The 57033-nt window shown below is 50.9% G+C and carries 57 protein-coding genes and 8 pseudogenes (2 of these 65 running past the window's edge); 26 read left to right on the forward strand and 39 right to left on the reverse strand.

The genetic code is table 11. The features are described 5' to 3' along the window. Positions 1 to 457: the 5' portion of a permease gene (locus EQM14_RS09065; protein ID WP_128742635.1), read on the reverse strand. 26 nt of this gene lie to the left of the window's left edge; 457 of the gene's 483 nt are visible here — the first part of the coding sequence; it begins with the start codon at positions 455 to 457; the stop codon falls past the left edge of the window. Positions 458 to 563: 106 nt separating this feature from the next. Here EQM14_RS09065 and EQM14_RS09070 point away from each other — a divergent pair, with 106 nt between their 5' ends. Continuing rightward, positions 564 to 1199, forward strand: a complete 636-nt coding sequence (locus EQM14_RS09070) for a Crp/Fnr family transcriptional regulator (RefSeq protein ID WP_128742636.1) — start codon at positions 564 to 566, stop codon at positions 1197 to 1199. Here the strand turns inward: EQM14_RS09070 and EQM14_RS09075 are convergent. Further along, positions 1194 to 1853 (reverse strand): Crp/Fnr family transcriptional regulator, encoded by a 660-nt coding sequence (locus tag EQM14_RS09075; protein WP_128742637.1) that lies wholly within the window; start codon positions 1851 to 1853, stop codon positions 1194 to 1196. The genes EQM14_RS09070 and EQM14_RS09075 overlap by 6 nt on opposite strands. A gap of 115 nt (positions 1854 to 1968) precedes the next feature. On the opposite strand from EQM14_RS09075, the gene EQM14_RS09080 reads away from it, so the two are divergent. From EQM14_RS09080 to EQM14_RS09120, 9 genes and pseudogenes are all read left to right on the forward strand, one after another. Beyond that, entirely contained in the window at positions 1969 to 2673 is a 705-nt protein-coding gene (locus EQM14_RS09080) for a 4Fe-4S binding protein (RefSeq protein ID WP_040660378.1), read from the forward strand. A 15-nt stretch (positions 2674 to 2688) separates the two neighbouring features. Then, positions 2689 to 3003, forward strand: coding sequence for a cupin domain-containing protein (locus tag EQM14_RS09085; protein ID WP_128742638.1), 315 nt, complete (start codon positions 2689 to 2691; stop codon positions 3001 to 3003). Between the two features lie 21 nt (positions 3004 to 3024). Continuing rightward, the gene (rd, locus tag EQM14_RS09090) at positions 3025 to 3189 is read left to right on the forward strand and encodes a rubredoxin (RefSeq protein WP_040660375.1); all 165 of its coding nucleotides are present in this window, start codon (positions 3025 to 3027) and stop codon (positions 3187 to 3189) included. A gap of 21 nt (positions 3190 to 3210) precedes the next feature. Next, positions 3211 to 4842: a hydroxylamine reductase gene (hcp, locus tag EQM14_RS09095; RefSeq protein ID WP_128742639.1), complete on the forward strand. Its 1632-nt coding sequence runs from the start codon at positions 3211 to 3213 to the stop codon at positions 4840 to 4842. Positions 4843 to 4863: 21 nt separating this feature from the next. Beyond that, positions 4864 to 5052 (forward strand): ferredoxin, encoded by a 189-nt coding sequence (locus EQM14_RS09100; RefSeq protein ID WP_128742640.1) that lies wholly within the window; start codon positions 4864 to 4866, stop codon positions 5050 to 5052. Positions 5053 to 5134: 82 nt separating this feature from the next. After that, on the forward strand, positions 5135 to 5623 hold the full coding sequence (locus tag EQM14_RS09105) for an HD domain-containing protein (protein WP_128742641.1): 489 nt from the start codon (positions 5135 to 5137) through the stop codon (positions 5621 to 5623). A 186-nt stretch (positions 5624 to 5809) separates the two neighbouring features. After that, positions 5810 to 6187, forward strand: a pseudogene (locus EQM14_RS09110) (DNA cytosine methyltransferase); the annotation flags it as partial. Beyond that, positions 6163 to 6432, forward strand: a complete 270-nt coding sequence (locus EQM14_RS09115; protein WP_128742643.1) for a hypothetical protein — start codon at positions 6163 to 6165, stop codon at positions 6430 to 6432. The pseudogene EQM14_RS09110 and the gene EQM14_RS09115, both read left to right, overlap by 25 nt. Next, entirely contained in the window at positions 6425 to 7015 is a 591-nt protein-coding gene (locus EQM14_RS09120) for a hypothetical protein (protein ID WP_128742644.1), read from the forward strand. The genes EQM14_RS09115 and EQM14_RS09120 overlap by 8 nt, the downstream gene beginning before the upstream one ends. A 4-nt stretch (positions 7016 to 7019) precedes the next feature. Here the strand turns inward: EQM14_RS09120 and EQM14_RS09125 are convergent, their stop codons facing one another. The 5 genes from EQM14_RS09125 to EQM14_RS09145 form a co-directional block, all read right to left on the reverse strand. After that, on the reverse strand, positions 7020 to 7742 hold the full coding sequence (locus EQM14_RS09125) for a hypothetical protein (RefSeq protein ID WP_128742645.1): 723 nt from the start codon (positions 7740 to 7742) through the stop codon (positions 7020 to 7022). 405 nt (positions 7743 to 8147) lie between these two features. Then, positions 8148 to 9215: a hypothetical protein gene (locus EQM14_RS09130; protein ID WP_128742646.1), complete on the reverse strand. Its 1068-nt coding sequence runs from the start codon at positions 9213 to 9215 to the stop codon at positions 8148 to 8150. Then, the gene (locus tag EQM14_RS09135) at positions 9208 to 9627 is read right to left on the reverse strand and encodes a DUF2703 domain-containing protein (protein ID WP_243112482.1); all 420 of its coding nucleotides are present in this window, start codon (positions 9625 to 9627) and stop codon (positions 9208 to 9210) included. The genes EQM14_RS09130 and EQM14_RS09135 overlap by 8 nt, the downstream gene beginning before the upstream one ends. A gap of 13 nt (positions 9628 to 9640) precedes the next feature. Further along, entirely contained in the window at positions 9641 to 10654 is a 1014-nt protein-coding gene (locus tag EQM14_RS09140) for a permease (RefSeq protein ID WP_128742647.1), read from the reverse strand. A gap of 78 nt (positions 10655 to 10732) precedes the next feature. Then, positions 10733 to 11059, reverse strand: coding sequence for an ArsR/SmtB family transcription factor (locus tag EQM14_RS09145; RefSeq protein WP_128742648.1), 327 nt, complete (start codon positions 11057 to 11059; stop codon positions 10733 to 10735). A gap of 1018 nt (positions 11060 to 12077) precedes the next feature. On the opposite strand from EQM14_RS09145, the gene EQM14_RS09150 reads away from it, so the two are divergent. The 3 genes and pseudogenes from EQM14_RS09150 to EQM14_RS09155 all read left to right on the forward strand — a co-directional run. Next, a complete protein-coding gene (locus EQM14_RS09150; protein WP_128742649.1) occupies positions 12078 to 12464 on the forward strand; it encodes a recombinase family protein in 387 nt (128 codons plus the stop codon). A gap of 11 nt (positions 12465 to 12475) precedes the next feature. Then, positions 12476 to 12631, forward strand: coding sequence for a hypothetical protein (locus EQM14_RS16350; protein ID WP_164919020.1), 156 nt, complete (start codon positions 12476 to 12478; stop codon positions 12629 to 12631). Between the two features lie 188 nt (positions 12632 to 12819). Next, a pseudogene (locus EQM14_RS09155) lies at positions 12820 to 13383 on the forward strand (recombinase family protein); the annotation flags it as partial. On the opposite strand, the gene EQM14_RS09160 reads toward EQM14_RS09155, so the two are convergent. The 4 genes from EQM14_RS09160 to EQM14_RS09170 are packed head-to-tail and all read right to left on the reverse strand — an operon-like array spanning position 13381 to position 14976. Next, positions 13381 to 13713, reverse strand: coding sequence for a YxeA family protein (locus EQM14_RS09160; RefSeq protein WP_243112483.1), 333 nt, complete (start codon positions 13711 to 13713; stop codon positions 13381 to 13383). The pseudogene EQM14_RS09155 and the gene EQM14_RS09160 overlap by 3 nt on opposite strands. Further along, positions 13664 to 13783, reverse strand: coding sequence for an iron-sulfur cluster-binding protein (locus tag EQM14_RS16980; RefSeq protein ID WP_442861457.1), 120 nt, complete (start codon positions 13781 to 13783; stop codon positions 13664 to 13666). The genes EQM14_RS09160 and EQM14_RS16980 overlap by 50 nt, the downstream gene beginning before the upstream one ends. After that, positions 13773 to 14294: a hypothetical protein gene (locus EQM14_RS09165; RefSeq protein WP_128742652.1), complete on the reverse strand. Its 522-nt coding sequence runs from the start codon at positions 14292 to 14294 to the stop codon at positions 13773 to 13775. The genes EQM14_RS16980 and EQM14_RS09165 overlap by 11 nt, the downstream gene beginning before the upstream one ends. A 22-nt stretch (positions 14295 to 14316) precedes the next feature. Next, entirely contained in the window at positions 14317 to 14976 is a 660-nt protein-coding gene (locus EQM14_RS09170; RefSeq protein WP_128742653.1) for an ABC transporter permease, read from the reverse strand. Between the two features lie 17 nt (positions 14977 to 14993). Between EQM14_RS09170 and EQM14_RS09175 the strand changes: the two genes are divergently transcribed. Continuing rightward, on the forward strand, positions 14994 to 15323 hold the full coding sequence (locus tag EQM14_RS09175; protein ID WP_442861491.1) for a GyrI-like domain-containing protein: 330 nt from the start codon (positions 14994 to 14996) through the stop codon (positions 15321 to 15323). A gap of 160 nt (positions 15324 to 15483) precedes the next feature. Here the strand turns inward: EQM14_RS09175 and EQM14_RS09180 are convergent, their stop codons facing one another. From EQM14_RS09180 to EQM14_RS09250, 13 genes and pseudogenes are all read right to left on the reverse strand, one after another. Beyond that, entirely contained in the window at positions 15484 to 15921 is a 438-nt protein-coding gene (locus tag EQM14_RS09180; RefSeq protein WP_326974525.1) for an antirestriction protein ArdA, read from the reverse strand. A 230-nt stretch (positions 15922 to 16151) separates the two neighbouring features. After that, positions 16152 to 17525, reverse strand: a complete 1374-nt coding sequence (locus EQM14_RS09185; RefSeq protein ID WP_128742655.1) for an IS1182 family transposase — start codon at positions 17523 to 17525, stop codon at positions 16152 to 16154. Between the two features lie 344 nt (positions 17526 to 17869). Further along, on the reverse strand, positions 17870 to 18208 hold the full coding sequence (locus EQM14_RS09190) for a hypothetical protein (protein WP_128742656.1): 339 nt from the start codon (positions 18206 to 18208) through the stop codon (positions 17870 to 17872). Positions 18209 to 18504: 296 nt separating this feature from the next. Continuing rightward, positions 18505 to 18792 (reverse strand): DUF4491 family protein, encoded by a 288-nt coding sequence (locus tag EQM14_RS09200; RefSeq protein ID WP_128742657.1) that lies wholly within the window; start codon positions 18790 to 18792, stop codon positions 18505 to 18507. Between the two features lie 136 nt (positions 18793 to 18928). After that, complete coding sequence (locus EQM14_RS16985) at positions 18929 to 19165, reverse strand: FAD:protein FMN transferase (RefSeq protein WP_128744291.1); 237 nt, start codon at positions 19163 to 19165, stop codon at positions 18929 to 18931. 79 nt (positions 19166 to 19244) lie between these two features. Continuing rightward, positions 19245 to 19569 (reverse strand): annotated as a pseudogene (locus EQM14_RS16990) (FAD:protein FMN transferase); the annotation flags it as partial. A gap of 242 nt (positions 19570 to 19811) precedes the next feature. Further along, on the reverse strand, positions 19812 to 20519 hold the full coding sequence (locus tag EQM14_RS09220) for a 2Fe-2S iron-sulfur cluster-binding protein (protein ID WP_128742658.1): 708 nt from the start codon (positions 20517 to 20519) through the stop codon (positions 19812 to 19814). A 5-nt stretch (positions 20520 to 20524) separates the two neighbouring features. Further along, on the reverse strand, positions 20525 to 22192 hold the full coding sequence (locus tag EQM14_RS09225) for an FAD-binding protein (RefSeq protein ID WP_128742659.1): 1668 nt from the start codon (positions 22190 to 22192) through the stop codon (positions 20525 to 20527). Then, the gene (locus EQM14_RS09230) at positions 22189 to 22728 is read right to left on the reverse strand and encodes a pilus assembly protein PilX (RefSeq protein WP_128742660.1); all 540 of its coding nucleotides are present in this window, start codon (positions 22726 to 22728) and stop codon (positions 22189 to 22191) included. Before EQM14_RS09230 ends, EQM14_RS09225 begins: the two co-directional genes overlap by 4 nt. A gap of 13 nt (positions 22729 to 22741) precedes the next feature. Continuing rightward, complete coding sequence (locus EQM14_RS09235; protein WP_164919023.1) at positions 22742 to 24283, reverse strand: ABC transporter substrate-binding protein; 1542 nt, start codon at positions 24281 to 24283, stop codon at positions 22742 to 22744. A 26-nt stretch (positions 24284 to 24309) separates the two neighbouring features. Next, a pseudogene (locus EQM14_RS09240) lies at positions 24310 to 25052 on the reverse strand (HAD-IC family P-type ATPase); the annotation flags it as partial. Between the two features lie 39 nt (positions 25053 to 25091). After that, the gene (locus EQM14_RS09245; protein WP_128742662.1) at positions 25092 to 25460 is read right to left on the reverse strand and encodes an ArsR/SmtB family transcription factor; all 369 of its coding nucleotides are present in this window, start codon (positions 25458 to 25460) and stop codon (positions 25092 to 25094) included. A gap of 202 nt (positions 25461 to 25662) precedes the next feature. Beyond that, positions 25663 to 26226 carry a hypothetical protein gene (locus EQM14_RS09250; RefSeq protein WP_128742663.1) on the reverse strand — a complete coding sequence of 188 codons (564 nt, stop codon included), beginning with the start codon at positions 26224 to 26226 and terminating at the stop codon, positions 25663 to 25665. 130 nt (positions 26227 to 26356) lie between these two features. Between EQM14_RS09250 and EQM14_RS16360 the strand changes: the two genes are divergently transcribed. Next, positions 26357 to 26524 carry a hypothetical protein gene (locus EQM14_RS16360; protein ID WP_164919024.1) on the forward strand — a complete coding sequence of 56 codons (168 nt, stop codon included), beginning with the start codon at positions 26357 to 26359 and terminating at the stop codon, positions 26522 to 26524. 14 nt (positions 26525 to 26538) lie between these two features. Here the strand turns inward: EQM14_RS16360 and EQM14_RS09255 are convergent, their stop codons facing one another. Continuing rightward, the gene (locus EQM14_RS09255) at positions 26539 to 26934 is read right to left on the reverse strand and encodes a hypothetical protein (protein ID WP_128742664.1); all 396 of its coding nucleotides are present in this window, start codon (positions 26932 to 26934) and stop codon (positions 26539 to 26541) included. Positions 26935 to 27422: 488 nt separating this feature from the next. Between EQM14_RS09255 and EQM14_RS09260 the strand changes: the two are divergent. The 7 genes and pseudogenes from EQM14_RS09260 to EQM14_RS09290 form a co-directional block, all read left to right on the forward strand. Beyond that, a pseudogene (locus EQM14_RS09260) lies at positions 27423 to 28298 on the forward strand (helicase HerA domain-containing protein); the annotation flags it as partial. Between the two features lie 104 nt (positions 28299 to 28402). Continuing rightward, positions 28403 to 28917 (forward strand): annotated as a pseudogene (locus EQM14_RS16685) (amidoligase family protein); the annotation flags it as partial. Between the two features lie 138 nt (positions 28918 to 29055). Beyond that, the gene (locus EQM14_RS16690) at positions 29056 to 29613 is read left to right on the forward strand and encodes a DUF6329 domain-containing protein (protein WP_243112798.1); all 558 of its coding nucleotides are present in this window, start codon (positions 29056 to 29058) and stop codon (positions 29611 to 29613) included. Further along, on the forward strand, positions 29597 to 30394 hold the full coding sequence (locus tag EQM14_RS09270) for a Fic family protein (protein ID WP_128742665.1): 798 nt from the start codon (positions 29597 to 29599) through the stop codon (positions 30392 to 30394). The genes EQM14_RS16690 and EQM14_RS09270 overlap by 17 nt, the downstream gene beginning before the upstream one ends. 24 nt (positions 30395 to 30418) lie before the next feature. Then, the gene (locus EQM14_RS09275; protein WP_128742666.1) at positions 30419 to 30727 is read left to right on the forward strand and encodes a flavodoxin family protein; all 309 of its coding nucleotides are present in this window, start codon (positions 30419 to 30421) and stop codon (positions 30725 to 30727) included. 589 nt (positions 30728 to 31316) lie between these two features. Next, positions 31317 to 31457 (forward strand): annotated as a pseudogene (locus EQM14_RS09285) (CRISPR-associated endonuclease Cas1); the annotation flags it as partial. 364 nt (positions 31458 to 31821) lie between these two features. Then, positions 31822 to 32700: an NAD-dependent epimerase/dehydratase family protein gene (locus EQM14_RS09290; protein ID WP_128742668.1), complete on the forward strand. Its 879-nt coding sequence runs from the start codon at positions 31822 to 31824 to the stop codon at positions 32698 to 32700. A gap of 111 nt (positions 32701 to 32811) precedes the next feature. Here EQM14_RS09290 and EQM14_RS09295 read toward each other — a convergent pair whose 3' ends face one another. The 5 genes and pseudogenes from EQM14_RS09295 to EQM14_RS09310 all read right to left on the reverse strand — a co-directional run bounded on the left by EQM14_RS09295 (position 32812) and on the right by EQM14_RS09310 (position 36720). Then, complete coding sequence (locus EQM14_RS09295) at positions 32812 to 33048, reverse strand: hypothetical protein (protein ID WP_128742669.1); 237 nt, start codon at positions 33046 to 33048, stop codon at positions 32812 to 32814. 589 nt (positions 33049 to 33637) lie between these two features. Beyond that, on the reverse strand, positions 33638 to 34807 hold the full coding sequence (locus tag EQM14_RS09300; RefSeq protein WP_128742670.1) for an iron-containing alcohol dehydrogenase: 1170 nt from the start codon (positions 34805 to 34807) through the stop codon (positions 33638 to 33640). Between the two features lie 104 nt (positions 34808 to 34911). Further along, positions 34912 to 35706, reverse strand: a pseudogene (locus tag EQM14_RS09305) (FAD-dependent oxidoreductase); the annotation flags it as partial. Beyond that, positions 35682 to 35876: a hypothetical protein gene (locus EQM14_RS16995; RefSeq protein WP_442861458.1), complete on the reverse strand. Its 195-nt coding sequence runs from the start codon at positions 35874 to 35876 to the stop codon at positions 35682 to 35684. The pseudogene EQM14_RS09305 and the gene EQM14_RS16995, both read right to left, overlap by 25 nt. Beyond that, positions 35854 to 36720, reverse strand: coding sequence for a sulfide/dihydroorotate dehydrogenase-like FAD/NAD-binding protein (locus EQM14_RS09310; protein ID WP_243112485.1), 867 nt, complete (start codon positions 36718 to 36720; stop codon positions 35854 to 35856). The genes EQM14_RS16995 and EQM14_RS09310 overlap by 23 nt, the downstream gene beginning before the upstream one ends. Before the next feature lie 490 nt (positions 36721 to 37210). Between EQM14_RS09310 and EQM14_RS09315 the strand changes: the two genes are divergently transcribed. Both EQM14_RS09315 and EQM14_RS09320 read left to right on the forward strand, forming a co-directional pair. Continuing rightward, positions 37211 to 37723, forward strand: a complete 513-nt coding sequence (locus tag EQM14_RS09315) for a hypothetical protein (protein ID WP_128742672.1) — start codon at positions 37211 to 37213, stop codon at positions 37721 to 37723. 175 nt (positions 37724 to 37898) lie between these two features. Further along, positions 37899 to 39266 carry an APC family permease gene (locus tag EQM14_RS09320; RefSeq protein ID WP_243112486.1) on the forward strand — a complete coding sequence of 456 codons (1368 nt, stop codon included), beginning with the start codon at positions 37899 to 37901 and terminating at the stop codon, positions 39264 to 39266. Between the two features lie 55 nt (positions 39267 to 39321). Here the strand turns inward: EQM14_RS09320 and EQM14_RS09325 are convergent, their stop codons facing one another. The 9 genes from EQM14_RS09325 to EQM14_RS09365 form a co-directional block, all read right to left on the reverse strand. Beyond that, on the reverse strand, positions 39322 to 41040 hold the full coding sequence (locus EQM14_RS09325) for a sigma-54 interaction domain-containing protein (protein ID WP_128742673.1): 1719 nt from the start codon (positions 41038 to 41040) through the stop codon (positions 39322 to 39324). Between the two features lie 637 nt (positions 41041 to 41677). After that, positions 41678 to 43237: an alanine/glycine:cation symporter family protein gene (locus EQM14_RS09330; protein WP_128742674.1), complete on the reverse strand. Its 1560-nt coding sequence runs from the start codon at positions 43235 to 43237 to the stop codon at positions 41678 to 41680. Between the two features lie 37 nt (positions 43238 to 43274). Next, positions 43275 to 44207 (reverse strand): sugar phosphate isomerase/epimerase family protein, encoded by a 933-nt coding sequence (locus EQM14_RS09335; protein ID WP_128742675.1) that lies wholly within the window; start codon positions 44205 to 44207, stop codon positions 43275 to 43277. Positions 44208 to 44299: 92 nt separating this feature from the next. Continuing rightward, positions 44300 to 44920, reverse strand: a complete 621-nt coding sequence (locus EQM14_RS09340; RefSeq protein ID WP_205703158.1) for an AraC family transcriptional regulator — start codon at positions 44918 to 44920, stop codon at positions 44300 to 44302. 192 nt (positions 44921 to 45112) lie between these two features. Beyond that, a complete protein-coding gene (locus EQM14_RS09345; protein ID WP_243112800.1) occupies positions 45113 to 45892 on the reverse strand; it encodes a glycyl-radical enzyme activating protein in 780 nt (259 codons plus the stop codon). A 66-nt stretch (positions 45893 to 45958) separates the two neighbouring features. After that, positions 45959 to 48355: a glycyl radical protein gene (locus EQM14_RS09350; RefSeq protein WP_128742677.1), complete on the reverse strand. Its 2397-nt coding sequence runs from the start codon at positions 48353 to 48355 to the stop codon at positions 45959 to 45961. A gap of 653 nt (positions 48356 to 49008) precedes the next feature. After that, complete coding sequence (locus EQM14_RS09355) at positions 49009 to 50232, reverse strand: NAD/NADP octopine/nopaline dehydrogenase family protein (RefSeq protein ID WP_128742678.1); 1224 nt, start codon at positions 50230 to 50232, stop codon at positions 49009 to 49011. Positions 50233 to 50910: 678 nt separating this feature from the next. Beyond that, the gene (locus EQM14_RS09360; RefSeq protein WP_128742679.1) at positions 50911 to 51552 is read right to left on the reverse strand and encodes a TetR/AcrR family transcriptional regulator; all 642 of its coding nucleotides are present in this window, start codon (positions 51550 to 51552) and stop codon (positions 50911 to 50913) included. 70 nt (positions 51553 to 51622) lie between these two features. Next, positions 51623 to 52342 (reverse strand): GntR family transcriptional regulator, encoded by a 720-nt coding sequence (locus tag EQM14_RS09365; protein WP_326974534.1) that lies wholly within the window; start codon positions 52340 to 52342, stop codon positions 51623 to 51625. A 274-nt stretch (positions 52343 to 52616) separates the two neighbouring features. On the opposite strand from EQM14_RS09365, the gene nifJ reads away from it, so the two are divergent. Together nifJ and EQM14_RS09375 are read left to right on the forward strand one after the other, a co-directional pair. Continuing rightward, positions 52617 to 56123 (forward strand): pyruvate:ferredoxin (flavodoxin) oxidoreductase, encoded by a 3507-nt coding sequence (gene nifJ, locus EQM14_RS09370; protein ID WP_128742680.1) that lies wholly within the window; start codon positions 52617 to 52619, stop codon positions 56121 to 56123. Between the two features lie 15 nt (positions 56124 to 56138). Continuing rightward, positions 56139 to 57033 carry the 5' portion of a 4-hydroxyphenylacetate 3-hydroxylase family protein gene (locus EQM14_RS09375; RefSeq protein ID WP_128742681.1) on the forward strand. It continues 596 nt past the right edge of the window, so the window shows 895 of its 1491 coding nt (coding positions 1-895); it begins with the start codon at positions 56139 to 56141; its stop codon lies beyond the right edge, outside the window.

Genomic DNA, 57033 nt, shown 5'->3' on the forward strand with positions numbered 1-57033 from the left:
CAATAATAATCGCAAATAGAAAACTCAGCCCGTTTCGCACGGCGGTAAATTTTAAGCCAAACTCACGCTTTTCAAGCGGAAATGTGACGATACCAACCATCGTAAGCGTTGTCAGAAAAGCGACGGATGGAACTATCCCCACGCCCGCGTGCACAAGCGTACCGACAAGCGGAAAAGCAATAAATGCCGGAATCAGGGTAATTGCTCCGAACGCGGCAGCAATAACAGTGGCCAAAAGTACCGACTGCTTGCCGACAAATTCGGCAATGTTCTCAGGCGGGAATACAGTCAGGATTAAACCAATCAAAAAAATAATGGACAAAATACTGCCCAGCATTCCTTTGCCCATGCCAAACGCCATTTTGAGGGCCTGCTTTGTTTTTCCCTTATCCTTGGCAAAAGAAAATATTAGGAATATGGCGGTTCCGATCCACATTGCCAAAGTCAATACATCCATGTGATACCTCCTATAATCTGTTTGATCAGATTATAAAGGGTATTATTCAATTGAAATAGACACCCATGTTTCTTTTTGTTATAATATTCAAAAAGGAGCGGTCTATATGATAATTGAGAAAATACGGCGCATACCCTTGCTTTCGGAAATGGATACCGCCGTTTTGGATAGATGTATTGCGAAAAACCAAATTTTTGTCAGGCATTACTCAAAGGGCGCGACGGTACACCATCAGCATGAAGCCTGTTCTGTGCTCGACGTTGTTTTATCGGGAAAGCTGGTTGCGTATTCCTTATCAGAAAATGGTTCCGCGATTACAATGTTCGAATTTCAAAAAAACAGTATTATCGGAGCTAATTTGCTGTTTGGAGAAAATACCAACTATCCGTTAAATATTTATGGCGTAACAGATGGGGACGTGCTTCATATAACGAGAGAAGCGGTTATGGAATTCCTGCATGACTATCACTTTGTCATGCGGTTTATAAAATCCTTGTCTCTGAATTCCCAAGGTATGAATCGGAAGATTAAAATGCTGACCCAAAAAACGCTGCGTGAGAACTTAATGGACTATCTCAAGCAACAATCTATTATTCAAGGCTCTTCGAAAATCGTCCTTCCGTTCAGCAAAAAAGAACTGGCAGACTACTTGGGCGTTCAACGACCGTCGCTGTTCAGGGAACTGAAAAAAATGAAGGACGAGGGAATCATTGAAATTGATAACCGCACGATTCAGCTATAACAGCTCAAACTGATTTTTGTAAAACCTTAGAACGCCATCGTCCCTGAGCTTGGAAAGCTCAGCCGACATGGCGCTACGCTCGACGGAAAGGTAGTCCGCGAGTTCCTGTCGGTTGAATGGAATGCAAAAGTGACTGCTTCCCGATTTCTTGGCCTCAGCCGAAAGGTAGGCCAGGAGTTTTTCACGGGTGGTTCGTTTCGAGGTGAATTCAATTTTCTGCGTCAGTGATATATTTTTCATGGATACGATGTTTAACATGTTCTGAATAAGCTTGCTGTGAAAACCGCACGCCTTCGCGCACGGGACTGCAAGCCTGTGACAGTCGATAAAGAGAAGCTCACTTTCGCTCATCGTAATCACACTGACCGGAAGCGTTTTTATTTCCGCGCAGGCAAAGGATTCCCCGAACAGATTCCCAATGTCAATTTTTCCAAGGATGCTTCTATTTCCGTAATAGTCATCCTGCACAACCTGAACCTGTCCCGATAGAACGATGCCGAATTTTTCGATGCTTTCGCCGCTGAAAAACACGGTTTGCCCTTTTTCAAAACGAACCGATTTTGCGGTCAGGCATGACAAAAGTGGCAGTAAATCTGATTCTTCAATGCCCTTGAATAATCGTACTGTTTTCAGCACATCCAAATAATTTTTCATAATATCCTCTTTCGTTGGAAATCCAACGGACTTATTGACTTAAGAATAGTAAACTTAAGGCAGAAAGTCAATAATAACCTGAAATAACGCACTCGGAAAAAGAGGTGAACGGAACATGATTCGAAAGATTATTAGAATTGATGAAGAAAAATGTAATGGCTGCGGTCTGTGCGCAAAAGCCTGCCACGAAGGGGCAATCGGCATGGTAAACGGAAAGGCCAAGCTCCTCCGCGACGATTATTGCGACGGTCTCGGCGACTGCCTGCCGGCCTGCCCGACGGACGCGATCAGCTTTGAGGAACGCGAAGCGAAGGAATACGACGAAGCCGCCGTGAAGAAAAGCAAGCTGAGCAAACAGGGAGAAACGCTGGCTTGCGGCTGCCCGGGGACGCAGTCTAAAGCAATCCATCGGGAAAATGAGTGTGAGGCCGTCCAGCCCAATATCAGCGAAAATAAAAGCCAGTTGTCACAGTGGCCAGTCCAAATCAAACTTGCGCCGGTCAACGCTCCGTATTTCGCGGACGCCAATCTGCTGGTGGCCGCCGACTGTACGGCCTATGCTTACGGCGATTTTCACAACAGGTTTGTCAGGAACAAAGTGACCCTGATCGGCTGTCCCAAGCTTGACGAAGGGGATTACAGCGACAAACTCACGGAGATCATTAGGAGTAACAACATTAAAAGCGTCACGGTAGTCAGAATGGAAGTTCCCTGCTGCGGCGGGATCGAAAACGCGGTAAAACGGGCGCTTCAAAACAGCGGCAAAATGATTCCCTGGCAGGTAGTGACGATTTCAACCGACGGAAAAATTCTTGATTGACAGGAGGGTATCATAATGATAGAAAAAGAGTATAAGCTGTCCAAAACCAATAAAAAAGCGATAGAAAAAGTCATATTTGACGAAAACCTGCATTACCTCCACATGGTGTTCAACCAGGGCGAGGGACTGCCGGAGCACTTATCCAATTCAAACGTGTATATGACCGTCATTCGCGGAAGGCTCTCCATCGGACTTGATGATCAGGAAATCCATGAGTATGAGGCCGGAACTCTGCTGAAAATCCCGTTTCAAACTAAAATGAATGTCAAAAATGTGCATGACGAAACGCTGGAGCTGATTGTCGTAAAGGCGCCCGCTCCGAAAAGCTGAGAAAGCGAAGGAGGAAACCGGATGAAAAAGTACAGGTGTATTCCCTGCGGGTATATCTATGATCCAGCGCTTGGCGATCCCGACAGCGGCATCGGGCCCGGCACGGTATTTGAAGATTTGCCCGATGATTGGCAGTGCCCGATCTGTTTTGTCGGCAAGGACGAATTTGAACCTGTTGAAGACTAAATTTTAAAGGAGGAAACAAAAATGAGTATGTTTTGTTATCAATGTCAGGAAACCGCCGGAGGAAAGGGCTGCGCGGTGCGCGGCGTCTGCGGAAAAACCGAAGAAGTAGCAAAGCTTCAGGATCTTCTGATTTACACCCTCAAGGGCATTTCAGAAATTGTAGTCAAAAGAAAGCTGGACGTCAAAACCCTTGGCGAAACAAATTATGAGGTGCTCAGCAGCCTGTTTATGACCATCACCAACGCGAATTTTGACGACGGCTCTATTGAAAAGCAGATCATGAAAATGATCGCCGTAAGAGACGAACTCAGAAATTCTAATGCTTCTGCGGGTTTACACGATGCGGCGACCTTCATGGTGAGCTCCAGAGCGTCTATGCTGGAAAAAGCCACTACCGTCGGTGTGCTGTCAACCGCAAACGAGGACGTGCGGTCTCTCCGCGAGATGATCACATACGGTCTTAAGGGCATGGCGGCCTACGCCGAGCACGCGAAAAACATCGGAAAAGAAGATTCGGCAATCAACGCCTTCATCTATGAGGCGCTGGCGGCAACGCTGGACGATTCCCTCTCCGCCGATGATCTGGTGGCACTGACGCTGAAGACCGGAGAATACGGCGTCAAAGTTATGGCGCTACTGGATGAGGCCAACACATCACGGTTCGGCAATCCTGAAATCACCGAGGTCAATATCGGCGTCAGAAAACATCCCGCGATCCTGATTTCCGGCCACGACCTGACCGATCTGGAACAGCTTTTGGAGCAAACCAAAGGCACCGGCGTGGATGTATATACCCACAGCGAGATGCTGCCCGCCCATTATTACCCGGCTTTCAAAAAATACGATAATTTCGCGGGCAACTACGGCAACGCCTGGTGGAAGCAGCTCGATGAATTTGTATCCTTCCGTGGCCCCATTCTCTTTACCACTAACTGCATCGTCCCGCCAAGAAGCGAAGAGGTCCGGGGCAGAATCTATACCACGGGTTCCACGGGCTATCCCGGCTGCAAGCACATCGAAGCCGACGAGAACGGGAAAAAGGATTTTTCAGAAATCATCGCGCTTGCCAAGACCCTTCCCGCGCCAGATGAGATCGAAACTGGAAGCATCGTCGGCGGCTTTGCACACAATCAAGTAATGGCTCTGGCCGACAAGGTCGTCGATGCCGTCAAATCCGGCGCGATCAAAAAGTTCTTTGTCATGGCAGGTTGTGACGGACGCATGAAGTCCAGAGAATACTACACCGAGTTTGCCGAGAAGCTCCCGAAGGACACGGTGATTCTTACGGCGGGCTGCGCGAAATACCGTTATAATAAGCTGAAGCTGGGCGATATCGGCGGTATTCCGAGAGTTCTCGACGCCGGACAGTGCAACGATTCTTATTCTCTGGCGGTGATTGCGCTGAAGTTAAAAGAGGTGTTTGGACTCGATGACATCAATAAACTGCCGATTGCCTTCAATATCGCCTGGTACGAACAAAAGGCCGTTATCGTTCTCTTGGCTCTGCTGTACCTGGGCGTGAAGAACATCCACCTCGGCCCCACGCTGCCGGGTTTCCTGTCTCCCAATGTGGCCAAGGTATTGGTTGAAAAATTTGGTATCGCGGGTGTCGGAACAGTTGATGATGACATCAAACTGTTCATGAACGCCTGATAGAGAAAGGAATATCAGCATATGAAAGCGACGATCGACAGAGAAGGCTGTATTTCCTGCGGGCTATGTGCATCAACCTGTCCGGAGGTATTTCGGATGGCTGATGACGGGCACGCGGAGGTTTGCGCGGACCCTATTCCTGAATCTGCGGAAGACTCGGCAGCAGAAGCGCGTGATAACTGTCCCGTCTCTGTTATCATGGTAGAATAGCCAGAATCAGCGCCCTTCTGAAAGGTTTTGGCCGTTCAGAAGGGCACTTTAACTGGAACTCTCAGAGGGCAAGGGGTGTAAAATGAACCATATTGGGCAAGTAATAAATGCTATGATCGCGTATTACGCCGGGGATGTTCGGCGAATCAACCATTTTCTGAAGGTATTCGGTTTTGCCAAGGCAATCGGAGAGATGGAAGGATTAGACGAAAGCACGCAGGAGATTATTGAAATCGCGGCGCTTACTCATGACATTGGGATTAAAAACAGTGAGAAAAAGTACAACAGCTCCGCTGGGAACTATCAGCAGATTGAAGGTCCGCCTGAAGCAAAAAAGCTTCTGGAGGGGGTAGGCATCGAATCAGGTGTTATTGACCGCGTATACTGGCTTATCGCGCATCATCATACCTATACCGACATTCAGGGAATCGATTATCAAATACTGGTTGAGGCGGACTTTCTTGTTAATGCTTATGAAGATAATATGTCGAATGACTCCGTTCACAGTATCGGGAGTAAAATGTTTAAAACATTGAGTGGGAAAGCCATTCTAAACGCAATATATGCCTAAAGGAAAATTAAATCAACAATTAGTATGAATACGAAAAAAGCGGTCCTGGCAGAATTGAACTGTCAGTCCGCTTTTAATCTATTATCTGGAGGTTTTATGATGACAACGGAAGAGAAAATACTTGATTCTCAACAAATAGCCCTACCCTTACCTGACAGCATCGGGATAACTCAATCTTCGGGATTAGACCGGCACTGCGTGTTTTCCCAGCAGCGCAGCGACGAATATGCGCCGAACGAGGTGGTAAGCACAGAGAGCGCCCGGCAGTACAAGGACGCCACCGACCTTGTGTGTGAAAGAAGCGAAGCCGACGTGTCGGAAACCCATGCGCATCCCCATTGCGTCCGCAAGCTGATCCGGAGGCTGACTCCGCTGGAATGCGAACGGCTTCAGGGCTTTCCGGATCACTGGACAGACATTCCCGGCGCTTCGGACAGCGCCAGATACAAGGCGCTGGGCAACAGCGTGGCGATTCCCTGCGTGGAGCATGTGCTCCGGGGAGTCGCTTATTTTTTACGCAAATTCAAGGAGGAACCATCATGTACATCTATCCGGACAACCTGAAATCCAAGGCGACGCTGTGGCTGTGGCAGCTCCGGGACATCGGGATCATCGGTGTCGGCCTGCTGATCTCCGTGTTCGCGCTGGCGCAGCTCCGGTTTCTGCCTCCCATCGTCATCACGACCCTTTACGCGTTTCTGACCATCCGTTTCGACGATACCAGCATCCTCGACTTCATTAAAAACGCCTGCGCCTTCTTTTTCACAAGGCAGCAGGTCTACGAATGGGGGTATGGAAAACATGAATAAGGCAGAGAAGAAAAACGCAAGGCAAAAACAGGTTACCCGCCAGCTCATCAACACGAAGGCCGTCACCGATTACAGCCTTGCGACCAACCGTGGCGACGAACTGGTGTATTTTATCATCAAGCCCACCAACATCTCAGTGCTTTCCGAGAAAAGCGTCTCGGCCCGGATCTACGCCTTGATGACCGTTCTCAAGGGCATCGCGGAGCTGGAATTTCTGTGCCTCAACAGCCGGGAGAATTTTGAGGATAACAAGCAGTTTCTCCGGGCACGGTTGGAGCAGGAAAACCTCCCGGCTGTGCGGCGGCTTCTTGAGCAGGATCTCTCCCAGCTCGACCGGATGCAGGTGCAGATGGCGACGTCCAGAGAGTTTCTGGTGGTGATCCGGCTCCGGAACGAAAAGCAGAGCGAGGTGTTCTCTTACCTGAACCGTATAGAAAAAACCCTGCGTGAGCAGGGCTTTTCCACAAAACGCGCCGGCAAGGAGGACATCAAGCGCATTCTTGCCATTTATTTCGAGCAGAATGTGACAACGGAAAAATTTGAGGACTACGACGGGGAGCGCTGGATCGTGCCAGAGGACTGACGGTTTATTTCAGCGTTTCGGAGCAGTCGTCCATCAGAAGCTGAAACATCTGTTTTCCCGTTTCGCTGTCCTCATAAACCAGGCTGTCCAGCAAGGCGCAGGAGAGCCCGTAGGAAAATCCCATGGAAGCGGGAACGGCAAGGAACTGCTCCTTCAGCATCCGGTTTAACCGCTCCATCAGGGGTTCCCTGACGACAGCGGAAATTCCGTCATACAGCATGTTCAGATCGGCATTCTGGAGAACTTCGGTGATGTTTTCCTTTTTATCCGACAGGAACCGGGACATGGCGTATTGGAGGAACTCCTCCGACAGCAGCGCGTAATGCCAGTTCACAACCGTAAACCGCTGCGCGGACTGATCCGGGCTCTCCTCGAAATGCTGCTTGACCTCCGGGTAAAAGGGATGCGTCTCCGCCTCCGCGTCGGTATCGGTCAGTTGGAACGAACGGTGCTTGTGTGGGGACGAATCTCCGGAGGCAGCATCCAGAGCGTAGAAGCACAGGTCTCTCAGTTCCGATGACGCCTCATAACCGTCAGACACGGCCTCCTGACTGCAGGAAGCAATGACCGCCTGAAAGAAGCGGGACAGGTAGCTCTCGATCAGATATCCCTCCCCGCCGAGCTTCGTCCGGATCTCCGCGGCAAGCCGCAGGAGATCCGTGACGGAACCGGGCTGTTCCGCTTCCTTGGAGCCCAGCAGATCCTCCGAATTCTGAAAAAAGTTCATTTGTACCCCGACCTTTCTTTGAAGTCGGGAATCTCCGGCGCGTAAAAGCGCGTGCAAAGGTGGGGTTCCTCTGTCCACTCCCTTGCACGCGCGAAAGATTCTTCTTGTGCCGCCACAAAAAACAAGGTACAATAACCTTGTCGTGGCGCCGTTTACGGTTGTGCAGGGTGGCCTATTCACCTTTGCGCAGGGCTGATATGCTCGAATCATATCAGCCTGCCATGACGCTTTTATTTTTCCGGGCAACTCCCGTTGATGTCTATATCAACTCTGATCAAAAGAAAAGTCAAGTTGAATCAAGGGAAAAGATAGAAAATTGAAAACTATACTTTCAGTTTCCCAGTATGCTCATAAGTTGAGCGTTAAGGAGTGCTCCTGAAACATAGCGAAATATTGCGAAACTCCTTAGGTAGTTTCTTCCTCGGTATAGCCACCGCCGATTGTCTCAAGGAAAATATTACGGAATGGCTCATCGAGCGTGGCGCAAACGAGTTGAGCCCAAACCTCGGTGCTGAGGTTGCCGCCTTTTACGCACCAGACTTTATAGTGCTCGTCGGCGTACTCTCCGATGGAGATTCCGGTCTGCTGTTCGGCATCACGGTATTTTAATTCAAAGACGTCCCTGGTGTACTGATTAACAGAGAAGTCGATATGCTCGAATTTTTCAAGCGACGGATAGTACGTCCCGTGTAGGTAATTTGTCATTATAACCGGTTCAGTACCGACGAAAATATCAGGGTTCCATATTTGCTCGACATTCAGATGATACAGCTCTGTACCGTTTTCAATAGCTTTCTTTATATATAAAAGTATTCGATGATTCGTCTTAGGATCGTAGTGGATAATCGTTTCTTTTCCGCGTCGGAGCTGCTCGGAAATATTCTCGAAGTTCAAGGTGATCCCACGATATTTCTGAGCGTCCCAAGTTGCGGTCCCGACCATTTGTGAATATGGGACGGCGAGATTATTGTCACATCGCGTGAGTATTCTTGCTGGCGGTTTTATGTGCTGCATTATCTCTATTGTGTTCGGCGCTTCGGGGTTAATACTTCCGATAGACGTATCAAGGAAGATATTGTAGAGATAGTACTTATCGTTCAACCTGAAGCCCTGCCTTAAAAATTCCGTATCCGTCACATCAGTCAGTCCATATTTGTCATGCGGCAGTTCGATACGCTCATGGCTGAGTATTTCGTCAACATCGTAAATCCGATAAACACATTCTTCAACAAGCCGGCAGATAAAAGCGCATATGAGGCGATCTATATCAACATCGAAATTATCAGCATAGGTTATCTTTCCGTCAGCGGCTTCCATGACGGCAGTTTCATGAGCAAACTGTCCGGTCCCACGGTATTTTATGATCTTTCCGGCTGTTGCAAGGTATATAAGGTCACCACCGCCGTTCTTGGTTTCGGGCCGGAAGCAAAAGCAGAGCAACTCTTCGATATTAAGATCGGCGGCTTCAAACATACTCGATATCAAAACCGGCAAGCCGCAGCGCGGGGGTAATCGTCTCCATTACTTCATCAAGCACAGTGTCCGTTCCGATGCAGCGGTTACAGGTATGCAAATCAAGATAGAGATACTCAACGACAATCTTCTTTTCAGAAGATGTGTCGCATCCGCAGGAACAGCCGTCTCCCTCAGATTCCTGTGCGCCGTTCGGCGGTGTCCAGCCGGTATCGTCGCCAACATAGGTAATCGCACCAACCGGACAGCTGTTCCCGCAGCCGTGACAATGGTCAATGCAGGCCTCCGGATTTTTTATGACGGGTGACGGAGCCTTTGAGGGATCATAGACACCGTGAGGACACGTTGCACTACAGGTGCCGCACTCCGCGCAGGTGAGATAATCAATAACTGGATACCATGTCTTTGCCATAATACTTTCCTCCCTATATGATAAATGCCTGAATCGTGTTAAAGAAGTAGCCTACAAGAATAATGCCTATGGTACAGATACCGATGAACAGTGCCAGCAGCTTCGGCTTGACTGCTTTGCGGAGCATGATCATGGACGGCAGTGACAGCGTGGTAACGGCCATCATAAATGAAAGTATCGTGCCAAGTTGCGCCCCTTTGTATAACAGTGCCTCCGCAATCGGAATGGTGCCAAAGATGTCGGCGTACATTGGAACACCGATCAGGGTTGCCAGAACAACGCCAAAGGGATTTTTGCTTCCCAGAACAAGTGAAACCCATTCTTCAGGAATCCAGTTGTGGATAATTGCACCGATGCCCACGCCTATTAAAATATAGGGAAACACCTTTTTGAAGGTGGACAACATCTGCTCCTTAGCATAAACCAACCGGTCTTTTTTGGTCAGGTCCGGCGATTCAATGTCCACGCTGCCCGCTGACAGGATAAAGCTCTCAACATACCGCTCCATATGCAGCTTCTCAATAATCGTGCCTCCGACGACTGCGACGATTAGACCAACAATTACATAAATAATTGCTACCTTTGCGCCGAAAATGCTCATCAGCAGAAGCAGCGATCCGAGATCCACCATTGGGGAAGATATCAGGAACGAAAACGTTACCCCAACCGGAAGCCCTGCGGATGTAAACCCAATGAACAGCGGTATAGAGGAACAAGAGCAGAATGGTGTTACCGTACCAAGAAGCGCCGAAATGCAGTTTGCCCAAACACCATGGAAACGACCGAGAATCCGTTTACTGCGCTCCGGTGGGAAGTAACTTTGGATATAACTGATGAGAAAAATCAGAGAACACAGAAGTATCGTAATCTTGATTACATCGTACAGGAAAAATTCAATGCTTCCACCCAGCCGTGCCGACGTATCAAGTCCAATAGCGGATAGGCCTCTTCCAATCATCCCATCCAGCCATTTCATGGCAAGAACTTGATACTGGAAGAAATCCCAAATTGTTTTTAGTATTTGCATTGGATAAAAACCTCACTTTCGATAAAAGGACAATTATATCAAATAATTTTGATGTATCCTGCTCTTAAAAAGCCATCATCAGGATGGCTTTTTCGATGCACAACAGATTTTTTCTTCTGTAGCCGCATTCGGCGTTGTCAGTTCTTTCAGTAGAGTACCAGCATAAGCGCTGCCCTTTTCGCTGATTTTGTAATGCGTCCATTTGCCTTCCTGCCGACTCTCCACAATACCCGATTCAATCAGAATCTTCATGTGGTAAGAAAGTCCCGACTGCCCCAAGTCCAGCTGCTCCAGCAAAACGCAGGCACATTTCTCCCCGCCGCGCAGAAGTTTGAGTATTCTTAAACGTTTTTCGTCGCAAAATGCCTTGAACACTTTTGCCTGTTCTTCATAAATGGTTGCCAAATTATCACCTCATATCAAAATTATTTGATATGCCACTAGTATATGCGTCAAATCAAGTTTTGTCAATATGAAAATGTTCCTTTTTGATGGATACCGCCTTTTTACAAGTTTATAAGCAATTATGCACAAGGTATTCTCTACTGTAGCTCGTCGAAAAGGCTTATGCTACTTATATGCAACGACGCCAACCACAGGTAAAATAATTTACAGGAGTATATCCATGGGTATCATATGCCCACTGGTATGCTCTTTTTTCTGCACATAATCATGTTGCGTTGCCGAGTTCCCCCCCAATCGTTCTTAATTTCTAAATTTCTGCAATCACAAAATGGAGAACAAGCCTATGGTGCAATATATCTGTTTTTTAATAGTAAAAGTGAGCGTCAGTTGTCCAGAGACACCAGCATGCCACAGCGGACGATTCACGACAGAAAGGTAAAAAGCCCTGACAAAATTAAAAAAATTTATGGAAAAGTAAAAATTTTTCCGCTCAATCCCCTCACTCAACGGGTAAGTAAGTGAGGGGGTTTTTGTATTCCCTCATTGTTCCTTGAAAATTTCATATCCGGCAGTATAAATACATGATCTGTCCGGCCGTGATGAGCGGCAGCGACAATGACGGGCGCGCCAAGACTACCTGCGGATGGGTGACAGACATCCGTCGAACCGATGGCATCGAAGGCGACGAGCGGCAAAGCCCGGTCATAAAGCAGCCCGTAGTGGGTTGTTTCGCAATGAAACGGACAGTGCCAACGCTACTTCCGTCCAGCCACAGACTCAAGCAATGGGGGCGGCTCGCAGAGATCCTGGGAGAGGTGAAATTCCTATGGCGTTTGCTTAACCGGCAAACCGTTTATGCTGCCGCCCACGCTTCGGGAAGCAGTGCCGAATAGAAGCATTGAAATGAAGAACAAGCAGATTGTTTGATCTTAGAAACTACGCGGCAGGGAAAGTACGCCCTGCCGCGCCCTTGTAAGATCAAACCGCATTCACAAAGGACGGAGGTAAAATATTATATATGGAACAGAAAAAAAGAGCATGGCTGTACTGCCGCATCGACGCTCCGGAGGATGCTCATGGTGCCTTGAAGGGACAGCGAAGGGAGCTTTTGGATTATGCGGAACAGATGGACCTTGAAATCGCGGGGGTGTCTGAAGATCTCGGCAGCGGGCTGAATTTTGATCGTGCCGGCCTTATGGAAGTCATGAAGGCGGCCGGAGATGGAAAAATGGATGTGCTGCTGGTAAGAAGGCTGGACTGTCTTGGGCGAGACACCGTAAAAATGCTTGAATTTCTCCAGGGCTTGGATCAGTTGGGCATCAAGCTTTATTCGCCATTGGAAGGCGAAATCAGGTTGCTCAAAGATATAGAAGCGATCCATGGGCTTACCATGGGCACGGAATAGGAGGCCTCGCTATGAATACAACTCAACAGGATAAGAAGGTAGAAACCATAAAAATCCAGATAAATGGAATACCTGTTACCTTGTTTTTTGCTCCGGAACCGAACAAAGAAGCGGCTGATTTCATAAAAAAGGCATTGATAAATGCTTATGTAATTAGGACTGCGTAATTTCAAAACATAACTTAAAGGCGGTTTTTTCTAATGCCAATATGCGAAAAACACAGCTATTTATATAGCTTTCTCCTGCTTTGTGTGAGATAATGTCGTTGGCGAAAAAGCCATCGGTACCTTGACAATTTCATATATCAAGTGTCCGGTCTCTCACACAATATTTTATATGAGAGGACGGATACAAAATGGCTGAAAGAGTTTATTGTTTATACAGAGTTTCTACTGCCAAACAGGTAGACCACGATGAGCAGAATCAGGCTGATATCCCTATGCAGAGGAAAGCATGCCGTGAATTCGCGGAGCGTATGGGTTGGACCATCGTTCGTGAGGAACAGGAAACCGGCGTTTCCGGATATAAGGTCAGCGCAGCAGACCGCGATAAACTTCAACTTATTAAAGAACATGCCGAAAAAGGAAAATTCGATATTTTATTAGTATTTATGTTTGACCGACTCGGCAGAAAATCTGACGAAACGCCATTTGTAGTTGAATGGTTTGCAAAAAAAGGAATCAAGGTATGGAGCGTCAACGAGGGAGAACAGCGGTTTGAATCACATACGGATCGCCTGACAAACTACATCCGCTTCTGGCAGGCCGACGGAGAAAGCCAGAAAACCTCCATAAGAACCAAAACAGCTCTCGGGCAGATGGTTCAGGAGGGACGCTTCCGCGGTGGCACGCCTCCGTATGGCTACCACCTTGAAAAAAGCGGCATCATCAACAAGCGCAAGCACGAAGTGAACAAATTAACATAATATTGTTAGATTATAAAAAATATCTATAACTAAATTGGACAGTTCAGATAAACGCTTTTTACTGTTTCGGGTAAATCCTTCATATTCTTCCCAACTGATGACGCCGCGTACAGGCATAACTTCCAATTTTAGATAAGCACCTTCCCGCAGCTCACGGCTTGTTTTGAAGGAAAGGCTTTTCATATTCCCATCTGCATCGTAAGTATCGAGATGATATTCATAACTGCCCGCGCCGCTCGAAGCTGCTGTTGTCTGTTCTTTAACACGGTTGTTATCAACCATCGTATAATAAACGGTGCTGTGATCGTCGTTGCACAGGTACAAGAACGACGCACCCGCCGCAAGCACCAATACCACAGCCGGTATGATCAGTATTTTCTTTTTTATGATTCATTTGCTTCTATTTTCGCATCCGTTATCGTAAGCTCCACGGAACCTTTTAGCCCGTCGCCGGTGATTCCAAAATAGTTTCCGCCCTCCGGCAGTTCAACAGTATCCGAATATTCGCCGGAACCCTCAAGAAGAACCACAGGGTCATCGTCACCACTGAGCCAGAATAACTGAGCGGTTCCATTTTTAACATCAAATGCACAGGTAATGACCACAGAATTACCGCTTTCCCGCTCGATAGAAGTGTTTCCAAATAAATACTCCGCTCCGGTGAAACTTTTATAATCAGCCTTGTAGGTTCCTACATAGTTGTCAGCACCGAATTCGCGGTCGCCTTTCAGAAAAATTCTTTTTGTGAGTGTGGCTTTCCCGGCAGACTGGATCACGTCATTATAAGTATCCAGCACCTTGTCCTTATCAATGTTATTCAATAAAGAACAGCCCGCCGCGCCAAGTATCAGACAGGAAGCAACTGCTATCAGCCCGAATTTGATAACCGATTTTGCTATTTTCATCAGCATAACCTCCTGTTTTGAACTACCATCCCTTTTTCAGGGGGGCTTTGTGTTTTGCCTTATTTTTCACAGGTTTCTTTGACTCGACATTGCCAGACATCGACAAGATCAGAACTGTGGAAATTGCCAGCATGACCGCAATACTCAAGCAGCAAAGTGGAATGTTCCAATGCACTTCATAGCTCCGGTAATGGATCATTCCCAGACTTGCCGTGATGGGATAAAGGTTTGCCAGCTTCATACTGCCTGCGGCAAACATGCCACCGTAACCATAGACAAGGGAAATCACGACACCGGCCAGGAAACCATTCGCGGAACGGCTGGTCAAAATGATAATAAGCATGACAGAAATATACAGAAAAAGGTTCAGAAACGTGATCTGCATCAGGCCTTGTACTGCGGCCCCCGTCGAGAACCCCGGAAATCCCGTAAGCAATCCTGCAAGGATCGTAAAGACTGTACATACGAGTCCGAGAAACAGCGATATCAATCCGCAGACCAGCAGCTTTCTGACAAGCAGCCGCTTAAACGTCAGCGGAACCGTCAGTATGTTTTTTAGAGTATCGTCTTTTTGTTCACGCGCAATGATATAACCGGCAATCAGCGTGATACACACGGGGAAAACCGTAGTCATGTTGTTTTTGATTACCTGTTCGACTAAAATAGGAAACGTCCATACCATGGGCGAAAGCTAACAGCCTGTTCACAGAATCGGCGGTTATCTTGGGGATTTCACAAGACAACCCCGCAGTGATGCCGCCTGAAAACTGCCGCTATGATGTCGGCATCGTTGTTTCCGAAGATTTCACAACTACGGACACCGATATAGACGTAGCAAAACTACCCGGCGGCAAGTACGTCGTTTTTACGATTGACCATACCGCAGAAGCAATCCAGAAAGCATGGGGCGAAATCTTCGTTCAGCTATCGGCTCAGGGCCAACAGCCCGACGTTTTCCGCCCCATCCTCGAACGGTACATCCCCACCATGATCGACAGGCACCTGTGTGAAATCTGCGTTCCCGTTTAAGACCGTTCCTCTGCTTTGGCGGGCCGGTTTTTTTGGGGAACCGGTGCATCGTCGATCAGCTGCTGATACTGTTTGAGAGTGTCGCGGATAGATTTTTCAGGATCAGGGTACGCAAAAATTTTGCATTTCTCCGGCAAATTGTCCCTGTCGTTGTAAAGCTCTACGAAGCGGTCGCCGGTGTCCACAATATAGCCGTTCTCAGTGAATGTGCCGCCGTCCTCCAAGAAAACGTCCCGCCCATAGCCTCGTAGTCAATGTAATTTTCCAGATACTCCGGCACTTCCAACGCGCCCATTTCGTCGATCATATAGCGGCCCAAATCGTCCTCGTCGCAGATTCCGGGGTAATACTCATAGCAGTCAAGGTTTTGTGCGAGATTGATTAACTCTTTCAAGTCGCTTGTATGGTCGCCGCAAGAAAGGGCGGCTTCAAACTTTTCCCGGTCGCCCTCGTCCAGATCGGCGTATTCGGGGAGACAGTCATACAGACCGGAAATGTTGGTTTCGTAGTCCGTGATGAAAATTTCCTCATACCGCACCCCGTCCATATGGATACGCCGGAAAAGCGCCTGAACTTCCTCAGTAGCGGGGAGCTTCAAAAACTCTCCGTCCAAATACCCTTAATTGTAGCGCCCAAGATTAGTGACAAAGGCTTCAATCGCACTCATTGGTTCCGGCCTCCGTGCGGCACTGCCCCTTGTCGGGGTACGGGGCAGTGCCCCGTATACGGTCTTCGGGCCAAGTTCGAGGTGTTGACAAACCCCCATCATTCGGGACGAAGCCATGAGAAATCCAGGGGGAACAGGCAAAAAAAGAAGCGCCTTGGGACTTATCCCAGGCACTTAACCATGCGCTTTAGGTTTAAGGCGGTTGCCGACAAGAGGCAGTGATCTTCCGCCGCCTCGATTCCCCGTCTGAACAGACGTCTTAAGTTGTGCATCCATTTCTGGGCCGCAAAGCTGCCCTCACACCAAATCTGGCGCAGACTCAGGATATGTTTGTGGGTGAATGTACCATCCGTGTCCCGCTGCTTTTTTACGGATTCCTCAAAAATATTCTTTCGGATCGCGCGGCTTTGATGGCTGCCACTTACACACTTGCTTAGCATCGGGCAGGCCCGGCAGTTTTTCTTTTCGGCTCTGTATACCCGGCAGACGTTGTAGTGCTCCCTCTCAAGATTCCGCAGGGTCAGTTGTTTTCCAGCAGGGCAAATAAAGCAGTCCTTTTCCGCATCATACTGAAAATTCTCGCGCCTGAACTCCACCTTGTAGGTTGCCCCGCCCGTTGCTGCGGGCGTGTACAGCCAGATGCCCATATCGTCCATCGCCCGGTAAATCATGCTGGTGCCATAGGCGCTATCCGCGCCGGCTGCTTGAATATCCAGTCCCAAATGCTTCCGCATGTATTCAATGCGTCCCAGGTATGGCTCCGAATCGTTCACATTTCCCGGTGTCACTGCCACATCCACCACAATTCCGTGAGCGGCATCCACGCTTTGATGATCCAGGTAATGCATTCCTTCCGGTTTTCCGGGCCGCTGCAGCATTCCAGCGTCCGGATCGGTGGTGCTGACCGTCTTTTGCACCTTTTCGCTTTCCTTTTTCTCACGCCCCGCGCGCTGCGGCTTGATGGCGCCGGATGACTCCAGCCGCGCACGTTCCTCCGCTTCATACTGATCCAGCCGTTCCATATAGTCCGTTGTCTCGCGCTGGGCCAGTACTTTTGTATTCGCCTTAAATGAGGCATTCGCTTTTACATGCGTGGAATCCGTCAGAATGATCTTTCCATCCACCAATCCCTTTTCCATGCATAGATGCAAAATATGTTCAAACAGGTGACGGTACACCTCTTTTCCATGAAACCGTCTGCGCCGATTCTGGGAAATTGCAGAATGATCGGGCACCCGATCATCCAAATCCAACCCCAGGAACCACCGGTAGGCCATATTCACCTGAATCTCCTGCTCAATGCGACGCTCCGATTCGATACCGTACAGATATCCCACCAGTAGATATTTTACCAGCACTACCGGATCGATTCCGGGCCTGCCGTTATCCGGGCAGTACAAATCCCGAACCTCGTCGTAGATGAAGCTGAAATCCACGGCGTTTTCCAGCTTGCGCAAAAAGTGCTCCTGCGGCACCAGGTCCTCAAGGGTGACACAATGCATTTTTATCTGTATCCCGTCTCGCTCCGTCAGCATTCCCAAACACATCCCACTGCTTTTTCTTTGCCTACATTATACCATTTTTGCCTCTCCTTTTGGAACTTTGTCAACACCTCGAACTTGGCACGAAGTGATTTCTATATACAAAAACACTGCCCATAATCTCGCTTGGGCAGCGCCTTGTGTAATGTGATAGCTTCAATTTTAATTTTTGTCCTTATTCCGGGCTATTTTGCAGTTTTCCTAATACTTATGGCACATACGCTGAGAGTATTACGAGATAAGGCGCAAATTACCTCAGACTTGTAATGGATACCCGACATGATAGTTACAGATGACGAAAAAGACCGGGAAGCTGACGCGTTCAATTAAAATCTACTTCAGAAAATATTAAGCAACCTCAAAATCACAATAATTACCCCAATCCCAAAAAACGCTCCTAAAATAGCTTTATTATTCTTGGCAATCCATTTTGGGAGGAAAATATCAAAGCCTATTTCATGATCATCGGTATATCTCTCCCCCACAACCGTCAATGGACATCTCCAACCAAACAGCAAAAGAATCAATCCTTCTATTATGACCAGCCCAATGGCGATAAAGGTATATACATTGACCCTGTCAAATATACCTGCAAACAGGATATAGAAAATCACTACGACAAAAAATACCCAGATGATTGTATGAATCAGTTTTATGCATAGCAACTTCTTATTCATTTTTCCTCTTCTCAATACGGCTAAATGTCTTATAATGCTCAATGAAAAACTGCCCGTCAAATTTCTGTTTTACAAATAATCTGAATGACGCATTATACCCGAAGTTGCTCTCTGATTTGTAATTTGTCTGTGCAATTAAATTTCCCCGCTGTACAATTTTTGCCCGAATTCGTATGCTTCATCCAAATGATGTATTTTATCAATTTGGGGTCTGCCATTGGTATCGCCACAGCCGAGAAATGGTGAATTCTGTAGAGAGTTTCACCGATATCTTGGCTTTCAAATGGGAATAGATTCTATTTTCCCCTTCTCGGACCCTTTGGAAACCACCCTTTCTCCACTCTCTTTTTCTGAAGGAAAAGCTCATGGATACTCCAAAACAGCGAAAATCCTAATATCGACAGAAGGGAGGACATGAGCGTCGATTCCAAGAATAATGAAATTCCGACACAGACCAGGCCGGAAACTAAAAAAGCCAGCCACGCCCTGGTGCCGAAATAATACTCCACTTTTATGACGACCGGATGCAATATCCCGATGATCAGCAATGCCCCGACACCAATCCATACTCCATCAAAGTGCAATGTTTTTCCCCTTTCTTTCCCGATATGAAGTCGCTCCTACCGATAGCGATAGCTCAAACCCTTTCCGGTAAACTCGAAACGCCCTTTTAAGCCCGACGTGCAGACGACCCGTTTATCCACCGTAACGAAAACCGCCTCAAAGCCGCCCACCTCTTTTTGAAAAGCCAGTGCCCGCTCCGGCCCCATGACAGGCCGTGGAGTAGGCTTCGCACAGTGCACCGTTGGTTCCGATCACGCTAACCGCGCGCAGGCCGCTGTCCGCGGGATATCCCGTGCTTTTGTCGAGGATATGGTGGTATCGGCGTCCATCCTTGATAAAGGACTGCTCGTAATCGCCGGAGGTGGATAAAAACTGATTGCGCAGAGAAACGATCCCGAAGTAGGAGGTTTCGCCCCATCAATGTTCTGCAGGCCGATCCTCCACACGGAACCGTCCGGCTTTGTCCTAGGGCCAGCATCGAGGAAGTCCCCAGCGAAAAGAGCGCGGACGAAACCCTTCGCCGCCCGCACAGTTTCTTGATCCGGCCGCAGGCATAGCCTTTGGCGATGCCGCCGCAGCCGAAAGCGACCACCTCCGTCTCCTTGGAGAGAGCGGGGATCGCAGGAACACAATGCCCGACGAATCTCGGTATCGCTCGGAATCTTTCCTTGGCGCTTCCCGATGTGCCACAAGTCTACCAGTGCCCCGATTGTAGGATCATAGGCGCCGCCCGTCTGATCCGAGTAAAACAGGGCCTCTTTCAGAACGGCGGAGGTTTCGGGAGCTACCCGACCCAACCGCCGCTTTTCGATGCGTTGAGCTGTCCGATATCACTGTCCGCTTTCATTCTGGACAGCAAAAAATCCAACTTCCGGATGCAGACGGCCGATTCATCGAGGGCTTCCTGTGCGTGCAGCCCATATGCCGTGAGGCACATTCAGTACCCATTGCGGCAAAATTCAGATCTGCCCGGTTCAGTACGCCCCCAATCGGCCCGCAATGAAATCCGATAGCCGATTTTTCCACATCATCCCCGCCCCTATCTATGCCAGACCGCCGCGGCGTTTGACCGGACGAGCAGGTCCTCCAGCGGGAGGTTGAGAGGGCAGATCTTTTGGCAGGACAGAGACTTACCGCAGCCTCCAAAGTAGAATTGGCGGTACTTCCTTAAAATCTCGCTCCGGTGTCCCCCATACTCGGCCTGATCCATGAGCTTGGAAGCGGCTACCATGGAAGCGGCGCCGGTGAATTTTCCGTCCGGCCGAAAGTTCGGGCAGACCTCCAGACAGCAGCCACACATCAGGCAGCGCGAGGACTGGTACTGATTCTCATGTTCCCATTGGTTCATGGAGGCGTTTTCCTCCAGCCACAGCCTCATGCGCTTCATATTTGCAAACAGGATGCTCCGGTCCACCTTCAGGTCGGCGACAATGGGAAATTTACTCAGAGGCTCGAGAACAATAATATGTTTTCTTCCCGCAAGCTCCCCCAGGAAGGAGGAACAGGCAAGGCGCGGCAGGCCGTTGATCCGCATGGCACAGGCTCCGCATTTTTTCTGCAGGCAACTGCATTCCCAAATAATCCGGTCCGCGGGTCTGCCCTCATGATCTTCCAGCACGTCGCGGCCGTTGAGCTCATTCAGCGCAAAAGCGACGGAGTCTTCCGGAATGCCTTCGTAGGCGAAGGTCTGAAAAAAAGAGGGGCTGCCGGCGTCCTTCCGTCGCATGATTTTCAGATCAAAGCGCATGCTGTTCACCTCTCTTCCGGGATATCTTCGAGACGGACCACAACTTTTTTTCCGTCATATCGGGCGACGCTGTACTTCAAATATTCCGCGTCGTTTCGGTCCGGGTAATCGCCACGGGTATGCGCACCCCGGCTTTCCCGGCGGTTGCAGGCGCTCAACAAAAGCGCCTTGCCCAGCAGGCACAGGCTCTCCAGATTCAGGTTCTCATACGGCCCGCTGGTGGGATCGTAATTACGTACGACCTTTTCCGCAAGCAGCCGGTCGAGCGCCGTAATCCCCGCTTCCATTTGCGGCCCATTCCGAACGATGCCGAGGCTGTTGAGCAGGATGCGGCTCAGCTCCGCCCGGATACCCGGAAGGGGGAAATGCCGGTTGCCCGCCTGCAGGGATGCCACCTTCTGCCGGATCTCTTCAACGGCCTGTGCGCCGTATTTTTTAAAGTCGTTGGTGCAGCCTGCGGCATCCTGCGTGGCCGACCTTGCTGCCACGCCGCCGCCGTAAAGGGCGCCCAGCGTGGAATTCCCTCCCAAGCGGTTCGCTCCGTGGTACTGGTAGCAACATTCCCCCGCAGCGTAGAGGCGCGGGAAGGTGGTCCGGTGCTGTTCGTCCACCTGAAGGCCACCCATGAAATAGTGGATTCCGGGGGATACGGGGACCGGTTCCTTCCGTGGGTCCACATGCAGGTAGGTGATGCAGTCCTCCACTAAATCCCCCAGCCGCTTCTCCATCACTTCGGGGGGCAGGTGCGTCATGTCCAGAAAGACGGAAGTGGGGCCGCCCGACGCACTCATGATCCGCCAGATCTCGCGCGAAATCACGTCGCGGGGCATCAGGTTTCCCATTTCGGGATACTTCTCCTCCATGAAGTACCAGGGCTTTCCGTTCCGAACGGTAAAAAGCCGTCCGCCCTCGCCGCGCGCCGCCTCGCTGATGAGCAGGCGTTTGCCGAAGCAGGCCGCCGTGGTGGGATGGTACTGGATAAACTCGCCGTTCGCAATCGGCACGCCGAGCCGGAACAGCTCGGCCGCCGCCACCCCGGTGTTCTGCTGGGAGCCGGTGGTCCTTCCGAACAGGCCGTTAATGCCGCCCGACGCGACGATAATAGCATCCCCCTGTAGAGAGAGCAACTCCTGCGTCCGATTGTCCAGCGCCACGCATCCGAGGCAGCGTTTCTGTTCGTCCAAGATCAGGCTTACAAACGAATGGTCGCTGTAGCGGATGATGTTCCCTTCGGCTTCCTTCTTGCGGACCTCTTGAATGAGCGCGGTCATGATCTGCTTTCCCGTACTGCTCATAGCGAAGGCGGTGCGCTTTTTCTTTTGTCCTCCGAAATTGCGTAGATCGATGCTGCCGTGTTCGTCCCGGTTGAACACGACGCCCAAGGCCGCGAGATGGCGGACGATGCCAGGCGCGGCATTCGTAAGCGCGCTCACCGCGTTGGGGTCCGCAAGGTAGACGCCCGCCGCCATGGTGTCCTTGAAGTGTTCTTCCACGCTGTCGTCTTCGCCTTTGGTATCGAGTGCGGCGTTGATGCCGCCCTCGGCCATGACAGACTGTGCCCGTTCCGAAGGCATAGAGGAAACCAGAAGGACCTGGTACTGTTTTTCGGCTGCTGTGAGTGCGGCGGACAGGCCCGCAAGCCCGGCACCGATAATGAGGATCGTCTGGTTCATAAGTATTGCCACCCGATATAGTAAAATAGGACCGCACCAGTGAAAAACAGCAGGAAGACGGAGGCAATCAGAAAGAGATCCACCCGGCGCTCCCACTGTTTGATCACTCCCAGCGAGATCAGTAAAGGACGGAGGTTGACAAAGACATGAATGAAAAGCGCGGCGATCAGCAGAAGCTGTGTGACGAGCTTGATCATGGTGAATTCTTTAAGGCCGAACGCGCCATTCACCGTCTCGCCGTAGGCGCCGAAGTGGAAGAATAGAAGAATCAGGATGGCAACACCGCTGAAGCGCCTCGTCCAGAATGTTGCGTTTTGTCGCAGATACCAGCGGCCGAATTCGCCGCCCCCGCGCGCTGCCTGCACCGTCAGCGCCACGCCCAGCCCTGCATGGATGAGGATCAGCCCGAAGCCGACCCAAGCGAGCGTCGTCGCCGCGTCGGAGCCGATACCGAGCAGAAGGAAGCTGCCCATCACCCCGTGGGTAAGAAAGACCACGAGGATCACGCCTGACAGGATGGTGTTAATTCTGCGCAATGATTCTCCTCCTTCATTTTTTGGATGTGTCGGCCGTCAGCCGGTATCCGGCAGAACTGACAGGTAGGCCGGAAACACTTTTAGAAGCCACAACATCAGTCTGCGGGTAGCCGAGGAATACGAAAGCGGCATCCTTCACCACCAGCGACTGGATCTGGTCGGTCAGCAGCACCCGCCGATTCGAGTCGAATTCTCGTTCCAGTTGAGCAAGGTCCGCATCGACCTGCTCATTCCGGTAATGACCATAATTCAGGTTCCCTTCGGAGGCAACATACGACTCAAAAAAGTTCTGTGCGTCGCCGTTTTCTGCGGTCTGCGCCGTCATCAGGAGCAGGTCAAATTTTCCGTAACGTGCACGGGAGGTGAAGAAAACGTCGTTGTATATCCGGACGGTGATGTCAATGCCGACCTGTCCGAGCTGCGTTTTGATTGTCTGCGCTCGTTTCAGAAGCTCCGCATCCCCTGCGGGCAAGGCGAGCCGGAATGAAAGCGTCTCGCCGGCATATCCGGCTTGTGCCAGCAGAGTCTTGGCAGCGGCAGGGTCGTAAGGATAGGGGTCGGTATGATCCATGTAAGGCAGCGCCGGGGCAAAAGCGCCACCCGCCGCCTGACGGCTGATGGCCAGCGCAACGGCCTGCCGCACGGCTGAATTCGACAAAGCTGCATTTTGTTGGTTCATCATTAGAAGCTCCACACATGCGGTATCCTTAGTCTCAATCTGACATCCACTTTTGGAAAGAGTAGAGATATCCTCCTGCGGCAATCCCACCGCTGCGTCGGTCGTCCGATTCTTCAGGTTCTGTACGAGTTTATCCGTATCTGCTACAAGTCGGATGTCCGCACCGCCGAGCTTCGGCGTCCCTCCGTGGTAATCGTCGAACCGGCGCAGGACCACCTCCACCTGCCCGATGAATGTGGTGGGGATGAACGGCCCGGTGCAGACGGGAAAATACGAAAAACTTTCTTTCTGGTCCGACGCGGCATCCACAATCGTGAAGGCCGGGGCGGCAAGGTTATGGATCAGGCTTGGGCAGGGCGCTGAGGTGTGAATTGTTAGCGTCAGACCCTCCGCCTGGACAAAGGAAACGGGCAGCAGCTTCGCCGCGTCGGTATCCAGGCGGACAGCGCGCTCCAGCGACTCTTTGACGCTCTGCGCGGTCATGGTCTTATCGTTCTGGAACTTCACGCCGGGACTTAGCTTGATCTCCCAGGTGCGCGGGCCAAGGTTTCTCCACGATTGCGCAAGCCACGGCTGAATGTCCCCGTTATTTATGTAAAAAAGCGTCTCTCCCACGCCGTAGGCGAGGGTGTAGCAGCCGTTCCCATGCGCCGGGTCCAGATCCGATGGAAAGGAGGGGCCCGCGATTTTCAGCTCCGATCCTTTCAGCTCAGCTTCAAGTCCGGGAAGGGACGAATTGGTAATGGCGCTCTCTTTGAGCTTTTTGAGCTTGGTCGCGCCGGACACAGCGTCCACAGTGGAGGTGCGGCGCAGGGTTGCTCCGGTAAGGAGAAGCAGCAAAAAGGTCGCGACAAGCAGAATCAGCCTTCTTTTCACATCACCGCCTCCTCCAAAGATGCCTGTCAGTCCGCTTTTTTAATCAGCAGCACGCGCATGGCGTTCAGCACCGCGATCATCGCCACGCCGACGTCGGCAAATACGGCCGCCCACATGGAAGCAAAGCCGAGTGCGGCAAGCGCCAGCACCGCGACCTTGACCCCGAGCGCGAAGACAATGTTCTGCCAGACGATCCGCTTGGTTCTCCGGGCGATCTTCATCGCGCCGACCAGCTTCTTCATCTCGTCCGTCATCAGGACGACGTCAGCGGCCTCGATAGCCGCGTCCGAGCCCATGCCCCCATAGCGATGCCGATGTCCGCACGGGCGAGCACCGGCGCGTCGTTGATGCCGTCGCCAACGAAAGCGAGCTTGCCCTTGGGGGATTTTTCTTTCAACAGGGCTTCCAACGCCTCGACCTTCTGATCGGGCAGCAACCCGGCATGTACCTCGTCGATCCCGAGTTGCCGGCCGACCGCTTCACCCACGCTTCGGCTGTCGCCAGTAAGCATGACCGTTTTCCTCACACCCAACGCTTTGAGTTTGCGGATAGCCTCGGCGGAATCGCTTTTCACCTCGTCCGCTATGACAAGATATCCGGCAAACCGCTTCTCCACCGCGACAGAAACGACCGTGCCGACCGGCTCCGTTTTCGGGGAGGGGATACCCTTGTCCTCCATCAACCGGCTGTTGCCGACAAGGATTTCCCGGCCGCCGACAACCGCCCTGGTACCGCGCCCGGGAACCTCCTCATATTGCTGGATTTCATCCGCATCTCGAACCTCTTTGCAGGCATTGCTGTCACCTCTCTACTTTTCGGTGATGTGTTCGTACCCCTGCTGGAAGAGGGGCGCGATGTGCGCATCGTCCAGGGAGTAATAGACGATCTTGCCGTCCCGCCGGTATTTGATTAGCTGGGTCTGCCGAAGAACCTTCAGATGATGCGAGATGGCGGGCTGGGTCATGTTCAGCAGACAGGCAAGGTCGCACACGCACATTTCGGAAAGAATCAGGGCATTGATGATTTTGAGGCGTGTCGGGTCGCTCATGGCCTTAAAAAGCTCAGCGATCTTAACAAGCTGGGAATCTTCCGTTAGCTCGCCCTTCACCTTCCGCACAATATCCTCATGGATGATGGTACAACTGCAGAGTGCGTCTTCATCCTTATCCGGTATCATCGCAGTCACCCCTTAAACAATTAAGCACATGTTTATGTGTTTTATTATAAAGCGCCACACAATCGCTGTCAATAAGGCAGTTCAAAGTCAACTTGATTTTTATGCAGCAAAAGAGATCGGAACCGAAAGGTCCTGGTCTCTTTTATATATAATTTTGCTCTTACACGAAGTTCAATCTGAACCCTGTGGCTTCTCTGTGTGTTCATTTAGTTGTGTATGAGTGCTTACAATATGGGCACTTAGGATAATCTATATCATGTTTTTTTCCACATTCGGGGCAAGTCCTTTGCGCAATTTGATTTCCCCCTTTTATATTATCTGATGAGTCTAATTTTTCTAATTGCTTTTTTTTAAACCGATATAACTTAGCTTTCTTTAAGTAAACTATTCCAAACCATATGCAAACAGAAGTAGCTACCAAAAAAACTACGGTAATAACGATAAAGTTAAATAAAGGAGAACCGTCAACAAATGAAACCACAAAATAAGGAGTATTGCTGAGAAATAGAAATTTTATTAAGAAACAATAGAAAATGATTAAACCCGCTGCCTGAATAAACATCCAAATAGCAAGAGGCATAGCATTACCTGAAGCTTTAATGGCGGGGGGTATTTTTCCTGTGCCTACATAATATCCAGGATTAAACTGATTATTCTGATTTTCAATCATCTCTTCTATATAATTTTGTTCTTCCTGTTGCGATTCCTTAAAAGAATTTTGTTCCAAATTTTTATCTATGTTGAAATCTTCATCCTGTTTTGACATTTATTCCACCTGCCTAAAAATACGAAGTTACATTGCCTCTATTATACCATGCTTTGCCCTTTGTGTGTCCAGCGCCATCGCAGAAATGCGGCGGTTTTTTTATTTCTAATCTCAAAAGGAGGAAAACTACATGCCCCGTACAAACTTGAAAGTAGTTCCCGTGAGGGAGAACGTCGTGCGCCTGCAAGACTTTATTGACATGATTTCGCTCTCCGTGATCAAATTTTTCACAGATTACTTCATCTGCGGCAACACCTTCCGATGCGTCTGGGCCTTGCGTGAATACCCGACATGGTAGTTATAGATGTCAACCTATTTTTTCTCTCCAAAAAGGCTTGCAATAGGAAGAATTAAGATGCAGAAAATGGGCAAATAAATAACCTCCATAGAAATAATGGTTCGATACTTTATCAGAGAAACTGCCACAGAAAAAATTGTACCAGCAGCAAAGGCGCATGCTGTGATCTTTATAAACTTCTTAACGCCGTTTTTCTTGACATAGATTGTTACTCCCATAGGAATAGCCACGATAATTGCAAGGACCGCAGCGCACAGGATGATCAGATAGAATTCGCCAAAGAGGTTGCCCAAAGCAGGAGCGTCCACCTCGCCCTTGGCAGATATTATAAAGATAAAGGCCAACATTACTACCGTTGCAAGCAGAAACGTGATGAATATAACCTTAATTATTTGTTTTATATAATTCATATCATTAGCTCCTGTAAAAAAGTATTTTAACTTAGCGTGAAGGGTATGCATATTAGGATCGAATCCATCCTGACCCGCTCTAATTGTGAGTACCAGACATGATAAGTTATAGACGATGAAAGAGGCATTGGAAGTCGACGTAGTACATCAGCTTTCCAATTTGCCCATTAAACGCGCTTTAGAACATCCATCCAACTTAGAATGACCGTTCCCACAAAGATAACTCCCAAAACAGATAAAATGAAAAGAATAATCATCCTTCTTTTTTTCTTTCCTTCTTCGGGATTTAATTTGAGCATATAAACAATACGAATTTAATATGCGCCTATTATACCCATGTTTTCCCCAAAAAGTGTTCAGTACCGTCACAGCAAATGTGGCGGCCTTTTTGTATCTAAAATCTCAAGGGAGGAAATTTTCATGCCTCGGACAACTTATCAACAGCCCCTGTACAGAGGGACAGTGTTCATCTGCAAGACTTCATTGACATGATCGCGCCCTCGGTGGTCAAGTTTTTCACGGATTACCTCATCTGTGGCAACACCTTCCGGTGTATTTGGGCACTACGGGAATACCCCACTTCCACCGACGAGCAGGCGATCTTGCGGCACCTGGGCGAAAAGGACGGGATCACCCTTCACATCTACACCCGGCATGTCACACCTTATGAAGAAAAGAAAATCATTGCGAATGCAGCGAATAAAAATTACATGAAGAAAAGCAATACCAATGATTTGCAGCAAACGATCACCGTGGAGGATAACCTCAGGGACGTTGCCCAGGTCGTCACTGCCACGCACCGCAACCGCGAACCCCTGATTCATACCGCAGTCTACATCGAGCTGTCTACCCATGGCCTTAACCAGCTGAAGCTTCTGCAAACCGAGGTCTTGGCCGAGCTGATCCGAAGCAAGTTAAACGTCGACCGGCTCCTGCTCCGGCAGCATCAAGGATTCCTTTGTGCGATGCCAAGCGGCTGGAATGTGTTCTGTGACCAGTTTGAGCGGATTCTTCTGGCAAGCTCCGTGGCCAACCTCTATCCTTTCGCATATTCCGGGAAAACCGACGCTCACGGCTTCTATCTTGGGCGTGACAAGTTCGGCAGCAATATTCTTGTGGATTTCAACGCCCGCGCGGACGATAAGACTAACGCAAATATTCTGATCCTCGGGAATTCCGGACAGGGCAAATCATACCTGCTACAGCTCATTTTGTGCAACCTGCGGGAAGCCGGAATGAATGTCATCTGCCTTGATCCTGAAATCGAATTTGAGGATTTGACCAATAATCTCGGAGGCTGTTTCATCGACTTGATGTCCGGAGAGTACATCATCAATGTTCTGGAGCCCAAAACCTGGGACGAGCAGACTGAGTCTGCATCCAGCTCCCAGTCCGGGGTAAAGCAGAATGGCAAAGCTGTTTGGAACAGCCGGAGGAAGATGAGCAACCCGGATTCTGCATCGGGGAGATGAAGGATCAGCGTTTTGGGATTGAATCGAGCTGACCGGGCTGACGCGCCAGAGGGCCGCACAGGTCCTATCGGAATACTTCGGTACCCCACGAAGCCACGAAAGCGGTACGTATGACGCCTATTCCGTCCCGGACAGCGAGAGCCGCAGGTGGAAAATCGTCAGCGATTCCAGTATCGATGAGGAAAACAGACATGGAGATTCGAATGCCACCTATCGGGTGGAACTCGTCAGCCCCATCTGCCGGTATGCCGATATCGAAACGACTCAGGAAATTGTCCGTAAGTTTCGGGGTGCCGGGGCGATCGCCAACTCCAGTTGCGGCCTGCATATCCATGTTGACGCATCGCCGCATAGCGCCAACAGCCTGCGGAACATCACCAACATCATGGCGAGCAAGGAGGATCTGATCTATAAGGCAATGCAGGTGGAAGTTGAGCGAGAGAATCGATATTGCAGAAAAGTCGACCAGCGTTTCCTGGAGGAACTCAACCGGAAAAAGCCTAAGACGCTGTGTGGAGAAGGGCCTGAGCGTTTCCCGGAAACCGAATGTGTCGTCGAAAGGGCATTGGAATTTCCGAAGGCAGAATACCGTGAGTGCAGAAACCATTTATCCCGTGATATGCCGTTCATAGCGGAAAACCGGGACTGGATGTCGGCCGATCAAAACGGCGTCGCCCACTGCCTTCTTGTCATAGGCGAAGGCGGTTCGGAAGGAGTGCTGGTCAATTCGGAAGGATCTGATTACGCCCGCTACGCGAGCCTTGTACCGAGGGCTCGGGAACTCGTCGCCGCCGAGCAGCAGGAGCTCGAGTACATCTCCGCTGGGTTACCTTCTCTGCGGTTCCGCGACCTGATTCTACTTGGCCTGCCCGCAAACACTTATCTTGTCGATGACGATTATAATGCCGGATTTATCCCTGTCGGCGGGCTGAAAGACGGAAATATTTCCGAAAAGGCTCAGGAACGGTTTACCGACCTGCTGGACGCTCCGATCAAAGCCATCCGGCCGGGAGCCTATGGAACGGAAATCGTTATAAGCGGCGTCCCGACAGAAAGGCTGTCGGAGTTGACCAGGCTCTGGCAGACAACCAAATCGAAGCCCCGACCATGGGGACAGGAGGGAAATCAATGCCTATGCCGGGCTGAAATGTGGTATAATATAAAAAACACCATAAAAGGAGGCGGCACTTTTGGAACAGTACGATGAGGCGGTCCGGCTCTGGCAGTCCTATCGAATTACTTCCGAGGCTGATCTGGACAAACATCTGGACAGCTTCCGAATCCTTTTCGCTTACCATTCCGGAAAGATCGAGAATGAGGAAATCACCTATCACGACACCAGAGAGATCTTTGAAAACGGCAGGGTGTCCAATTATACCGGAAATCCGCGCGCGTTGTTCGAACAGCAGAATCAGAAGATCTGCTATGAATTCCTGAAGGAGAAGATCGTCCAAAAAGCGCCGCTGAGCCTGGAACTGATCCGGGAGATCCACCGTATCCTGACGGGCGGCACCTATGACGAACGGCGTTATGTTGAGAACGGAGAGAGGCCCGGCGAGTTCAAGAAGCACGATTATGTCACCGGAGTATACGAGGTCGGCTCACCGGCGGAGAGCGTGGGGAGCGACCTTCTGGAGCTTCTTGATGAGGTCAATGCCTATAACGAAAAGGAGGTCCTGAAGGCCGCCGCATATCTGCACGCCAAATTCGAGTTCATCCATCCCTTCGCGGACGGAAACGGCCGGGTCGGTCGTACCCTCCTAAACTATTATCTGATGATTCACGGCCACCCGCCTCTGATCGTTTACGATGAGGACAAGCGGCTATATTACGACTGCCTGCAAAAATATGACGAAGCAGAGGAACTGAAGCCGCTGTTCGAGTTCCTGAAATACGAGACCGGAAAGACTTGGGGAAAGGCTCTGCATCTCAGTGAAGGACAAAAGCCGGAGCGCAAAACCCTGAACGATTTCACGCCGAAGATGTAGGATAGGCCAAAAAGGAGGGGATCTTTGGGGAAGAAAATCCTTTTAGTGCTGTTTTATGTGATGCTCATCGTCTATGCCGTTCTGAAAGGCTGCCAAGGCTGCTTCTACTGTCGAACTCACGAGGGCTGTGATACAAAGGATAAGCTGTCGCCTATGTACGAAGAAATAGAACAAGCGGATGGCATAGTGGTGGGCTTTCCAATCTATTTCGGCAATATCGGCGGACAATCCAAACAGTTAATTGACCGGATGTACCCCATGATCGGCGCAGATTTTGCTCCACGTTATCCTGGGAAAAAAAGCTGTAACGATTTATTCGCAGGCAAATATTGATAAGGATATGTTTAAAGGAGCCATCGAAGCAATAATAAGTTTTTTTACACTGTTCGGTTGGGAGTTTATAGATAGTCTGCTTAGCTACGGTAGTACCGAACCTGATTATTCAATACCACAAGAACTATTGGATAAGGCGTTTGAAACGGGGAGAAAATTGGTTGGATAATTCGGCGGCTTTTCAATTATACTATAGAACCGTCGTTGTGGCAGCATAAAAAGCGCCACCGAATATGACAATCTAGAGACAGTTATCATATAGCAATTCAACTTAAAAATTGGCAAAATCCCATTCGAATGTTCATCTTATTAGGGCTATGACCCTGTTCATACTTTGATTCCAGAAGGTATCTTTCTTCAGCAAGTCTTAGATTTTACCCTTTACGGGAATACTCCTGTCACTTTGTAGGTCTCTTGATATCAAAGACGCCATTTTCCCAAGCGTCACATTACAGATGGAATGCTCGATGGCGCAAGCCTCAGTACTCGCCGTATCCTCACCTAGGTTTAACACGAGCATTAAAAATCGCTTGATTGTATTGTATCAAACTTGGAAACCAGCTTTTCGGCGGTTTCACTCCCCTTTGTCATGACGCCGGATGCCTGCCTCGCGTTGGACGGCGAAAACATCGTCATCCAGAAGGGAAAGGAGGAACTGCGGCGGATTCCGCTGCACAATCTGGACGGCATCGTCGCATTCGGTTTTACCGGAGCCAGCCCGGCCCTGATGTGGAAGGACCTTTAATTGTCTGAGTTGCGGCTTCCGGTGCGAACCAGGAGCTTCCAACGATTTACAGGAGGCTTCGCACCGGATTATCCGCATTTTATATTCTTATTTGAAACAAAGCTTTTATCGGCCGGCTGCGTGCTTTCTTGTTATTAGGGAATCAGTGAAAATTTATCTGATTTTCTTGTCTGCCTTAGTTACTTTTTCTGTCGCTCCCCATGCGGGAGCGTGGATTGAAATACACATTATCAGTATTCGAAAAGAAAAGTGAACTTCGCATAAGCGGAATAATGAGAGTTAGGCACGTATTTATCAATGACGAAAGTAAAATTGGGTGATATAGTCTTTATTTATCTGGGAGGGTAGAATGAATATATTAGTATTTGGCGGTACTAGATATTTCGGTATTCATATGGTTGAAGCGCTCATACAAAAAGGGCACAATATTACAATCGCTACAAGAGGACGAAAAAAAGATGATTTTGGAAATAGCGTTCATAGAGTGGTTATTGAGCGCTCATCACCCAAAAGCATAGCGGACGCATTTAACGGCAAAACTTTCGATGTGGTATGTGACAGCCTTGCTTATTGTTCTAACGATGTGAAATATGTATTGGATTCTGTACATTGCAAGCGCTATTTGATGACATCCTCAGCATCTGTATATCGACTGCATGTCAATACAGTAGAAAATGACTTTAACCCTCTCGAAAAGTCACTAAAATGGTGTAACAGAACAGATTACCCATATGATGAAGTCAAACGGCTTGCAGAATGTGCTTTATTTCAGGCATATCCGTCACAAAGCAGCGTGGCCGTACGGCTTCCATTTGTTATCGGAAGAGATGACTATACAAAGCGGCTGTATTTTTATGTTGAGCATATTGTAAAAGGGATCCCAATGTTTATTGACGACATAGATGCTCGGATGGGATTTGTTAGTTCAGATGAAGCAGGTAGATTTCTGGCCTTTTTGGCAGAGCAAGAGTATACAGGTGTAATTAACGGAAGCAATGGCGGAACGATATCGCTAAATGATATAATTAAATATGTCGAGGAAAAAGCAGGAAAGAACGCGATTTTATCAAAAGATGGTGACGTCGCTCCGTACAACGGTGAAATAGATTATAGTTTAAATACTGAGTTTGCATCAAAGTTGGGCTTTAGGTTCTCTCCCATAAAATTGTTTATATATGATTTGCTAAATACGTTTGTTGAGGCTGTAAATTCCCCGAACTTCGCATAATGTTTATAATCAGAATAGGGCGGCATCTTCCGCGTCCTTTTTGAGTCCGGACGCACGTCATCAGCCACAAGCTCCTGCTGCGCTTTAGTAAGCCTAATTTGCCGATTCCCACTAAAATTTTCCTATTAACCAATCTTCTGGGGAAGGAACGGTCGGGGTTGAGAAGGTGTCGTTGCGATCGCTGGCAATGCCCAGGCCGAGCTGCTTGATGACCGTCGAATCAGACTGAAGCTTGCTGGTCGAACCGGAATAGGCGGGATATCCCATATCCGCCTTTTGCAGGAATATGGAGAGCGGCAGATTTTGATGCGAAACGGACACCATCTTTGACTGTAAATTTTTGATCAAACAAAGCCGCCTCCGTGGCCGTCATGGCAAACTTGTATCCTTCAAAGGTAAGACAGGCGATCGGTTCCAAAACATAAAAAAACCTGCATGGCTCTGGGCCTTGCAGGTTTTTTGTTATTCTCCTCAATTGGAACGCGATTCAGCAGCTACCCATCAGCTTATTTTCATACAAGAACTTTGAAGATCAAACGGATTCTGTTTTGATCGTTAAGCTTTTTCATAATGAACTGCTTTGTGAATGTTCCATGATTCAAGATCAGGATGCTGCAAGCGACACCAAAGAGCAGGCCGATACCAGAAAACGCAAATTGCATTGGTTTTGCTTAATTTGGCTTTTTCTGTCTGCTGACTATTGATTTCTTCAGCTTGCCGAGGACTTGAACAGCCCTGGAAAGGGCCTGATACCAGCTAGTTTCAAGAGGAACACAATATCGCTGTCCGTATATTGCCATATACTAATACTCCAAAGCAGGATGACAATAAAAACACCTCAAGCAGCACGGTTGGGAGGCGCCGCTTTCTTTTCCGCATAGACAAACGAAACGGGAATCTGGCCTTTACGGATAACAACCCGAACAAGCAATCGGACTTAAAGCGCCATACGATAAATCTCCCTGGCGATCTCCTCGGTAAGCTTGACGAAACTGCCATGGTTTGGAGCCCCGTGGAACATGTTCCTGGCCAGGCCCGGGATGTCCTCTTCCTTGCCGCCAATCTCACTGATGGCAGTGGGCATGCCGATGGATTTTACAAACTTCTGGAACGCGGCGATACCCTCCCTAGCCGTGGTCTCCGGATCTTCAAAGTTCATCTGGCACCCCCAGACTCTGGTCGCGTATTGTACGAAACGGCCAACACCCTGATGTTTCATCGCGTAGGTCATCCAGGACGGGAACAAAATAGCCAGTCCGGCACCGTGAGAGCAGCCGTAAGTGGTAGACAGCTCGTTCTCCATATGGTGTGTACCCCAATCCTGCTGACGGCCCACGCCGGTGATGTTGTTGTGAGCCACCATGGCCGCCCACATGATATTGGCGCGCGCCCCATAGTTGCCGGGATCGGCCATGACGCGCCTGCCTTCTTTGATCATGGTCAGCATGACGGCCTCCAGGAGACGGTCCGTCAGCTCCACGTCCTTGGAATGAGAGAAATAGCGCTCCATGCAATGAGACATGATGTCTGTAATTCCGCTGGCCGTCTGGTAGGGAGGAAGCGAAGTAGTCAATTCAGGATTCATAATGGAGAACCTGGGACGGAGGACATCGCCGTCGGCGCATCTCTTATACATACCATCCTCATTGGTGACGACGGAGTCAGTGGATCCTTCGCTGCCGGAGGCTGCCAGGGTCACAATCGCAGCGATGGGAAGGGCTTCCGTCACAGGCTTGCCGCAGTAGAAGTCCCAGAAATCCCCGTCATAGGGAACGCCCAGGGCAATGGCCTTTGCGGAGTCGATAACACTGCCGCCGCCGATCGGCAGCAGAAAATCGACTTTTTCCTTGCGCGCCAGTTCGATTCCCTTATAAATCAAACCGCTTCTGGGGTTGGGCTTCACGCCGCCCAGCTCGATATAAGAGACGTTCTCCGCATCCAGGGAAGCCTTCACCCGGTCAAGCAGGCCGGACCTCACAATAGAGCCGCCGCCGTAATGGATCAGGACCTTGTGGCCGCCGTAGCGCTTGACATACTGTCCGGTCTGTTCTTCGGTGCCTTTACCGAAAACAAAGTATGTAGGGCTGTAAAACGTAAAATTTTCCATACAGTAAAACCTCCTGAATTAAGTAGTTGATAATAGAATGATATATTTTTCAAAACCGACCGCCTTGCAATTAGGATAGTCGATTTACAACGCCCGTGATGTGCTTACCTACATCTCTTTTTTGCCGTGTCTCGCTTCTTCTGAATTTTGTTCCGGCAGTACTCGTCAATTGACCTGGCTGCGTGTTTTCCCGCACCCATGGCCAAGATCACGGTTGCGGCCCCGGTAGCTGCGTCGCCGCCGGCAAAGACGCCTTCGAGGCTGGTATGGCCGTCTTCATCCGCAGCTACACAGCCCTTCCGCGTTTTCTCCAATCTCTCGGTGCCCCTGGTGCTCATGGGGTTGGGAGAAGTGCCCAGCGCCATGATGACGGCATCCACTTCCATCTTGAACTCGCTGCCCCGGATGGACTCGGGGCGGCGCCGGCCGGACGCGTCGGGTTCACCCAGAGCCATCCGCATGCAGGTCACGGACTCCACGGAGCCCTTTCCATCACCCTCAATGGAGATGGGGTTCGTCAGCAGGTCGAAAAGAATGCCCTCTTCTCTGGCATGGTGGATCTCCTCTCGGCGGGCGGGCAGTTCCCGCTCTCCCCGGCGGTAGACGATATGTACCTCTCCACCCAGTCGTTTGGCGCAGCGGGCAGCGTCCATGGCTACGTTTCCGCCGCCCACCACGGCAACCCTTTTGCTGCGGAGGATCGGAGTCGCACTCCCCTCCTTGTAAGCCTTCATCAGATTGATCCGGGTCAGGTACTCATTGGCGGAATAGACGCCCACCAGGCTCTCGCCGGGGATCTTCATAAACATGGGAAGACCGGCTCCGGAGCCGATAAACACGGCTTCGTAGCCCCGCTCAAATAGCTCCGGGATCGTCAGGACCCTGCCGATGACCATATTCCCACCGGGCACCCGCCTGCACAGGCGGGTTTTCCGCAGTTCAGGCACCGCTTGGCCTCATTGATAGCTTGTTCCAGCGTGTAACCCTGAGCCACCTCTAAAAAGTTACGATTGCGGATCCGGGGATCCTGTTCCGGCATAGGGGTCTTATTCATCTGCATATTCAGCATGGAGGGCACCCCCTTCCATGCGGCAGAAATGCTTTCTCTTCCGCCGATCTTCAAAGTCTTTGTAAGTGGCGTTCCGGGCGATAACCTCGTCAAAATCCACCTGATGGCCGTCGAAATCCGGACCGTCCACGCAGGCGAATTTCGTCTCCCCTCCTACGGTCAGGCGACACCCGCCGCACATGCCGGTGCCGTCGACCATGATGGGATTCATACTGACGGTAGTTGGGATACGGTACTTTCCGGTCAATTTACAGGCAAATTTCATCATCAGCAAGGGCCCTATGGCAAAGACATGGTCGAATTTCACTCCGCCGCCAATCAGTTCCTCCAGCTTACCCGTGACGAAACCGTGGTATCCGTAAGTGCCGTCGTCTGTGCAGAGGTGCAGGGCAGTACAGGCCTTGGACATCTCGTCCTCCAGGATGACAATGTCCTTTGTTTTGAATCCGCCAATCAGGTCCACCGTGTTTCCCGCCTCGGTCAGGGCCCGGGCAACCGGCAATGCAATGGCACAGCCTAAGCCTCCTCCCACCACGGCCACCCTTCCATAGCTTTCAATGTGGGTGGGTTGCCCCAGGGGGCCGACGAAATCATGCAGGCAGTCTCCCTCGTTCAGCTGATCCAGAACCAGAGTAGTGGCGCCCACTTTCTGGTAAATCACAATGACAAGTCCTTCCTCCACACCGGAAATAGTCAGCGGGATGCGCTCCCCGTTCTCGTCCACCCGCAGAATAATAAACTGTCCGGCTTTCGCCTTGGCGGCGATGAGCGGCGCATGGACCGAGATCTGGCTGATCTCCGGCGTCAATACCCTTTTCTTCACAATTTGATATCGCTTTCGCACGGTTTCTCCTCCCCGAATCGCATTTGCGCCATGTACTAAGTGCAGCCTCCCTTTCCAATTGACGGAGAGGGATTTCCAAACTTCGCTGCTAAAGAATAAAGAGAGCAAAAGACATGCCAACTTTAAAAAGCGAACGAATACTCCGTTAAAATATTGCATATTGCGACTTTTACCTCTGGATCAAAGAGAGAGGATTGCGGGATAAGCAAAAAATTTTTGCAATTATTGATCGGATAATGCAAAAATTTTTGCATTTCTTTGCACGAACATCCGGTGAACGCGCTATGGAAAACATTGAATTTACACCATGATATGAGCTGAAAGGCTATCAAAAACCAGAATGTATTTAAAAATCTTCCCTGTCTTTTCTGTGATTTTGTATTTACGAAACAGTTGGCATGATTATTGCTGGAATTTAGTCATGTCCTTCCGTCTCATTCTGGAGCGAGAGGCAGACGGTATCCACTGTAAGAGCAGAGGTGAAATTACTATGAAGAGAACATTCCTGCACGATTGCGTTGCTGTCCTTTTTTCAACCTTGATTCTTTGGCTGGTTTTAACATTCGTGATGGTGAAAGCTTGTTTTCTGCTGTCCGGAAATGCTGGAAAGATTGCAGTTCTTGCTGTAGGCCTGGCTGTATGCGCTTTTGCAACGGGGGCTTCCATCGCAGTTGTTTGTCATCTGAAGAAAAACCGGAGCGATTTATATAAGGAAGAGCCGCCCTGTAATGACGATGAAGAATTTCATGATGTGGATGCGCCGGCGAAAGAGCATAACACCATGTTCGAAATATTTGATTCGCTCTTTCTGATGCTTTTATGTTTTTTAACGCTTTTTCTGGCGATGCGGCTCGGGGTTAATACTGAGGGCATACTTAATTATTCTGTAAACAGGCGTACCCTTATCATAACTTGTTTGGGACTTATTTCCGTGCTGACTCTCATTATAACCAAATCAGATAAGAGTCTGAAAAAAATCATAAAAGAAGTTTATAAAAAATAGCCGTCTTAACATATTTGAGAGAGAAGGTATAAAAATTGAGCGTCTGGTGCCTGCTGAATTACGCCGCGTGGGGTTTATCCGCACTTATACTGGTATTATTGCTAAAAGACTTGATCAATGTAGAAAAGGGTAAGAAAGACTGATTTTAGCTTCATGGGAAAGCGGGGATTCAATCGTGAGCAGCAAGGACCCAAGTTTGTCTAAAAGTCTTGGTCCGTCGCATATTTGGGCTTTGGGTGTGGGAATTGTCCTTGTCGGCCAGTTTATGGGGTGGAATTTCACCATAGCCAAAGGCGGTTCGTTAGGCTCGATCATTGCATGCTGGATCACCGGCATACTGTATCTATCTCTCGTGATGATCAATACGGAAATGGGGTCGGTGGTTCCCGAAGCAGGCGGGCAATACTCAATGGCCAAATATTTCCTCGGCCCGCTGGCTGCCTTTAACGTGGGGCTGATGCTCGTTTTGCAGTATATCATGCTGGAGGCCGCCGATGCGCTTGTCGTCGGACAGCTTTTAAAGACTTTGAGCCCGGATATAAATCCTGCTCCGTTCGTCATTTTAAGCCTTTTGCTGTTTACATATCTGAACTATCACGGGATGCAGGCTACGCTCAACTTAAATATTGTTATTACCGGAATCGCCTTTATAACGATTCTCATGCTTCTGTTCAGCACAAAATTCTATTTGCCGGCAGGAGGACTGCTCCATCTTTCCAAGCTGACCAACGGGCTGCCGTTCGGATGGATCGGGATTCTGGGTGCCCTGCAATTTGGCTGCTGGTTTTATCTTGGGATTGAGGGCACCGCCCTCGCGGCCGGCGAATGCCGCTCGACAGGGCGTTCTTTGCCAGTGGGCGCCGTCATAGGCATGATCACGTTAATTATAAGCGGGACAATCACCTGGTTTATCTGCTCCGGACTGGTAAGCGCCGATCAGTTGGGCAAATCGACCTATCCGCTATACGATGCCGCACTCGCCACGGGAAAGCCTCTTATCATAGACGTTTTATTCGCGGGCACGATGTTGTCATGCCTGGCCAGCGCGAACGGCTGTATCGCGGACGCGGGCAGAGCATGGTATTCCATGGCGAAAGATACGCTCATTCCTCAAATATTTGCAAAACTGCATCCCAAGTACCGGACCCCTTACCGGGCGATCCTGTTTTTACTTCCTATCTCGATTGCGTTCGGCTTTACGGGCCTGCTCGACCATATTATTACGTTTTCGATCATGTCCGCGCTTATTACATACATTCTTACAGCTGTAATGATGATTAAATTCAGGAAAATGTATCCTCTGGGAACAATAAAAAGAGGCTATACCGCTCCATGGCATCCCATACCTGCAATCCTTGTGGCACTGATTGCAGGAGCAACGCTGTTTGGAATGTATTTCGGTTATTGGATCGACCTGATAGCGGGCGCGGTGTTTTATCTGCTGGCATCATTGTGGTTTGTTGCACACCGGTCAAAATCTCTGGATATCCGTTTATTCTTTTTGGAAGGCACCAAAAAATGGCCCCGTCCGAAAGGGTACTGATCGAACGGGTTTTCTGAAGGCTCCTCCGAAATCACAGAAGGATCAGCATATACTGCTACTTCATTTCATTGATATCGATATTGTTCCGTTTGATCCGGTATTGCAGATCCTGTCTGCTGATTCCCAATGCGCGGGCTGTTTTGGAGATATTTCTGTTATTCTCTTTCAGCTTTTTAACCAGCATGTCTCGTTCCATATCGTGGATTGTTTGATACGATGACGGATTTATCGCTCTTTCTTCGTTAGATTCAGAAAATCCCAATTCCGGTATTCCATTTAAAATATGGTCCGGGATAACGTCTCTGGTGATTTCCAGTGCGTCATCCGGCAAAATGTTCATGGCATACTCGATCGCATGCTGAAGCTCACGCACATTCCCCGGCCAGCTATATGCGCGGAATACCTCCATTACGTCCGAATTGATCCCCTTGATGTTTTTTAACAAAATCTTATTAAATTCAAGGATGAAGTGCTTGGCAAACAATGGAATATCTTCCGCCCGCTCTCTTAGCGGCGGGACCGTAAGATTGATTACGCCCAACCGGTAAAGCAGATCCGGCCGCAATTTCTTCTCTTTTACAGCCTGCCAGGGTGGAATATTGATATTTGAAATGATTCTGACGTCCACATGGATTGCAGATACCCCGCCAACCCGCCAAATTAGGCCGTCCTGTATTACCCGCAGCAGTTTGGGCTGAAGCGGAAGAGGCATCGAGTTGATCTCGTCCAAAAGCAGGGTCCCGCCGTTGGCCTGTTCAAGCAGCCCGGCCCTGCGTTCAGCTCCCGTATAGGCGCCTTTTTCAGTGCCGAACAGAAGCGATTCCAACAGGTTTTCCGGAATGGCTGCGCAGTTAATTGCCAAAAACGGGTCATTGGCACGCCGGCTCGCGTTATGAATACTCTGAGCAAACAGTTCTTTTCCGGTTCCGGTTTCTCCGTAAATCATGACACTGGAGTCAGACTTGGCACTCATTTTGCTTTTTTTGACGACATCAAACATCACCGCGCTGCTGTAAATGATATCTTTGAACTGATACTTGGCTGATAAAAAACTTTTTTTATTATTTCCTCCGGCAGCATTTTGTCCCAGTAGCTTCCCTTGTAATTCAATTACCTGTCTGTGCAGTTCATCGACCTGAGTCCAGTCTTTCATCACGCTGAAGCCGCCCAGGACCTTGCCGCTCATAATAATAGGGTATGAATCGTCGACAACGTCCACTTCTTTTCCGTGCCAGGTGACGTAACGCTGCCGAATGTTCAAGCGGGGCCGGCGTTCTTCCATCACGCGCGGAATTTCCAGATCATTTTCGTTGAGTACTTTATAAAGGTCGTGCAGGTGCCTTCCGGATACCTCCTGCTGCAAAAGAGATTCCATCTGGACGGCGGCATCGTTGAGCAAAAAAACCCGTCCCTGCTCATCGCACAGGATCACAGAATCGCTCACCTGATTGATAATGCACATCAGCATGTCATGGCAGGCGTCGTTTCTTGCGTTTCGAAAAACAATCATACGTGTATTTGGTGCCAGATCGGTTACTTCGGGTGTTGGACACTGCAGCAGATATTCTCCAAAATCAATATTCCAATATTCCTTTGATGGCTCTTTTCCACAAAAAACAGGAACGATTTCCCGTAATGAAGCCCCCAATTCTCCTTTTCCCCGCATAAGCTGAAACCCGGCGTCATTGATTGCAAGAATCCGATCTTCACCGTCGATCAGCATTGCGCCAAGCCCGCATTGAGAGAGCGTTTCCATCACATTTTCACTCGTCATGTAGTACCCCTCCCCGCCATAGATTTGAATTTATGATATAATATGTCTTAATTTGTACAAATAAATATGATATCCTCGGATCTGGGACAAAGTCCTAAAGATACACATGATTCTATTGTACCATTCGGTTATCGCTTTTCAAGAGATTCCTCTGCAGCCTTTTATAGAATCATAACCGGATTGGTGACCATATTTAAAAAAATCATACATTGGCTGCGGCCTTCCCGTGCAGCTGCACACCATCGTTTATGTAGAGATGGACGTCTCGGAAGACTATCCCTGACTGGTTTCTATTCAATCCTAAGGCGTACTTTCCACAGGAGCAGACTGCACTCTTTAATTTTTGCCTCCTGAAGATTCGTTACGGGATGATATCACAGAGGGCTGTGCTTTTCATAAGCACAGCCCTCCGTTCATGTATCTGCCACTTGCCGACCGCGCACTCCGATATCGAAGACATAGTGATTGCCGCTCAGATGTAGCTTCCTCTCGCACCAAGAGGTCTCCGCAAAGGCGTTCCAGAACACAACACCGGTGACGTTACCCGCACAAAAGGAATACCGAACCACTGTATGTAACTGAACTTGGCATCGGAACGCCCAACTTGCCAAAGAACGGTGCAATTTAGGGAATTGTTTTATAAATCAGGTTGGTTATCCGGATGGAATGATGGATTTTCCGCCTCCGTCCGGGCTTCCTGCCGCTTATCCTTCTCAATTTGTTCTTTATTTATGTCCATCCATACATCCACATTTTTAATACCCAGCTTCTGGGGGTTGAAGTACGGCTCTTCTACGCCTTTCTTGCGCTGTTCCACATAGTCGCTGTACACCTTCACGACCTTAGGGAACAGGAAGACCAGCGCGATGCCGTTGACCCACGCCATGATGCCGAACATAACCTCGCTGATCGCCCAGGCGGTGGATGCCGTGATGTTCGCCCAGATAAAGAACGTAACCGGCATGATGATGCGGATGACCCAGATCATCTTATTGCGGGCTTCCTGGCTCTTGCTCCTGGCCAGATATGCCAAGGCGGACTCGCCCTCATAATAATAGGCGATGCAGGTCGAGAACGCGAAGAACACCAGTGACAGCGCGACGATGAAGCCGCCGATATGAGGCATAACGGTATTGGCAGCCTCCTGAACCCACACCACGCCCGCGGTTCCGGTGGCAGCCTGGCTTGCCATGACGGGGGAGCCTTTGCCAATGTACATGTAGGTGCCGTCCGGGCCAAGGACGTTGAAGCAGTCGGTGATCAGAGCCATCACCGCAGAGCACAGACAGACCGTCACGTCGATGTAAACAGAGGATGCGTTGACGATGCCCTGAGTAGCGGGATGCGCGCACTCTGCCGCACCTGCGGACGGAGGCGTCTCGCCGAAACCGGAGCCGCTGGAGTTAACGGCACGCTTCACGCCGTAAGAGAACGCCGCGCCGAACAGGCCGCCGAAAACGGCATGGGTACTGAAGGCGCTGGTGAAAATCAGGCTGAGCAGGCCGGGGATCTTGCTGCCGTTCGCCACCAGAACAATAATGGTCAAAATCGCATAGACGACCGTCATGATCGGAACAATGATGGTCGAAAACTTTGCAATTCTGCGCACGCCGCCGGAGATAACCAGGAACAGCATGACCGCCACGACTGCGCCGGAGATTGCCGGGCTAATGCCCAGGCTGTTCTGGAATGCCATGCCGATGTTGTTTGCGCTGGGTCCGGTGACGATCAGAGGCACGCCGATCAGGGCCAGCAGAGCGAAAACGATTGCCAGCGGCCTCCAGCCGAGTCCCCTTTCCATATAGTTGTACGGACCGCTGCGGTACTGGCCGTCCTGACGGACCTTGTAGATCTGGCCAAGGCTGTTCTCCGCGTAGGCGATGGCGGAGGTCAGCAGCGCGGTGATAATCATCCAGAAGGGAGCGCCGGGTCCGCCGTACATGATCGCGACCATGACGCCGCCGATGTTGCCGACCGCGACGCGGTACGCTACCACCGTGCAAAAGGTCTCAAACGGAGAAATGCCTTCCACAGACCCGCCGCCGGATTTCAGCAGTTTCCACTGCAGCCTCCAGTGTCTCACAGTGCCGAACTTCATCGCAATGCAGTAGCAGATACTCGTAATAAATATCAGCGCGATAAGCGGGGTTGCCCATAGCATGTTGTCAACTTTAAAAATGAACGATGCAAAATCCATTTTTCATTCTCCATTCTTTCTATATGGATTGTGTTGATTACCGGCCGCGCACGCCGATGTCCAGAACGTTGTGCATATACTCGATGCTCTCCTTAAGGCTCTTTAGCTCCAGTTTCCTCCCCTCTTCGATGCTGTAGCCGCTCAGCGGCAGTTCGATCTCCAGGTCGATGGTATCCAGCTCCTCGGGGGCCTCGGCCCGCAAAATCTGCATAATCTTCAAGCAGTCCACGTCGCCCTGACCGATGGCGGTGCCCAAGGAATGAGTGCCGTCCGGGTCGGTGACGATCCTGTTGTCGCAGAAGTGGACGCAGTAGCAGTAAGGAGCCATCTTGCGCACGCACTCCTCGATTCCCTCCATCAGAACCAGGCAGTTGATGGTATCGCAGCAGGCGCCGATCAGGGGATGGGCCAGTTGTTTCACAAGCCAGATAACTTCGTCGGCAAAGGTATCGCAGTGGTTTTCGATCGCTACCTTCATGTTGTACTTTTCCATCAGGGGAATATTTTTCTTGAACTGTTCATAGCGGTCACACAGCTGAACCATGACCTCCGGGCACATGCAGGAGTGGCTGGCGGGCTTGGGATGTTCCGTGTCCAGGCTGAACTTTACCAGTTTGGCACCGATGGCATGGCCTACCCTCAGAGCTTCCTCCACCGTGGCGTTGACCCGGGGATCGCTGGGGGCATTGAAGGATATGTTCAGCTCCAGATCCAGGCCGTGCTTTTCGGCATTTGCCTTAACGGCTGCCAGATGCTCCGGACTCAAATCGTTGTCCAGATCCACCAGGGTGATATGCAGTACGTCCAGCCCAACCTCCACAGCCAAATCCAACAATTTGTCAAAAGAGAGCACTTTCTCAAAGGCGTGATGTTCTCCATAGGTCTGGAACCCCCAACTCTCGCCGCAGCCGCTCAGGTGAAGGGTATAACTATGCATGCCTAACTTAAATTGCCGTTTTGCATTTTTCATCTTAGTACACTCCCCGTTTATAAAATATTTGAGCACTTATAAAAACAGCGCATTCTGGTCAGAGTCGCAATGATTCTGTCTTTGTTCAGATATCAGCCGATTCTTTTGAAACAGGGGCAATCCCGATATGCTTTGGGGGTCATACCAGTGATACCGTGGAAAGCGCGGGTAAATGTGGAGTTGCTGCTGTATCCCACCATGACTGCAATTTCCATTACACTGAAACTGGTCCCTTCCAACAGCTCTTTTGCCCGATCAATCCGGATGCGGCGCAGATAAAAGCTGGGAGAAAAACCGGTCTGCTGCTTGAACCAGCTATTATAATAAGTAACATTGTAGCTTTCAATCTCCGCCAGCTGATTGACGGTAATAGGCCGATCATAATGCTCACCGATATAGCGGATCGACGGCGAGGCACAGTTCTCAATCAGCTTACTGTACAGATAGCTGTACAAGTAGCGCACCGATCTGCTGTCGGGGTTCTGTCTCAGTTCCGTCTGGATTAACTCCACCAGTTGCGTAACCTGTTCGCGCATAGGGACAATCATCGGGTTTGACAGCAGCGCGGCGTCCCGGTTTTCTGAAATGTCTCCGGAGAGATTGATGACCAGCAGTTTACCCAGATAATCGCACCGGTGAGCCATGCCGGCCGGAATAAAGCAGAGCTCCCCGCGTGTCACCTCGTATTCAGAATTTCCTACCCGGATTTTCATCGTCTCCTGCAGCGGCACAAGGATCTGCGGATAATCATGGATATGTTCTCCGCTGCATTCACGAAAGACATGGATATTTACTTTCTGATTCGTGAGATTCTCACCCCAAACAGCAGTTCTGAAAAGAACATAGTCTATTTCCGATTGGATGCATAAATTACCAGGCGCGAGGTGCCTAACACGGTCGTCCCATCATAGAACCTGGTCCACAAAATGTCTTACCTCCTCCCGGCACCAAAGCATGTGCTCCGGTGCGGGAATCTGGAGCGCCTCCAGCGGGTAGGGCCGTCCTAATTTTTTATAGGTTTCCGCCCCCAGCCGGTGGTACGGCAGCAGTTGGACATGATCCAAACGGCGCAGCCTGGCGCAAAATTCTCCCATTTTGTCCAGTTCCTCCCGGGAATCATTGATACCTGGAATGATGGGCCTCCGGACTACGAGACGGAAGCTGCCCTCCGCCTCGTTGGTCTTCAGGAGGTTCTGCAAAATCAAATCGTTGTCTGTGCCGCAGTAGCGCTTATGCAGATCATTGCTGAACAGCTTCAGGTCCACAAACACCGTATTGACATGGGGCAGTATCATACAAACGCGTTCCCAGGGCGCAAAAAACGATGTTTCGATGGCGGTATTCATGCACTCCATCCGGGAATTTTTCAGCAGGGCCAAAGTGAACTCCGGCTGGGCCAGGGGTTCTCCCCCCGACACGGTAATGCCGCCGGTGGAGATAAAAAAGAACAGAGAATCTTTTCGGAGTTCCCTCACCACATCTTCCACTGTCATCACGGTTCCGTATACGTTGTCAGCCGTCCGTTCGATTTCAAAAGACTGGCTTTCCGGAGTGGAGCACCATTGGCAGCGCAATGGGCAGCCTTTCAAAAATACGACCGTGCGAAAGCCTTCTCCGTCGTAGACTGAGGACCGTTCAATCCTCAATACCATCCCCTGTCTGTCTTTATCGAATAGTTCCATCATCAAAGTCAAATAACCTCTTCGTTAATAATTCCATTGCGTTACCGTGTTTCCCTTCCAATTTTGACGTTATCTGCCGCAGCCGCAGCTGCTCCAGCTGCTGATTTCAGTCCGGCCGATGATCTCATCCTGAACGTCCTTGCCCAGTTCCACGAAGAACGCGGTGTACCCAGCCACGCGGATCAGCAGGTCCTTATGCTTCTCTGGGTGGGCCTGGGCATCCAGCAGCGTCTGGCGGTCCACTACGTTGAACTGGACATGATACACATCCAGCGTACACAGGGTCTTCAGCAGGTTCATCCCGTGGACAAGGCCGTCTTCGCCGGCCAGAATGGCGGGCTCCAGCTTCATGTTTAACTGAGTGCCCTGCGTGTAGCGCGCGTGAGGAATATGGCTGACGGACTTGAGCAGAGCGGTAGGGCCGTGAGTATCGGTGCCGCCGGTGGCGCCGATCCCGTCGGTCAGGGGTGTCCAGGCCCGGCGGCCGGAAGGCAGGGCGCCGACCCACTCGCCGATGGGCGTATTGCCGGAAACGGGCAGCATGCCGCAAGTCATCCTGCCGAACTTGGTGTCATACTTCTCGAACTGGTCGACGACGTAGGTGAACACCTCGCCCACGCAGAAGTCGGCCCGATCATCGTCATTGCCGTATTTGGGGGCTTCCATGCACATCTTCCGGACGTCCTCGTACCCATCGAAATTGGCCGCCAGCGCGTTGCACAGCTTTTTCATGGTGATTGCCTTTTCATCGTAAATCAGGTACTTCACAGCCGCCAGGGAATTGACGATGTCCGCCTGGCCCACGGTGATGACGCCTCCGCCGCAGTTGTATTTGGCGCCGCCCATGCTGTAATCCGTGGCGCTTTCGATGCAGTGAGGATAGGTCAGGGACAAAGCGGGCACAGGGCGGTAGTTCATACTCAGATAATCCAGCAGCTGGTTACCGGACGCAACCACGTCCACAAAGTAGCGGATGTGAGTCTTGACCGCTTCAAAGAAATCGTTGAAAGTCTTGAAGCTGCTGGGATCGCCGGTGGAAACGGACACCCGCTTGCCGGTCTTGCGGCTGACGCCGTCGTTCAGCGCCATTTCGACGATGCCGCCCATGTTGATGTCGGCCATATCGGTGTACTGCTTCATCCGGCCGGACAGGTTGGTCTCCACACAGCCGCAGGGATTCCAGTCCCAGGCCTCGCTCAACGGCACGCCTTTGTTCAGAAGCATGCGGATGCCGGCGTCGTCATGGTAGACGGCAGGCATGGTCAGCCCCATCCGGATGGCCTCCACTGCCTTGCGCAGGAAGGAGTCCGGGTTCTTTGAAATATTGTAGCGGATCGTCGTATTGGGCTCTTTGAACCGGACGTCCATAACGGCCTGGATCAGCATGTAGGACACGGGGTTGACCGCGTCGTTGCCGTACTGGTCGATGCCGCCCGCGGACACCTGGACGGTGATGCAGTAGCCGGCGGCATACTGCGCGGTGACCTCGTCCTGGAACAGGCTCAATTCGGCCACCTTGATCCACAGGCAGTCCAACAGTGTCTGCGCGCCGTCGTCGTCCAGGATGCCGGCTTTCCTGTCGGCCTTGTAGTAGGGATACAGATACTGGTCCAGACGGCCCAGGTTGTAAGACGAGGCGTTCTGCTCCATGTAGATGGCATACTCGTAGAACAGGATGCTCTGGCAGGCCTCGTAGAAATTCCGGGCGGGATGCTCCGGCACCCAGCGGCAGACCTCGGCGATCTTTTCCAGCTCGGCCCTGCGCATGGGGTCCTCACACTTGGCAGCCATCTTCCCGGCCAGATCGGCATGGCGGTTGGCCAGTGTGACGATGCCCTCGCAAGCGATGAGCTCAGACTTTAAAAAAATGATTTTTTCAAGATCGCCCACATGGGCGTCGTCCAGCCTGGCCAGAGCTTCCTCCGCCTCTTTGCGAATACCGCCGATGCCCAATTGCAGCAGGCGCGTCCAGCCGGGCGTGGTCTCGCCGTAGCCGCGGACGGCCTTGCGGTCGATATAGATCATTCCGTTATCCCGCAGGGTCTCCATGTCATCGGGAGCCATGGCTCGCCAGCGGTCCAACAAGCATTTGTTCTTCCAGTAATCCGAAACCTCTTCCTTAAAGATCTTTTTGCCTTCCTCGCTGAGGTAAAAGGGGTCGAACTTGCGAGTGCTGATGGTGTCCAACTCCCTGTCCAGAATGGAACAGGAACTGTCGGCGCACAGGATACCGCATCGGGGTTTGAATCCGGCACCACCTACCAGCAGCTCATCGTCCAGGATATAGATGTTTTTCTTGCGGCATTGGTGGAGAAATCCGGTTGCTTTCTGTATGCTCCAAGGCTGGCCTTCCGTTTCCCGAAAGCCTTCGGTCAGATACTTGGCATTGTAGACGTCCATGTCCACCCGGGTATCCAGGTACTGTTTGCGCAGAGCCTCGATACGTTCCATATACTTTTTTGCCATTTTTCAGATGAACCTCCTCCAAATAGATTTGTTCGTCTTAAACAAAGCAATGTTTGTGCCAATTTGCTATTTCGTGTCCACATACGCGGCTTCTTTTGTGCAAATGCTGAATTTTCTTGCGCGATATTGGGATGCCACATGACTTTTCATGCGGATTTTAAGCGCTCATTCCGTCCGTTTGCATAAAAAAGCAGCCGCTCTGAATATCGGGCGGTGCAGCGGTATTCCCCCTATTTTTGCGCAAAAAATTTTGCGTTTTTGCATAGTGCAAAAAATATTTGCGGATTTTTTCCGCCGTCACGGCAAATTGCACAACGGTTCGAAGTCTTCTGCTGGATTGCACACAATACAAGATCAGGGCTTCGATTGCGGTCACTGTTTCGGTGATGAGCTGCGGCATCGCTGAGAGATTGAATTTTTTACGCTCCGTTTCAGTCCCTGAAAGGTCGTCGAAATCAGCGGATATAAAGATATGCGGAGTGCAAAACAGCGTTTCGCGCTCCGCATAAACACGGTCAGAGAGTTCAGGAGTCGAATTATTATGTCAGGCTGCAGCACTAATGCCGCCGCATTTGGAACAACACCCGGATTCTGCCGGCCAAACCCATGAGCCAGCGGGGCCGGACGATATTCAAACTATTTCCCCTTAAGTTTTACTTTGCGGTATACACGCCTTCGCGCAGATACTTCTGCAGCTGGTCGTGGGTCATATGACCGATGTCCAGATAGTCCAGCGTATACTTGCTGTCCTTGATCAGATCGCGCTTGATCATCACGTTGGCCAGATGGATCATGCAATCGATGGTCGGAGTCGGGACGTCGTACTTTCTGCCAAGCTGCTGCATCAGATAGCAGCCGACGGGGACGTCTTCGGTGATGTAGCGGTTCTCGAGGCTGAACGGGCCGTCGCCGTAGAAATTCTCGTACTTCTCCTCAAAGGGAACGGCGAAGTCGGGACCCATGTACTCCTTGCCGTACATGGTGGTGCGGGAGAAAAAGTCCTCGTAGTTCACGGTGCACAGGCCGATCTCCATCGCCTTTGCCAGGGCCTTCTCCTCCTCCCAGAAAGTTGCCTGAACCTCGGCGATTGCCGGACAGAGAGCGAACCCATACAGGGAGTAGTTCTTCGGGTCCTGGCCCAGAACCGTTCCGAAGTTCTGCATGGTGGAAACGCCCAGAACCGTGCCGGGAACATGGATGACCGGGTTGACGTTGGAAAGGTTGATGTCCAGAACGGTGTTGCCCGCCACAAAACCGTCGCCGGTGCGGATCGCGTCCAGGGCCGGTATGTAGTTTGCGGATTCGATGAATGCGCCGGTATCGGTCATTGGCAGGGCGCAGCCGCGAATGGTGGTGATGCGGTCTTCCACCTTGCACTCGTTGGTGGTCACGCCGCCGCGATTGACAATGCGGACGCCGTAAGGGGCGGTATACCACGCGCCGACGACCACCTTCTTATTGAAGTTCATCTCACGCATCAGTTTGCGGCAGACAAAAGTACCGCAGTTGTCCGGGAAGATGTGGATGACCTGACCGTCCTCCAGCAGTGGAATCAGCTGGCGGAAGATATTCTCATGCGCCATGGCCACAGTGGCTACTATAATGATGCCCGCGCCCTTGACGGCTTTGGCCAGGTCGCTGGTGGCCAGTTCCACATGGCCGACGCCGCGGCGCTCAAAGCCATAGTAGCTGAACTGGTTGCCGCTCAGCTTGATGCCCGTCCTCTCAATGTTGCGGAAATTTTTCTCAGCAAAACCGGGCTGGTCCCAGATGCGCACCTTTGCCCCGGCCAGCGCGCAGTCTCCGGCCATCGTTTTGCCAACACCGCCCGCACCCAGAACTGCAATGGGTTTGTTCTTCAGATAACTCATGTCCATAATAATGTTCCTCCTGTTGTAAATTTATGGTGAAGGCATCGCGGCAGCCATGCCTTTTTCCCCCTCATGAAGTCAGACGGCCCTCCTCTTGCTTCGGAGTTTGATCGGCATCCGATTGCAGCCATAGGAGTAAATTGCTGACTATGATTCATTGACTTTAATTCATTGACTTTAGGTTATTATAGGCGTGGCGATTAAATTTGTAAAGCCATAAAAATCAATAAAAATATGCTGGCTTCATTATGCATTTCTCCTAATGCCTGACGATACCTCCCTATTCATCCGGATTTTGGGGACGGAAAATTCGATCGCATCGACAATAGATACCCGCCGACAAGCCGGTGGTACCCGCGCAGCGCCAAAGGCGCAATCTGTTCCCCGCGGCCTTTCAAAAGGCAATTGACTTCTTCCTTTCGCAGGAACATTCTCACTCCCTAACCCCCTCCGCACACCATCCACCCGCAGGAAATTTTTTAAAAGCGTGTGCGGAAAGAAAGGGGTCTAGACGGGAGGGGGCAGGAGTGGAAAGAAAAACGCTTGAAGCTAAAGTTCTTCTGGTCTCACCGGCACCGCCGGTGGTTTCGTTACACAAAAGCAACCCCCAGATCCGGTCTTCCATCCGGATTTGGGGGTTGCTTTTGTCATATCGTGATTCCCGTTTGTCCCACGTACACTTGATTATCGCATCATCATGCCTTTCGCCGCCACCCGGACGGCGTCTTCAATCATATCCGCCAAGCTGAAATCCTGACTCTCAAAGCACCACATCACTTCGACGCCAACCATGGTGGAAAGCAGGATATTCACATATTTGTCTGTCTCTGTCCGCATATCGAGAACCTGCTCTTTTTTCCCGCTTTCCACAATCTTCTCCAGACATTTGAGCAGAGGGCGATCTTTGCCGTAGAAGTTATACCCCTCCAGGGTAAAATAATTTGCGATCATCGCTTTAATGATCCCCCTGCCGCGCTTTTCGTACTCGGTGTAGGAAATCCTCATAAAGCGCGTAATCATGGATAAAAAGTCCAAACCTTTGACCTTTTCATACGCCTGTTTGTAAATTTCATCGGACTGCGTGAACGTATAAAAAACAAGAGCCCTCTTGGACTCAAAATACGTATAGAAAGACCCTTTTGAGACGTTGGCTTCCGTCGTAATATCCTCAATGCTGACATTACTGAAGCCCAGCTCATTGATTTTCTTCACGGCAGCATTATAAATTTTGTTTTTTGTCTCCATTGCCTGAAGCTGACGCCTGGTCTTTCTCGCGTTCTCCGCAGGGCCTTTTGTCAGGAGAGCGTTCTCAGCGTCTTTTTTCAAATCGTTTGCCACCCCATTTCTGAAGCAAGGTCATATAAACCGCATGCCTTTTCGCCGGGGCACGCGGCGGTTACGGATTCGCGGTCCGGGATGTTCCGTCGTAACATTTCAAAAGATACGGGTCGATGTGATAAAAATCTTTAATGTGCTGGCAGATCAGTGCGCGTACATCTTCCAGGTTTCCGCTGCGCATCGCTGAAATAATCGGCTTATGGTGATGAATCTGGAGCAGGCTGTGCTCAATATCCGTATATTTGGACACCTGGACGAGATGTATTTGCTGATAAATGGCATATTGTTGGCTAATCAGATGAGAATTGCCGGAAATTTTTGAAATTGCCAGATGAAAGTTGCAGTCCGTTTTAATCCGTCCGTAAATATCGCCCTTAGACGCCGCCGCTTCACAGTCATCGGCTAAACGGTCAAGGTCATCGAAATCCGACGCGCTTCCATAATAGGAAGCCAACTGCGCAGAAAGGATATCCTGCGACAGGCGGATCGCACCAATCTCTTTGATTTCATCATCAGTAAAACATGCCACGGTAGCGCCGCGGTTATGTCCGATCGTGACCAGCCCCTCAGATTCCAGGCGCCGAAGCGCATCGTGAATCGGGGTTCTGCTGATGGATAGCTTGGCCGAAATCTGCAGCTCCGGGATCCGGGCGCCGGGAAGCAGTTCCATGCGAAAAATCATATCCTTGATCTGCTGATAAGCAGTTGCACTCTGCGAAGTAATAGATAAACACCCTCCTTCTTTCCTGTGTCCCTTATATGTCAATACAGTATACAATATTTTGTTTCCAGAGTCAATTTTATTTTTTGAATCCATTTTATACTGAATGTTCGGATTCTTTTGCACATGTTTTATTCTTTTGCTTTATGCATTACGCTGGAAATTTACTTTATATATTGACAAATTGAATTCATATTGATATTATTGTATGCAATCTCACTTGTAGAATTTAATGTGTGAGATTGCATGCCGATCTGCCGCAATAAGACTCTCTTCTGCCTTGCGCGCCGAAAGCTGCACAGCAAACTAAAACATCAAGGGGGAAATCTGTATGGCGAAAAAAATTGAGTTGATGGACGGAAACCAGGCGGCCGCATATGTTTCCTACGCCTTTACGGAGGTAGCGGGCATTTACCCAATCACTCCGTCTTCACCTATGGCGGAATATGTGGACGAATGGGCGGCCAACGGGAAGAAAAACCTCTTCGGTCAGCCGGTGCAGGTGGTGGAAATGCAGTCAGAGGGCGGTGCCGCCGGTACGGTTCACGGCTCCCTGCAATCCGGCGCACTGACCACCACCTATACCGCGTCTCAGGGTCTGCTGCTGATGATTCCCAATATGTACAAAATCGCGGGTGAAATGCTGCCGGGCGTATTTCATGTCTCCGCCCGCACGCTGTCGGCCCACGCGCTGTCTATCTTCGGCGATCACTCTGATGTCATGGGCGTGCGCAGCACGGGCTTCGCCCTGCTGGCTTCCTCCTCCCCTCAGGAGGTCATGGACCTGGGCGCTGTCGCACATCTGGCCGCCATCCACTGCCGGATGCCGGTACTGCACTTCTTCGACGGCTTCCGCACCTCTCATGAGATCCAGAAGATCGAGGCGCTGGATTACGAGGATCTTCGCCCCCTGGTGGACCAGGACGCACTTAAGGCGTTTCGCAGACACGCCCTGAATCCGGAGCATCCCGCCACCCGCGGCACCACCGTGAACCCGGACATCTTCTTCCAGTGCCGCGAGGCCTGCAATGAGAAAATTGCCCAGATTCCCGACGCAGTGGAGCACTATATGAAGGAGATCGGCAAAATCACGGGCCGAACCCACCACCTCTTCGACTATTACGGCGCTCCCGACGCCGAACAGGTCATCATCCTGATGGGCTCCGCCGCCGAAACCGCCAAGGAAACCGTGGACTATCTGGCCGCCAAGGGCGAAAAGGCAGGCCTTCTCAACGTCCATCTGTACCGTCCTTTCTCCGCGGAGCACTTTTTGGCCAGCCTGCCCGCCACGGTCAAGCGCCTGGCGATACTGGACCGAACCAAGGAGCCGGGCGCCAGGGGCGAGCCGCTGTATCAGGATATTTGCACCCTCTATCAAGAGAGAGGCATTCCCATGGAGATCGTGGGCGGCCGCTACGGTTTGAGCTCCAAGGATACTACGCCGGGGCAGATTCTGGCCGTGTACGACAACCTGAAGAAGGACCGGCCCAAGAACAACTTTACCATCGGCATTGTGGACGACGTGACCTTCACTTCTCTGCCGGTGACCAGGGAGATCGAGACCTCCCCGGCCGGCCAGACGAATGTGGAGATCTGGGGCATGGGTTCCGACGGCACTGTCGGCGCCAACAAGAACTCCATCAAAATCATCGGCCATGCCACTGATCTTTACTGCCAGGCTTATTTCGTGTATGACTCCAAAAAATCCGGCGGCCTGACCCAATCCCACCTGCGTTTCGGCAAGGTGCCGATCCGGTCCCCCTATCTGGTGCGTGCCGCGGATTTTGTGGCCTGCCATACGCCTTCCTATGTTCATACATACGACATGGTGAAAAACCTGAAGGACGGCGGCACGTTCCTGCTGAACTGCGCATGGGACACGGACGGTTTGGAAAAGAACCTTCCCGCATCCATGAAGCGGGCTCTGGCTGCCAAGCACGCCAGGCTGTACACCATCGACGCGATCGACATTGCCCGCAAGCTGGGTCTGGGCAACCGAACCAATACCATTTTGCAGGCGGCCTTCTTCAAGCTGACCGGCGTGATCCCCATCGGCCAGGCCGTTGCCGAAATGAAAGACGCCATTTACAAAACCTACTACAAAAAGAAAGGCCAGACTGTGGTGGACATGAACAACGCGTCCATCGAGCATGGCATCGACGAACTGCGCGAAGTAACGATCCCCGGCGCCTGGCTCACCGCGCGGGACGATGCCGCCGAGGATAAGGCGCCCGCCTTCATCCAGGACGTCGTGGCTCCCATGAACCGCCAGGAGGGCGACGCGTTGCCGCTCTCCATGATAAAGAAATATGGTCTTGAGGACGGCACCTGGCCCGCCGGCACCTCCAAGTATGAAAAGCGCGGCGCCGCCGTCGAGGTCCCCGCCTGGAAGATGGACGCCTGCATCCAGTGCAACCAGTGCTCTCTGGTCTGCCCCCACGCCGCTATCCGCCCCATTCTGCTGAATAAGGACGAAATTAAGGCGGCTCCCGCCGGTTTCGAGACCAGGAAAGCCGTCGGCCCCGGCCTGGACCAGTACCAGTTCCGCATTCAGGTTTCGCCCTATGACTGCACCGGCTGCGGCAGCTGCGTCAACGTCTGCCCGGCCAAGGAGAAGGCTCTGGTGATGGAGAGCTTGGAGAGCCAGCTGAAGGAGACCGGAAACTGGACGTTCGCCGTGGAGAACGTTGAGATCAAGAAGGATGCCGCCAACGCAAAAACGGTGAAAAGTTCCCAGTTTGCAAAGCCCTATTTTGAATTCTCGGGTGCCTGCGCCGGATGCGGCGAGACCCCTTACATCAAGCTGGTAACCCAGCTCTTCGGCGACCGGATGTACATCACCAACGCCTCCGGCTGTTCCTCCGCTTATGGCGGCTCCACGCCGTCCTCTCCTTACTGCACCGACAAAAAGGGCTTCGGCCCCGCTTGGGCCATGTCCCTGTTCGAGGACAACGCGGAGTATGCCTACGGCTACCTGCTGGGGCAGGATGCCGTCAAGCGGCAGCTGCGCGCGAACATCCAGCGGCTGTTGGAACGGGGCGTTGCAGAGGACGCCTGCGCGGCCTATCTGGAAAAAGGCGATGCCGCGGAGGAATCCCGCGCCGTCAGCGACACGCTGCTGGCCGCCCTGAAAAACGACGACAGTGAGGAAGCAGTCTTCATCCGTCAGAATCGGGAGTACCTGACCAAGAAAAGCGTCTGGGCCTTCGGCGGCGACGGATGGGCTTACGACATCGGCTACGGCGGACTGGATCACGTGCTGGCCTCCGGCAAAGACGTCAACTTGCTGGTTCTGGATACCGAGGTGTATTCCAACACCGGCGGGCAGTCTTCCAAGTCCACAGCGGCGGGCGCAATCGCCAAGTTTGCCGCCGGCGGCAAGGTGACCAAGAAGAAGGATCTCGGCCTGATGGCCATGAGCTACGGTTACGTATATGTGGCGCAGGTTTCCATGGGCGCCGATCCCGCTCAGACGCTGAAAGCGATCCGGGAGGCCGAGGCATACAACGGCCCGTCCCTCGTCATCTGTTACTGTCCCTGCATCGAACACGGCGTGAAAGCCAGCATGGGGCTGAGCCAGCTGGAGGAGAAGAAAGCGGTGGAGGCCGGCTATTGGCATCTGTACCGTTACAATCCCGATCTGAAAGCGGAGGGCAGAAATCCCTTTACCCTAGATTCCAGGGAACCCACCGGCGACTTCCAGAAGTTCCTGCAGGGTGAAAACCGCTACGCATCATTAAAATTATCCTTCCCGGACAAGGCCGAAACGCTGTATTCCAAAGCGGAGAGGGACGCTAAAGAGCGGCTGGAAAGCTACCGGAATCTGGCCGGAAAATAAAAGGAGGTTTTATCAATGCCTTTAATGACCGCACAAGAGTACATCGAAAGCCTGCGCAAGCTGAAGACGCGGGTGTATCTGTTCGGAAAAAAGGTCGACAACTGGGTGGATGACCCCATCATCCGTCCATCCATCAACTGCGTTGCCATGACGTATGCCCTGGCGCAGGACCCGCAGTACGAGGATCTGATGACCGCGACCTCCAGCCTGACCGGTCGCAAGATCAACCGTTTCACCCATCTTCACCAGTCCGGCGAGGATCTGGTGAAGAAGGTAAAGATGCAGCGTCTGCTGGGCCAGAAGACCGCCAGCTGCTTCCAGCGCTGCGTGGGTATGGACGCGTTCAACGCCGTCTATTCCACCACGTTCGAGACCGACGAAAAGTACGGCACCAGCTACCATGAAAACTTCAAGAAGTTTCTGATTAAGATGCAGGACGCCGACCTGACTGTGGACGGCGCCATGACGGACCCGAAGGGCGACCGCTCCAAGGCCCCCCATGAGCAGGCGGATCCGGACGTGTTTGTCCACGTTGTGGAACGCCGCCCGGACGGTATCGTGGTCTGCGGCGCGAAGGCACACCAGACCGGCTCCGTCAACTCTCACTGGCACATCTTCATGCCCACCATCGCCATGGGGGAGGCAGACAAAGACTGGGCGGTAAGCTTTGCCTGTCCGACGGACGTCAAGGGTATGTACCTGATCTACGGCCGTCAGTCCTGCGATACCCGAAAGCTGGAAGGCTGCAACATCGATGTGGGCAACGCCAAGTTCGGCGGACAGGAGGCCCTGGTCGTCCTCGACCACGTGTTCATTCCGAATGAGTACATCTTCCTGAACGGCGAGCATGAGTTTGCCGGTATGATGGTGGAGCGATTCGCCGGATACCACCGCCAGAGCTACGGCGGCT

Source organism: Caproiciproducens sp. NJN-50 (assembly GCF_004103755.1).
Lineage (GTDB): Bacteria > Bacillota > Clostridia > Oscillospirales > Acutalibacteraceae > Caproicibacter.

What these genes read in the sequence shown, in the direction of transcription:
- EQM14_RS09070 (WP_128742636.1), top strand. Translation starts at nt 564, where the DNA reads ATGATAATTGAGAAAATACGGCGCATACCCTTGCTTTCGGAAATGGAT.
- EQM14_RS09075 (WP_128742637.1), bottom strand. Translation starts at nt 1,853, where the DNA reads ATGAAAAATTATTTGGATGTGCTGAAAACAGTACGATTATTCAAGGGC.
- EQM14_RS09080 (WP_040660378.1), top strand. Translation starts at nt 1,969, where the DNA reads ATGATTCGAAAGATTATTAGAATTGATGAAGAAAAATGTAATGGCTGC.
- EQM14_RS09085 (WP_128742638.1), top strand. Translation starts at nt 2,689, where the DNA reads ATGATAGAAAAAGAGTATAAGCTGTCCAAAACCAATAAAAAAGCGATA.
- rd (WP_040660375.1), top strand. Translation starts at nt 3,025, where the DNA reads ATGAAAAAGTACAGGTGTATTCCCTGCGGGTATATCTATGATCCAGCG.
- hcp (WP_128742639.1), top strand. Translation starts at nt 3,211, where the DNA reads ATGAGTATGTTTTGTTATCAATGTCAGGAAACCGCCGGAGGAAAGGGC.
- EQM14_RS09100 (WP_128742640.1), top strand. Translation starts at nt 4,864, where the DNA reads ATGAAAGCGACGATCGACAGAGAAGGCTGTATTTCCTGCGGGCTATGT.
- EQM14_RS09105 (WP_128742641.1), top strand. Translation starts at nt 5,135, where the DNA reads ATGAACCATATTGGGCAAGTAATAAATGCTATGATCGCGTATTACGCC.
- EQM14_RS09115 (WP_128742643.1), top strand. Translation starts at nt 6,163, where the DNA reads ATGTACATCTATCCGGACAACCTGAAATCCAAGGCGACGCTGTGGCTG.
- EQM14_RS09120 (WP_128742644.1), top strand. Translation starts at nt 6,425, where the DNA reads ATGAATAAGGCAGAGAAGAAAAACGCAAGGCAAAAACAGGTTACCCGC.
- EQM14_RS09125 (WP_128742645.1), bottom strand. Translation starts at nt 7,742, where the DNA reads ATGAACTTTTTTCAGAATTCGGAGGATCTGCTGGGCTCCAAGGAAGCG.
- EQM14_RS09130 (WP_128742646.1), bottom strand. Translation starts at nt 9,215, where the DNA reads ATGTTTGAAGCCGCCGATCTTAATATCGAAGAGTTGCTCTGCTTTTGC.
- EQM14_RS09135 (WP_243112482.1), bottom strand. Translation starts at nt 9,627, where the DNA reads ATGGCAAAGACATGGTATCCAGTTATTGATTATCTCACCTGCGCGGAG.
- EQM14_RS09140 (WP_128742647.1), bottom strand. Translation starts at nt 10,654, where the DNA reads ATGCAAATACTAAAAACAATTTGGGATTTCTTCCAGTATCAAGTTCTT.
- EQM14_RS09150 (WP_128742649.1), top strand. Translation starts at nt 12,078, where the DNA reads ATGGAACAGAAAAAAAGAGCATGGCTGTACTGCCGCATCGACGCTCCG.
- EQM14_RS16350 (WP_164919020.1), top strand. Translation starts at nt 12,476, where the DNA reads ATGAATACAACTCAACAGGATAAGAAGGTAGAAACCATAAAAATCCAG.
- EQM14_RS16980 (WP_442861457.1), bottom strand. Translation starts at nt 13,783, where the DNA reads ATGAATCATAAAAAAGAAAATACTGATCATACCGGCTGTGGTATTGGT.
- EQM14_RS09165 (WP_128742652.1), bottom strand. Translation starts at nt 14,294, where the DNA reads ATGAAAATAGCAAAATCGGTTATCAAATTCGGGCTGATAGCAGTTGCT.
- EQM14_RS09170 (WP_128742653.1), bottom strand. Translation starts at nt 14,976, where the DNA reads ATGGTATGGACGTTTCCTATTTTAGTCGAACAGGTAATCAAAAACAAC.
- EQM14_RS09185 (WP_128742655.1), bottom strand. Translation starts at nt 17,525, where the DNA reads ATGCTGACGGAGCGAGACGGGATACAGATAAAAATGCATTGTGTCACC.
- EQM14_RS09190 (WP_128742656.1), bottom strand. Translation starts at nt 18,208, where the DNA reads ATGAATAAGAAGTTGCTATGCATAAAACTGATTCATACAATCATCTGG.
- EQM14_RS09220 (WP_128742658.1), bottom strand. Translation starts at nt 20,519, where the DNA reads ATGCGCTTTGATCTGAAAATCATGCGACGGAAGGACGCCGGCAGCCCC.
- EQM14_RS09225 (WP_128742659.1), bottom strand. Translation starts at nt 22,192, where the DNA reads ATGAACCAGACGATCCTCATTATCGGTGCCGGGCTTGCGGGCCTGTCC.
- EQM14_RS09245 (WP_128742662.1), bottom strand. Translation starts at nt 25,460, where the DNA reads ATGATACCGGATAAGGATGAAGACGCACTCTGCAGTTGTACCATCATC.
- EQM14_RS09250 (WP_128742663.1), bottom strand. Translation starts at nt 26,226, where the DNA reads ATGTCAAAACAGGATGAAGATTTCAACATAGATAAAAATTTGGAACAA.
- EQM14_RS16360 (WP_164919024.1), top strand. Translation starts at nt 26,357, where the DNA reads ATGCCCCGTACAAACTTGAAAGTAGTTCCCGTGAGGGAGAACGTCGTG.
- EQM14_RS09255 (WP_128742664.1), bottom strand. Translation starts at nt 26,934, where the DNA reads ATGAATTATATAAAACAAATAATTAAGGTTATATTCATCACGTTTCTG.
- EQM14_RS16690 (WP_243112798.1), top strand. Translation starts at nt 29,056, where the DNA reads ATGTCGGCCGATCAAAACGGCGTCGCCCACTGCCTTCTTGTCATAGGC.
- EQM14_RS09290 (WP_128742668.1), top strand. Translation starts at nt 31,822, where the DNA reads ATGAATATATTAGTATTTGGCGGTACTAGATATTTCGGTATTCATATG.
- EQM14_RS09300 (WP_128742670.1), bottom strand. Translation starts at nt 34,807, where the DNA reads ATGGAAAATTTTACGTTTTACAGCCCTACATACTTTGTTTTCGGTAAA.
- EQM14_RS16995 (WP_442861458.1), bottom strand. Translation starts at nt 35,876, where the DNA reads ATGCTGAATATGCAGATGAATAAGACCCCTATGCCGGAACAGGATCCC.
- EQM14_RS09315 (WP_128742672.1), top strand. Translation starts at nt 37,211, where the DNA reads ATGAAGAGAACATTCCTGCACGATTGCGTTGCTGTCCTTTTTTCAACC.
- EQM14_RS09325 (WP_128742673.1), bottom strand. Translation starts at nt 41,040, where the DNA reads ATGACGAGTGAAAATGTGATGGAAACGCTCTCTCAATGCGGGCTTGGC.
- EQM14_RS09330 (WP_128742674.1), bottom strand. Translation starts at nt 43,237, where the DNA reads ATGGATTTTGCATCGTTCATTTTTAAAGTTGACAACATGCTATGGGCA.
- EQM14_RS09335 (WP_128742675.1), bottom strand. Translation starts at nt 44,207, where the DNA reads ATGAAAAATGCAAAACGGCAATTTAAGTTAGGCATGCATAGTTATACC.
- EQM14_RS09340 (WP_205703158.1), bottom strand. Translation starts at nt 44,920, where the DNA reads ATGAAAATCCGGGTAGGAAATTCTGAATACGAGGTGACACGCGGGGAG.
- EQM14_RS09345 (WP_243112800.1), bottom strand. Translation starts at nt 45,892, where the DNA reads ATGATGGAACTATTCGATAAAGACAGACAGGGGATGGTATTGAGGATT.
- EQM14_RS09350 (WP_128742677.1), bottom strand. Translation starts at nt 48,355, where the DNA reads ATGGCAAAAAAGTATATGGAACGTATCGAGGCTCTGCGCAAACAGTAC.
- EQM14_RS09355 (WP_128742678.1), bottom strand. Translation starts at nt 50,232, where the DNA reads ATGGACATGAGTTATCTGAAGAACAAACCCATTGCAGTTCTGGGTGCG.
- nifJ (WP_128742680.1), top strand. Translation starts at nt 52,617, where the DNA reads ATGGCGAAAAAAATTGAGTTGATGGACGGAAACCAGGCGGCCGCATAT.